Below are 47,421 nucleotides of genomic sequence, written 5' to 3' on the forward strand. Positions count from 1 at the left end.
CAACGCCACGCCCCACGCCCCACAGGCCTTGCTGATGTTCGCCCGCTTCATCGCCAAGGATTTAATCCTGGTAGTTCCGCTCACCATCATCGCCGGCTGGCTCTGGGGTAACGCGGCGCAACTTCCCGCGCGCCGGGTGATCATCAGCCAGGCGACGCTGACCCTGATCATCACCCTCCTGTTGGCCCAGATCATCGGCTGGCTACTGCCCCATCCGCGCCCCTTCGCCATTGGACTCGGCCAGCAGTTTCTCCCTCATGCCCGCGACAGTTCTTATCCTAGCGATCACGGCTGTGCCATCTTCAGCTTCGCGCTGGCCTTTCTGTTTTGGTCGCCGCGCAAGGCTGCTGGTTTGGCGCTGTTGCTCTGCGGCATCGCCATCGCCTGGTCACGCATCTACTTAGGCGTGCATTGGCCGCTGGATATGATCGGCGCGTTCTTGATCTCCCTGGCCTGTTGCGGCCTGGTGCAACTACTCTGGCCCGCTTATGGCAACACGCTATTCATCGCCCTACAGCGCCTTTACCGCCGCCTCTTCGGTTACGCCATTCGGCGGGGTTGGGTACAAAACTGATCTCAGTCGGCGAACCAGTTACAGGCGTGATGCGTGACATGTGACAAATAAAAATGTCACGTAATCATCAAGAAACGGCGTATCATGTAGGGGAAGTAACACAGTATGCTTTCCCCTACGCGTCGTTTCCGCGCAGCTAGGGCGTATTCTGTTGTTGATAAAACTCAGGCATGGCTACGCAGGCCGAGGTGTCTTGCGTTGTATCAAGCGGCGGCCGCCTCCCTCAGGTCCGTCGACGCCATTCACGGAATCACACAGCGAGAGAGATTATGGAAGCCCGGCGTTACGATCGTATCAATCGCCTATCTCAGGCACTGAAACGTACCGATAAGCTGCACCTGAAAGACGCAGCCGAATTGCTGAATGTCTCGGAAATGACCATCCGCCGCGATCTGGCGGCCCAGAACAGCGATGTGGTATTGCTGGGCGGTTACGTCGTACTGGATCCCAAGATCCACCAGAGTGTGCGCTACTTTGTCAGCGATCAGCAGGAAAAACAGGTCAAAGAGAAACGTCACATCGGCGCCCTGGCGGCGAAACAAGTGCAGCAGGACGATGTGGTCTTCTTCGATTGTGGGACCACGGTGCCCTTTATCATCGATGCCATCGATGAGCAGTTGCGCTTTACCGGCGTCTGTTATTCGCTAAACACCTTTCTCGCCTTACAGAGCAAACCCCATTGTCGGGTGATCCTGTGCGGGGGTATCTTTAACCCAGACAGCGCCATCTTCGTCGCCAGCGACGGTGCCAGCGAGTTAGACAACCTCTGCCCGACACTCGCCTTCGTCTCCGCAGCCGGCATCTCAATTAAACAGGGGGCAACCTGCTACAACCTCGACGAGATCACCATGAAGCGTAAGGCACTACTCTGCTCTCGCCGCACCCTCTTAATCGCCGATGCCAGCAAATTTGGCGAGGTGCGCAGCGCCTGGATCGCGCCATTAGAGCAGTTTAGCACCCTCATTTGCGATCAAGCGCCGCCTGCCGAATTAAAGACCTACCTCCATACGCACCAAGTACAATTATTATACTAGCCTCTTGTGTTGCTCACTCAGTTTATCGTTGCCGTCGTTATTACTTCTCCCGTAACGCATAACAACGGCAGCCTAATCTTGCGGTATAAAATCCCATCAAGTTTTTTCTTTCGGTAAAATGTGCCCCCCTAGTCAAACGATAGAATTAATTATCATACATAATATGTAATAGCAGACATGGCCTCTTTTATTATTCATGAATTATCTGAAACGATAACGGTTGCGTTATTTTTCAACGACACGACGAATAATTAACCCGAATTGAAAAATCTTGACTTTAAATTAAAAACTCTTTTAAAAACAATATATTAAAAAAACAACCTCGGCGTAACCTATAAGAGTTATTTGACTGTAATGCAATCAAATAGAGGAAAGTCATGCGCTAGAATATCCATCACATAATATCTACATTTTTTTACTTAACTCGCTAATTATGTTACGTTGTGCGATTCTATTTGTTAAGTCTTTGTTTGACTTTTGACCAAAAATCCGGCAAAAAACGGCTAAAAATAAATGAATATTGCATTTGCGAGCCTGATCACGGACGTTTAAACTGTAAATCTATATCTTTGCGCCCGAAAAATGCTGTAGCACACCAACAAGAAAAGTTGTTTTCTGAACGGATTCAATCGGTTCGCTGTTTTCAAGAAATGGCGAGCGATTACTGTTTGTGCTCTTTTCCGCTCAGCGGCTTTATTTTAACGGATTAAACTTTTTCGTTTTTTCATTAGGAATTATTAACTCACTCAGTTCCCTGATTGAGCGTCTGTTTGCCCATGGGTGAATAGACCGATCAGAACACATGTGTTCAATTTGGAGACACTATGGACACCACTCAAACTGGTACTATTGCTTCTACCTCTGCTGCAAAGAGTGCCTGGCGTAAGTCAGACACCATGTGGATGCTGGGCCTGTATGGTACAGCGATCGGTGCGGGCGTTCTGTTCCTGCCGATCAACGCCGGCGTCGGCGGTCTGATCCCGTTGATCATCATGGCGATCCTGGCGTTCCCGATGACGTTCTTCGCCCACCGTGGTCTGACGCGTTTCGTTCTGTCCGGTAAAAATCCGGGCGAAGACATCACTGAAGTGGTTGAAGAGCACTTCGGTATCGGCGCAGGTAAACTGATCACCCTGCTGTACTTCTTCGCGATCTATCCGATCTGCCTGGTCTATAGCGTCGCCATCACCAACACGGTGGAAAGCTTCATCACCCACCAGTTGGGTATGACGGCTCCGCCGCGTATCATTCTGTCCCTGATCCTGATCCTGGGCCTGATGACCATCGTACGTTTCGGTGAGCATCTGATCGTTAAGGTGATGAGTATCCTGGTGTACCCGTTCGTCGCGGTACTGATGCTGCTGGCCCTGTATCTGATCCCGAACTGGAACGGTGCCATCTTCGACAGCGCCGCCATCGCCAGCTCTGCCTCCGGCAGCGGCCTGTGGATGACCTTGTGGCTGGCCATTCCGGTCATGGTGTTCTCCTTCAACCACTCACCGATCATCTCTGCCTTCGCTGTAGCGAAGCGTGAAGAGTACGGTGATGACCTGGCCGAGAAGAAGTGCTCTCAGATCCTGAGCTACGCACACATCATGATGGTGCTGACCGTGATGTTCTTCGTGTTCAGTTGCGTCCTGAGCCTCTCTCCGGCGGATCTGGCTGAAGCCAAGGCACAGAACATCTCTATTCTGTCTTACCTGGCTAACCACTTTAATACACCGGTCATCGCTTTCGCGGCGCCGATCATCGCCTTCGTAGCCATCACCAAGTCGTTCCTGGGTCACTACCTGGGTGCACGTGAAGGCTTCAACGGTCTGGTCATCAAGTCACTGCGTAGCCGTGGCAAGAGCATCGAAATTGGCAAGCTGAACAAGATCACGGCACTGTTCATGCTGCTGACTACCTGGATCGTGGCCACCCTGAACCCGTCCATCCTGGGTATGATTGAAACCCTGGGCGGTCCGGTTATCGCGATGATCCTGTTCCTGATGCCGATGTACGCCATCAACAAAGTCCCGGCCATGCGCAAGTACAGTGGTCACATCAGCAACGTATTTGTTGTAGTAATGGGTCTGATTGCCATCTCCGCAATCCTGTATACCCTGTTCGGTTAATTAAGCTCGATAACTCGACCGGCGTGTCTTCGCGCCGGTCGTTTTTTTAGCTTGGCAACAGATTTAATTCCCAGCCTTGATGAATCATTGGAGGCGATATGATTAGTGTTTTTGATATCTATAAGATCGGCATTGGCCCATCCAGCTCCCACACCGTCGGGCCGATGAAGGCCGGTAAACAATTTTGCGACGACCTGATCGAAAAGGGTCTACTGAACGACGTCACCCGCGTCGTTGTTGACGTTTATGGCTCCCTGTCACTGACCGGCAAAGGACACCACACCGATCTGGCCATCATCATGGGTCTGGCCGGTAACCTACCGGATAGCGTCGATATCGACAGCATTCCCGGCTTTATCAAAGATGTCGAGACTCGTGGCCGCCTGCTGATGGCTAACGGCCGCCATGAAGTGGCGTTCCCGCTGGAAACCAGCATGAACTTCCACGAAGATAATCTCTCCCTGCACGAAAACGGTATGCGCATCACCGCCCTGGCCGGCGATCAGGTGATCTACAGCAAGACCTACTACTCCATCGGCGGCGGCTTCATCGTCGACGAAGAGCACTTTGGTCAGCAGAGCAGCCAGCCGATCTCGGTTCCCTACCCTTACGCTAGCGCCGCCGATCTACAGCGTCTGTGCAAAGAGTCCGGTCTCTCGCTCTCCGGCCTGGTGATGCAAAATGAGCTGGCGTTGCACAGCAAGGAAGAGATCGACGCGCATTTCGCCCGCGTCTGGGATGTCATGCGTACCGGTATCGAGCGCGGCATGAACACCGAAGGCGTATTGCCGGGGCCACTGCGTGTGCCGCGTCGCGCTTCCGCGCTGCGCCGCATGCTGGTCACCAACGACAAGACCAGCATCGATCCGATGGCGGTGGTCGACTGGATCAACATGTTCGCTTTTGCGGTTAACGAAGAGAACGCCGCCGGTGGGCGGGTGGTGACAGCCCCGACCAACGGTGCCTGCGGGATCATTCCGGCGGTCTTGGCCTACTACGACAAATTTATCCGCGAAGTTAACGCCAACTCCTATACCCGCTACTTCCTGGCCTCCGGGGTCATCGGTACGCTGTATAAGATGAACGCCTCCATCTCCGGTGCCGAAGTCGGCTGCCAAGGCGAAGTCGGCGTCGCCTGCTCCATGGCCGCCGCCGGTCTGGCGGAACTACTGGGCGGCAGCCCGGCCCAGGTCTGCATGGCGGCCGAGATCGCGATGGAGCACAACCTGGGGTTGACCTGTGACCCGGTCGCCGGCCAGGTTCAAGTGCCGTGCATCGAACGTAACGCCATCGCCGCCGTCAAAGCGGTGAACGCGGCTCGGATGGCATTGCGCCGTACCAGCGATCCGCGCGTCTGCCTGGATAAGGTCATCGAGACCATGTACGAAACCGGTAAAGACATGAACGCCAAGTACCGTGAAACGTCACGCGGTGGCCTGGCGCTGAAAGTGCTTTCCTGTGGTTAAATCCCCGCTACATGTGCAATGCCCGGCTCATGCCGGGCATTTTTTTAGCGATCTTGCGGGCTAAAAACGTGTTTAGCCGAACCAACCGCCGAACAGGTTATGCAGTTTCAGCAGAATAAAGTCGATGATGCGGCCAAAGAAGCCCGCCTCCGGCACCGCCTCCAACACCACCAGCGGACGCTGCTCGATGCTCTTGCCATTGAGCTGGAAGTCGATGGTGCCGACCACCTGCCCCTTCTTCAGCGGCGCCTCCAGCGTCGGCTGGGTTAGGGTATAGCTGGCCTTGAGATCCTTCATCTGCCCGCGCGGGATGGTGACCGCCGCGCTCTTATCGACCCCGAGTGCGACCTCGCTGCGCTCGCCGTACCATACCTTCTGGGTGGTAAACGGCTGGCCTATCTTGATCGGGGTCACCGTTTCGTAGAAGCGGAAGCCCCAGGTTAACAGCTTCTTGCTCTCCTCGAAGCGCACCCGATCGCTCGGCGCGCCAAGCACCACCGAGATCAAACGCATCGGGCCGTCGGTGGCCGAGGCCACCAGGTTATGCCCGGCGCCATTGGTAAAGCCCGTCTTCACCCCATCCACGTTCAGACTACTGTCCCACAGCAGGCGGTTACGGTTAGTCTGGCGGATCTTGTTGAAGGTGAACTCTTTCTCTTTATTCAGTTGGTACTCGTCCGGCACATCGGCAATCAGGTGCTGGCTAATCAGCGCCATGTCGCGCGCCGAGCTATACTGCCCCTCCGAGTCCAGGCCATGAACGGTGCGGAAATGGGTATTTTTCAGCCCCCAGGACGCCACATACTTGTTCATCAGGTTGACAAAGGCGTCCTGACTACCGGCCACGTGATCCGCCAGCGCGATACTGGCGTCGTTACCGGATTGGATCACCACCCCGCGGTTCAACTCCGCGACCGGTACGCGATCTCCCGGTTTTAGGAACATCAGCGAGGAGCCCCGCAGCATCGGATTGCCCGTCGCCCAGGCGTCCTTTCCGACCACCACCATGTCACCGGGGGTGATCTTGCCGGACTTCAACGCCTGACCGATGACATAACTGGCCATGATCTTGGTCAGGCTAGCCGGGTCGAGACGCTGATCCGCATTCCCCTCCGCCAACACGCGACCACTGTCATAATCCAACAGGATGTAGGCCTTAGCGTTGATCTGCGGCGGCGCCGGCTCGGCGGCGAACAACGGTAAGGCAACCAATGTAACACCCGCCCCCAGCGTCAGCCGGCGGAGGAAAAGCGTAAGCGCACGATTCTTCATGATTAAGACCAATGTATCCATTCAAATGATCAAACAACGCGTCCTTGCCGACGGCAAGGCGCCTGAAGTATGGCTGGCAGCGGCGCCGTATAGCGGGAGAGGGACTCCGCCCTCCTCCACCCGGCGGACAATCCTGCCGAGAAAAACATGCGTTAATTTTATGACATTTCACGCCGTTATCGCGCCCTCAACGGGATTTTTTCCATATAAAGACACTTCTTGACGCACGATTGTGGACGGGAACACATTTTTCTTCGTTATCACTTCGTCCGCAGGCCTGTGCAGATAGTGCGGTGCGCCCGTCACCGTATGCCACGCCGTCACACGGATTACTATGCTGGAACGGTCATTATGCGCCGAGTAAGGGGCATCGAATGAGCGATTCGGCACAATCCCAGAGCGTTTCGGCACAACATCGGCACGCTGACTCGGGTAGGCTATCCGCATCATCACAGAGGAGCTATTCCATGACTAAGACCACCGTTTCCTTGGCAGCCCTGGCGCTGCTTTCCCTGCCGGTACACGCCCAAGACTTCACCCTGAGCAGCCCGGATATGCATGCCGGCCAGCAGATGAGCAATCAGCAGGTGTTCGCTGGTTTCGGCTGCCAAGGCGATAACCGTTCGCCTGCGCTGAGCTGGTCCGGCGCGCCGAAAGGCACCAAGAGCTTCGCTATTACCGCCTACGATCCCGATGCACCGACCGGCAGCGGCTGGTGGCACTGGACTGTGGTCAACATTCCGGCCGATGTCCATCACCTGCCGGCTAACGCCGGGGCGCAGAACAGCACCCAACTCCCGAGCGGCGCGGTACAGGGGCGCAACGACTTTGGTTATGCCGGTTTCGGCGGCGTCTGCCCGCCGGCTGGCGATAAACCGCACCGCTACCATTTCACCGTCTGGGCGCTGAAGACCGACAAGTTACCGATCGATAATGCTTCCAGCGGTGCCCTGGTTGGTTTTATGCTGAACGCCAACAAACTGGCAACTGCCCAGTTGGTGCCGGTATACGGCCACTAAGATCCGGAGAGTACGCGACATGCCACAGCCCGTCATCCCTGTTCCGACGCTGCAAGAAATCAGCGCCCGCCAGAGCCACCAGCTGCGGCGTGTCACCCTGTTCAGTCCGGCGCTCTGCCTGGTACGCCAAGGCAGTAAGACCATTCAATGGGGCGAACGCTGCGAAGTCGCCGGTGAGGCTTCGCTGGTACTGTTTCCCGGCGGTAGCGAGGTGTGCATGGCGAACCAGACAGGGGGCGGCTACTATCGTGCCGAGATGCTCTATCTGCCAACCACGCTGTTACAACAGTTTCGCCGCCGTTATCCCCAGGTAACGCCCCCCGCCCGGGCGTCCGTCTCGTGCTGTCTGGCGATGACGCCGACGCTGACGCTACTCTGGCAACAACTGATGCAGGGGCTACGCCTCCCCCTGGCCCCGCCCTTGCTTAACCACCTGGCCGAAGGGCTATTGTTGGCGCTTCAACCCAGCGGTCACAGCGCGCTATTGCTGCATGAGCGCCACGATCGGCTGACAGAGCAGATCCAACAGTTGTTACTGCTCGATCCGGCCCACCTCTGGCAAGCCGGCGAGGTCGCCCAACGCCTGCACATGGCCGAGTCGACCCTGCGCCGGCGTCTCAGCGCCGAAGGCAAAAGTTTTCGCGACATTCTCGACGAAGTCCGCCTCGGCCAAGCGTTGTTGGCGATCCAGTCGGGGAATACCCCGATCGGTGACATCGCCGGCCAGAGCGGTTACGCCAGCCCATCACGCTTCACCGCCCGCTTCGTGCGCCGCTACGGCCTAACACCGAGCGCCCTGCGCCAAGCCCTGCGCCACCCCGACACTCCGCGAGCCAGCAATATCCAGGCCTAACGGGCTTTGGGCTTTGGGCTTTGGGCTTTGGGCTTTGGGCTTTGGGCTTTGGGCTTTGGGCTTTGATTTATAACTAACACGCTGACCGTCGTAAACATCGCCTCCATTTATGGCGGTATCGCCACGACATGCCGCGAGAGACGCCATGTTAGCCAAGGTCGGCGATAACGCCTCCACAGTCGCGAAACGATGTGCGCTTGTTGCATAAAGACATGAGAGTCACAGGCGCGCTAGCGATGACCGACTAACGTTGCGCTGGCCAGCAACAGGAAAAGCGACAAGGTAACACGTCCCCGAAGCGGGTCGGTGCATCGGTATGATTGCCTCATCTCGTGGTACGCCGCACGGGCCTGATACCGGAGAGCAAGAAAGGCACGCACTGGGCTAACGGGATAAATAGCGGTACAAATTCAGCGCAGGGCGCTGTAAAATCCCTGCCCTATCATAACCAGACACGATGAATTTTTACGCTATGAGCAATCAATCCCGCCAGCCGAAGATCGGCTTTATCTCCCTTGGCTGTCCGAAAAACCTGGTCGACTCCGAGCGCATCCTGACGGAACTGCGTACCGAAGGCTACCTGGTCGTTCCTACCTACGAAGACGCCGATCTGGTCATCGTCAACACCTGCGGCTTCATCGACAGTGCGGTACAGGAGTCACTGGAGGTCATCGGCGAGGCGCTGAATGAAAACGGGAAAGTCATCGTGACGGGTTGCCTGGGCGCCAAAGAGAACCAGATCCGCGAGGTACATCCCAAGGTGCTGGAGATCTCCGGACCGCATAGCTATGAGCAAGTACTGCACCACGTACACAAGTATGTTGCCAAACCGCCGCACAACCCTTTCACCAGCCTGGTTCCGGAGCAGGGTGTCAAGCTGACGCCGAAACACTTCGCCTACCTGAAGATCGCCGAAGGATGTAACCACCGCTGTGCGTTCTGCATCATCCCCTCTCTGCGAGGCGATCTAGAGAGCCGTCCCATCGGGGCGGTACTGGATGAGGCCAAACGTCTGGTCGATTCCGGCGTCAAAGAGCTACTGGTGATCTCGCAAGATACCTCGGCCTACGGTGCCGACATTCAACAACGCACCGGCTTCTGGAACGGCCAACCCGTCAAGACCAGCATGCTGAGCCTGTGCGAACAACTGGCGACGCTGGGGGTCTGGATACGCCTACACTACGTCTACCCCTACCCGCATGTGGACGACGTCATTCCGTTAATGGCCGCAGGCAAACTGTTGCCCTATCTGGATATTCCGCTGCAACACGCCAGCCCGCGTATTCTCAAGCTGATGAAGCGCCCCGGCGCCGTTGAGCGCACCTTAGAGCGTATCAAGCGCTGGCGCGAGATCTGCCCACAGCTGACGCTGCGTTCAACCTTCATCGTCGGCTTCCCCGGCGAGACCGAGGAGGACTTCCAGATGCTGTTGGACTTCCTGCGTGAAGCACGTCTGGATCGCGTCGGCTGTTTCCAGTATAGCCCGGTCGAAGGCGCGGCGGCCAACGCTCTGCCCGATCAGGTAGCGGATGAGATCAAACAGGCACGTTATGACCGCTTCATGCAGTTGCAGCAGCAGATCTCCGCCGAACGTCTGCAAGAGAAAGTCGGCTTGACCCTGCCGGTGATCATCGACGAAGTGGATGAAGAAGGCGCCATCGGACGCAGCATGGCCGATGCGCCGGAGATCGACGGGGTGGTCTATCTGAATGGCGAGCGCGGGGTTAAACCGGGCGATATCGTCAATGTCACCATCGAAAACACCGATGAATATGACATGTGGGGCTCACTAGCCTAATTCTTATGGTGCGCTGTGCCAACGGCGCACCATTTCCGCCATCCACGCTAACCATCTTTGCTCCCGCTTACCCTATCCCCCAGGCGTTTGCTAAAACATTTCGCATAAAATGCGCTGTCTCGGCAACCCATCGTGGTAAACAGCCATTTTCGGTATTTAACTTACCACTCCCCAGCATAAAGCGATGTCCTTTTTTACTCCCTGAGACAAAAAAACACCATTGGTAAAAAATAACGCCGCCCTCTGGGCGGCGTATTCGCCTTACTCATAGGGCATGACGTTAGGATCGGAGTAGCGATAGATAAAGCCCAGCTCATGGCTGATGCGCGAGCCATCCACCGACTTGCCCATCGCCATCTCTGCGTGAGTCGCGCGAAACTGAGGCGGCGTCAAACCGAGGGCGCGAGCCAGCGGCGGATAAAACTGCTGACGCGCCGGATGATGCGGTGCGCATAGGTTATAGACATGCCCCCCGTGTGGCTGTTCGAGCAACAGTTGGATCGCCGCGATCGCATCGTCGCGGTGCAATAAATTCACGCCGGCGTTTCCCCCCGGCAAATCGGTTTTCCCCGCCAGGAAACGCCCCGGATGGCGTCCTTCGCCCACCAAACCAGCCAGGCGTAACACGTCAACCGAAGTATGAGGCAGATCATGCAGCCAGCGCTCCAGATCGGCCAGCGCCTTACCGGCCAGGCTGGTGGGCAATAACGGCGTATCCTCATTCACCTCGCCGACCACATCGCCATACACCGAGGTTGAGCTAAGGAAAATAATGCGTGCCACCCCATAGCCCAACGCGCTGTCTACCAACTGACGCACCGCTTGACGGTAAGCGACACCCCCGTCATCACCGCAATTAGCCGGCAGAGTGATCACCAAGGCATCAACCCGCAGCAACTGCGCCAGATCCTCGTCGTCACACTCCAGTTGCGGTGCCAGCAGCAACGGATAACACGCCACGCCGCTCAACCGCGCCGCCTCAACGCCATCCGACGTAGTCTTACTGCCCACCACCTGATAGCCGCGCGCCAGTAGCGATAACGCCAGCGGCATGCCTAACCACCCTAACCCTACGATAGCCACTCGCTTCATTGCCCTCTCCTCATCTCGGCCTCGTCTTACCCCGTCGCCGGGTGATACGCCTCTAAGGCTACGCTGCCCAGGGCGGTTAGACAATTGTTACTCGCAATGGCGAGAGCGACGACCGTGATGATGGTCATCGGCCCCAGCCGCCGCTCCCCGCCTCATCGGCTTGGCGACGCGCCCTCACGATAACAGTCAACGCTTGCGCTCTCGTGCTTACTGTGTGAATCGTGCCCGCATATATGACGTACTCCTGCATCCATCCGCCGGGGACGCGATTCGCGCCCTCAGTCCCGACTCACGCGACCTGTCTCCCCGCCGTCTCACAAGGTGAACGCCACACACATTCACCGGCGTCTGGCGTCGCCACTGGATGGCGGGCCCCCGTCCCGCGACGGGCAAAAAAAGCGCTTGCCATCCATGTCCCAATTGGTTTAGGTTAAAAATCACTGAGCGCATAATGCGCAGCATCGTAACCGCGATGCATTACTGAATAACGGCACCACCAAGTAATACGGACATCATCATGCTGACTCGCGTACTGTTTAACCACCACCACCATCATCATCCTGACTAGTTCTTTCAGGCGGATGAGTGCTGGAAGACGGTCAACGGATCTTCCAGTGGCGGCAGACGCAAGATGTGAAAAAGCCCTCGGAAGATCTTCTTCCGAGGGCTTTTTTGTTGTTCATCATTCACTGGCGCCAGCCACAACGGTTGGCAAGTAAGGGGTTACCACCATGTTGGACAAGACACGTTTACGCATCGCCATGCAGAAATCCGGCCGCCTGAGCGAAGACTCTCAGGCGCTGCTGGCCCGCTGCGGGATCAAAATCAACCTGCATCAGCCACGCCTGATCGCCTTCGCCGAGAACATGCCTATCGACATCCTGCGGGTGCGTGACGACGATATCCCCGGCCTGGTGATGGACGGTGTAGTCGATCTGGGCATCATCGGCGAGAACGTGCTGGAGGAGGAGTTACTCTCCCGGCGCGCACAGGGCGATGATGCGCGCTACACACTACTGCGCCGCCTCGACTTCGGCGCCTGCCGTCTGTCGTTGGCGATGCCGCTCGATGCCCCTTACGATGGCGTGCGCTGCCTGCAAGACTGCCGCATCGCCACCTCCTATCCCCACTTGCTCAAACGCTATCTCGACCAACAGGGCGTACGCTTCAAATCCTGTCTGCTCAATGGCTCGGTCGAGGTGGCGCCGCGCGCCGGTCTGGCCGACGCCATCTGTGACCTGGTCTCTACGGGTGCCACGCTGGAGGCCAACGGCCTGCGTGAGGTCGAGGTGATCTACCGTTCGAAGGCCTGCCTGATCCAGCGAGAGGGGGAGATGGCTGCGGCCAAGCAGGCATTGATCGACCGTCTGCTGACCCGCATCCAGGGGGTGATCCAGGCGCGTGAATCGAAATACATCATGCTACACGCGCCGAGCGATCGTCTAGACGAGATCATGGCGCTATTACCGGGGGCCGAACGACCGACCCTGCTACCGCTAGCCGGCGACCAGAAACGCGTCGCGATGCATATGGTCAGCAGCGAAACCCTGTTCTGGGAAACCATGGAACAGCTCAAAACCCTTGGCGCCAGCTCGATTCTGGTGTTACCGATCGAAAAGATGATGGAGTAAAAGCATGAGCCACTTTGCTACCCTGATCGAATGGCAAGCCTGTAGCCCCGAACAGCAGCAGGCCCTGCTACAACGCCCGGCCATCGAGGCGGCCGCCCAGATTAGCGCCGATGTCTCGGCAATCCTCGAGGAGGTTCGCCAAGACGGCGACGCCGCACTTCAGCGCCTCAGCCAACGCTTCGACCGCGTCGCCCCCAGTCGATTGCAGGTGACGCCACAGGAGCGTGATGCCGCTGCGGACGTCCTGCCGGAGGCGCTTAAGCGCGCCATGCGTCAGGCGGCGGATAACATCGCCCTCTTTCACCGTGCTCAACTGCCGCGCGCCATCGAAGTCGAAACCCAACCGGGCGTAATCTGCCGTCAGCTCACCCGCCCATTGGATACCGTCGGCCTATATATCCCTGGCGGTAGCGCCCCACTGCTCTCCACGGTCCTGATGCTAGGCGTTCCGGCGCGTGTTGCCGCCTGCCGCCGGGTGATCCTCTGCTCTCCGCCGCCTATCGATCCGGCGATCCTCTACGCCGCCAGTCTGTGCGGCATCAGCGAGATATTCCAGGTCGGTGGCGCCCAGGCGATCGCCGCCATGGCCTACGGTAGCGCGTCGATCCCCCGCGTCGATAAGATCTTTGGCCCCGGCAATGCCTATGTCACCGAAGCCAAGCGCCAGGTCAGCCAGCAGGTACAGGGGGTGGCCATCGATATGCCCGCCGGTCCCTCCGAGGTGCTGGTAATCGCCGATGAACACGCGAATCCGCGCTTTATCGCCGCCGACCTGCTCTCCCAGGCGGAGCACGGCCCCGATTCGCAGGTGATCTTGCTGACACCGGATGCCGTCTTGGCTCAGCGTGTCGCCGACCAACTCGACTGCCAATTTGCGCAACTGCCGCGTGCCGCCATCGCACGCCAGGCGCTGGCGCAGAGCCGGTTGATCGTGACCGGCTCGTTAGCCGAATGTGTGGCGATCAGCAACCGCTACGGCCCGGAGCACCTGATCATCCAGACGCGCGACGCCGCCGAATGGGTCGACAGTATCACCAGCGCCGGCTCAGTCTTTCTCGGCGACTGGTCGCCGGAGTCAGTTGGCGATTACGCCTCTGGCACCAACCATGTACTACCGACCTATGGCTATACCGCCACTCACTCCAGCCTGGGCGTGGCCGATTTCCAAAAACGCATGACCGTGCAACAACTCAGCCCCGCTGGCCTGCTGGCGTTGGCATCGACGGTCGAAATTATGGCACAGGCGGAACGCCTCGACGCCCACAGCAACGCCGTCAGCCTTCGGGTTGCCGCCATCCGGGAGAGCCAAGCATGAAACCGATCAGCGCACTGGCGCGCCAGAATATTCAGCGCCTGACCCCGTACCAATCCGCCCGCCGTCTCGGCGGCCAAGGCGACGTCTGGCTCAACGCCAACGAATACCCGCAGCCGGTCAGCTACCCACTGCGCAGCGATGCCTTTAACCGTTATCCCGCGTGTCAGCCAGTCGAGTTAGTCAGCAACTATGCCGCCTACGCCGGTGTGGACGCGCAGCAAGTGTTGGTCAGCCGTGGCGCCGACGAAGGCATCGAGTTGCTGATCCGTACCTTCTGTGAACCGGGACGTGACGCGATGCTCTACTGCCCGCCTACCTACGGTATGTACGCCGTCAGTGCCGAGACCTGTGGTGTCGAACAACGTTGCGTGGCCCTGGATGCCGACTGGCAGTTGGATCTCACCGCCATTGCCGCCGCCCTCGATGGCGTCAAACTGGTGTTTGTCTGTAGTCCGAACAACCCGACGGGTAATCTACTCGACCCTGAGGCGCTGCGTCGCCTGCTGACGCTGACCGCCGGGCGGGCGTTGGTGGTGGTGGATGAGGCCTACATCGAGTTCGCCCCCGCCGCCAGTGTGGTGTCCTGGCTCGCCGACTACCCTCACCTGGTGGTGTTGCGAACCCTCTCTAAGGCCTTTGCCCTGGCAGGACTGCGCTGCGGCTTCACCCTCGCCAGCGCCGAGATCATCGCACTCTTGCAGAAGGTGATCGCCCCCTATCCCCTGCCGTCGCCGGTGGCCGACATCGCGGCGCAGGCGACCGCACCGGCCGGGATCGCCGCCATGCGGGAGCGAGTGGCTTACATCATCGCGCAACGCCAGGCGCTGATCAGCCAATTATTGCGCTGTGACTGTATTCAAGAGGTCTATCCTTCTCAGGGGAACTATCTTATTTTCCGCAGTGACCAAGCCGCCCAGATTTTCCAGGCCCTGTGGCAACAGGGCATCATTCTGCGCGATCAGAGCCGCCAGCCGGCGTTGGCCAACTGCCTACGCATCACCGTTGGCAGCGACGCCGAGCATCAGCGGGTTCTCACAGTACTGCGCCGTTACAGCCAGGAGAGCGAGTAATCATGGAGAAATATCTGTTTATCGATCGCGACGGTACGCTGATCGTCGAGCCGCCACAGGATTTTCAGGTCGACCGGCTGGACAAGCTGGCGCTGATGCCGGGCGTCATCCCGGCACTGCTACGCCTGCAACAGGCCGGCTACCGTCTGGTCATGGTGAGCAATCAAGACGGACTCGGCAGTGAGCGCTTCCCACAAGCGGACTTCGACGCCCCGCATAATCTGATGATGCAGATCTTCACTTCACAGGGCATCATCTTCGATCAGGTGTTGATCTGCCCACACCTGCCGCAAGACGGTTGCACCTGCCGTAAGCCAGCCTGCGGGCTGGTCGCCACCTATCTACAGCCCGGCGTCCTCGACAGCCACGCCTCATGGGTGATCGGCGATCGCGAGAGCGATATGCAGTTAGCTCGTAACATGGGGATCAACGGCCTACGCTACGCCGCCGATCCGGGCGATGGCGACAGCCTCGACTGGCCTCAGATCGCCGCGCGTCTAACCCGTCGCGATCGTCATGCCCGCGTCGAGCGTGTCACGCGTGAGACGGCGATCATCGCCGAGGTGTGGCTGGATCGCCAGGGCGATAATCATATTCGCACCGGTATCGGCTTCTTCGATCACATGCTGGATCAGATCGCCACCCATGGCGGTTTGCGTCTGCGTCTTGAGGCGCAAGGCGATCTGCACATCGACGATCACCACACGGTAGAAGATTGCGCATTGGCATTAGGCGAGGCATTACGCGTCGCGTTGGGCGACAAGCGCGGTATCGCCCGCTTCGGCTTCGTTCTGCCGATGGACGAGTGCCTGGCACGCTGTGCGTTGGATATCTCCGGGCGCCCCTATCTCTCCTTCAAGGCGGAATTTAGCCACCAACGCGTCGGCGACCTCAGCTGCGAGATGGTGGAGCACTTCTTCCAATCGCTCGCCTACGCGATGGGCGTCACCCTACACCTAAAGACCAAAGGCAAGAACGACCACCATCGGGTCGAAAGCCTCTTCAAGGCCTTCGGCCGCACGCTACGCCAGGCCATCCGCGTCGAGGATGACCGCCTACCCAGCTCGAAAGGAGTGCTGTGATGCGCGAGAAATGTAACCTGGTGATCCTGGATACTGGCTGTGCCAACTTAGCCTCGGTCGGCTATGCCCTGCGGCGGCTAGGCTATGATCCGCAGGTGAGTCGCGATCCCCGCCGCGTACTGGCGGCAGACAAACTACTGCTGCCCGGCGTCGGAAGCGCCTCTGCGGCCATGGCGCAGTTGCGTCAGCGCGATCTGGTCGATCTGATCCGCGCCTGTACTCAACCGGTGCTTGGCATCTGCCTCGGCATGCAATTGCTGGCCAAGCGCAGCGCCGAGGGCGATGTCCCTTGCCTTGGGTTGATCAACAGTGCGGTGGTGCCGATGACGAACACCGGCCTGCCGCTACCGCACACCGGTTGGAACCGGGTGACTTCGCACGCCGACAACCCATTGTTCCGCGACATTCCCGACGGCAGCTATTTCTACTTCGTCCATAGCTACGCCTACCCGCTGGGCGCCCACACGCTGGCACAGTGCGACTACGGTTACACCTTCAGCGCGGCGGTGCAGCGCGACAACTTCTACGGCGTACAGTTTCACCCCGAGCGCTCCGGCCAAGCTGGCGCGCGTCTGTTACAGAACTTTCTGGAGATGCCGTCATGATCATTCCGGCGTTGGACTTTATCGATGGCAGTGTGGTGCGTCTGCATCAAGGGGACTATGGCCGCCAGCGTGACTACGCCGGGGATGCGCTGACCCGTTTGCTGGACTACCAGGCGCAGGGGGCCCAGGCGCTGCATCTGGTCGATCTGAGTGGCGCGCGCGATCCGGCGCAACGTCAATTGCCGATGCTGACACGGCTGCTACAGGCACTTCGTGTGCCGGTTCAGGTCGGTGGCGGTGTACGCAGCGCCGACGATGTGGCGGCACTGCTCGACGCCGGGGCCGCCCGGGTGGTGATCGGCTCGACGGCGGTGCGCCAGCCCAATGAGGTGGCCGACTGGTTTACCCGTTTCGGTGCCGAACGGCTGGTGTTGGCGCTGGATGTGCGTATCGGCGCGGATGGCGAGAAACGGGTGGCCGTCAGCGGCTGGCAGGAAGACTCTGGCGTCACCCTGGAACAGATGGTGCAACGCTTTCTACCGCTGGGACTGCGACATGTGTTGTGCACCGACATCGCTTGCGACGGCACGTTGCAAGGTGCCAACGTGGCGCTTTACCGCCAGATCTGCGCGCGCTACCCGCAGGTGGCGTTCCAATCCTCCGGCGGCATCGGCGGGTTAGCCGATATCGCCGCGCTACGCGCTAGCGGGGTTCAGGGGGTGATCGTCGGGCGAGCGTTATTGGAAGGAAAACTGAGTGTCGAGGAGGCTATCGCATGTTGGCAAAACGCATAATTCCTTGCCTGGACGTGCGCGACGGCCAGGTCGTTAAGGGCGTACAGTTCCGTAATCACGAGATCATCGGTGACATCGTGCCGCTGGCGCAGCGTTACGCCGCCGAGGGGGCCGATGAGCTGGTGTTCTATGATATCACCGCCTCCGCCGATGGGCGGATCGTCGATAAACGCTGGATCGCACGCGTCGCCGAGGTGATCGACATCCCCTTCTGCGTCGCCGGCGGGATCCGTAGCGTCGAGGATGCCGGGCAAATCCTGGCTTATGGCGCCGACAAGATCTCCATCAACTCTCCCGCCCTGGCCGATCCGACACTGATCTCGCGCCTGGCCGATCGCTTCGGCGTTCAGTGCGTGGTGGTTGGCATCGATACCTGGCACGACCCCGCCAGCGACAGCTATCAGGTCTACCAATTCACCGGCGACGAGGCGCGTACCCGTGCCACCGCCTGGCAGACAGAGGCATGGGTGCAAGAGGTGCAACGCCGAGGTGCCGGCGAGATCGTCCTCAACATGATGAATCAGGATGGGGTACGCAACGGCTACGATCTGCGTCAGTTGGCGCAGATGCGCGCCGTCTGTCAGGTGCCACTGATCGCCTCCGGCGGCGCCGGCAACATGCAACATTTCCTGGCGGCGTTCAGCCAGGCCGATGTCGACGGCACCCTAGCCGCCTCGGTATTTCATAAACAGATTATTCAAATCGGTGAACTCAAGCGCTATCTGGCGCTCAACGGTGTGGAGATTCGACTGTGTTGACTCAAGGTTTTCTTTCGCAACAACAAAAAGAGCGGCTGGATTGGAATAAGGTCGAGGGCATGATGCCGGCTATCGTGCAGCATGCCGCCTCCGGCCAAGTGTTGATGCTGGGCTACATGACGCCGGAAGCGTTGGAGCAGACCGAGCGCAGCGGCAAGGTTACGTTCTATTCGCGCAGCAAACAACGCCTGTGGACCAAGGGGGAAACCTCCGGCCACACGCTGAATGTAGTCAGCATCACACCGGACTGCGATCGCGATACATTACTGGTGCTGGCCGAACCACAGGGGCCGACTTGCCACCTCGGCACGGAGAGCTGTTTCGCCCCGGCCCGCCCGCAATGGGTCTTCCTCTATCAATTAGAGCAGTTACTGGCGGCGCGTAAGCAAGCCGATCCGCAGAGCTCCTACACTGCGCGCCTCTACGCCAGCGGCACCAAACGCATCGCCCAGAAGGTCGGAGAAGAGGGAGTCGAGACGGCACTGGCCGCCACCGTGCAGGATCGCGACGAACTGGTCAACGAGTCCGCCGATCTGCTCTACCACCTGCTGGTGCTACTCCAAGATCAGCGCCTGTCGCTGGGTGACGTCATCGACTGTCTGCACCAACGTCACGCCCGCCGCCCTTAATCCTTCCCGACGCCGCCGAGGCGGCGTCCTCCCTTAAGCGTCATTCGCCACCGCCGCATACTCAGGTAATCGGAGTGTAAACACGCGGTATCTACGGGTTAACGACCGATACAAAAAGCGCCTGGTTGCTCACGAAATCCAACTTTCCTCTGTGATTCAAAAGATTAGATCGCATAAATCGTAATATGATTAATTATGAAATAGTGTAACTCCGCGTGTCACGCGCGGGAGCCTATGGCAAGAGTCCTTCGTCTCCAATAATAATAAGGTCCATCCTATGAGCAATCGTTACCCCACCTCCGGGCGCCATCGGCGTTGGCCGTGGTTGCTGCTGCTGGGCGTGATCCTCGGTGTCATCCTGGTCGCCGCCAGTGTCACTGTGCTGCATAAGACCAGTAGCACCGCGTTCTGCGTCTCCTGCCACACCATGCAACAACCGCTGGCGGAATATCAGGGCAGCGTCCACTTCCAGAATAAACCCGGCATCCGCGCCGACTGTGCCGACTGCCACGTACCGCAACAACCGCTCGACTTTCTGAAAACCAAGGTGTTGGCACTGAAGGACGTCTATGGCGAACTCACCGGTAAGATCGACACCCCAGAGAAGTATCAAGCCCACAAACTGGCCATGGCACAAAGCGTCTGGAACACCATGAAGGCCAATGATTCGGCGACCTGCCGCTCCTGCCATAGCTATGCGGCGATGGATATCATCGATCAGAGCCCAGAGGCACGGCAGCAGCATCCGGTCGCTATCAAGCAGGGCGAAACCTGCATCGATTGCCACAAAGGGGTGGCTCATATCCTGCCAGATATGAGCGCCTTAACGGCCGCTGGCGCCAATGAACTGGCCACCGCCGCCGCCCAAACGCCGGCCAGCGCTCACACCTTGTACGCCATCGCCACACAGCCCTTCTTCTTAAGCCCCACCCCCGCGGCACACGACGATGGTAGCCTAATGCCGTCGACGCCGATTCGAGTTCTGCAACGCCAGGGCGATATGATTCAAGGCGAACTCAACGGCTGGCAGCAAGAGGGGGTCAATCCGGTGATCTACGCCGCCCAAGGTAAGCGTATTCTAGCGGCCTTACTGGGTGAAGCTGCGCGTAAACAGGTGAAAGTCCTGTCCAGCGAAACCGATCCGGCAACCGGGCTGATCTGGCACCGCGTCAGCCTCGCCGTCTGGCTACCCAAAGCTCAACTGATCGGCAGCGAACAACCCATCTGGCGCTATGCCGCCACGATGATGTCCGACAACTGCACCGGCTGCCACGGCCTCACCGCGTTGGATCGGTTCACCGCTAACCAGTGGATCGGTGTGGTCAAAGGGATGGCCTCTCGCACCTCACTGAATGAAGAACAGCTGCGTCTGCTGACCCAGTATGTACAAAAGCACGCCAGCGATATGTCTGCCGCACGTGCCGAGGAGACGAAGTGATGAATAAGAAAATCGCCCCTACCGCCGCGCCGCTACGCGTTTCACGCCGTCGCTTCCTCGCCGGGAGCGCCGCCCTGCTCGGCGCTCCCTTGCTGGCCGGGCTATGGCCCAAGTCGGCTCTGGCGCAAGCCATTAGCCTGGCCTTGCCACAATTTACCGCTCTGCAACCGGCCCAAAAGGGGCCGCTGACCGGCGCCCATTGGGGCGCTTTCGAGGCCATCGTGGCAGACGAGCGGATGGTCGGCGTACGGCCAGTCAGCGATGATCCCTACCCTAACGAACTGATCACCATGGCCCCTTATCAGGTACATGCCGCCAACCGGATCAAATACCCGATGGTGCGTAAGCACTACCTAGAGGGCGGCCCGCAGAATGGCCGCCCCGATCTGCGTGGCTGTGACGAATGGGTTCGCGTCAGTTGGGATCAGGCGCTAACCCTGGTCAGCGAACAGATCGCCCGCTTACAACGCCAGTATGGTCCGCAATCCATCCACGCTGGCTCCTATGGCTGGAAGAGCGTCGGCATGTTGCACAACAGCCGTACCCTGTTGCAACGCCTGATGAACCTGTGCGGTGGCTTCCTCGGCTACGCCGGCGACTACTCGACCGGCGCGGCCCAGGTCATCATGACCCATGTGGTCGGCTCGATGGAGGTCTACGAACAACAGACCGCCTGGCCAAACGTGATCGAACACAGCGAACTGGTGGTGCTCTGGGGCTGTAACCCGATGATCACCTTAGAGAACAGCTGGAATATGCCCGATCATGTCGGTCAAACTGGCTTCGAGGCGTTGAAGAAGAAAGGTACACGCATCATCAGTATCGACCCAGTTCGCAGCGCCAGCACCACCCAGCTCAACGCCGAATGGATCGCGCCACATCCGTATACCGATGCGGCGATGTTACTCGGCATCGCCCACACCCTGATGAGCGAAAACCTGCACGATCGTGACTTCCTCGCCACCTATACCGTCGGCTTCGAACGTTTCGCCGACTACCTGAACGGTAAGGATGACGGTGTGGTTAAGGATGCTGCCTGGGCGGCGGCCATCAGTGGTGTCGAAGCCGAGACGCTGCGCCAACTGGCACGCGACATGGCTCGTCAACGCACCATGATCATGGCGGGCTGGGGGATTCAGCGTCAACATCACGGTGAGCAACCCCATTGGCTACTGGTCACCGTGGCCGCGATGCTTGGTCAGATCGGCCTGCCCGGTGGCGGTTTCGGTTTTAGTTACCACTACTCTTCCGGCGGCAGCCCCACGGCACGTGGCGGTATCTTGTCGGGGATTTCGGCCGGCAATGCGCCGAAGAATAGCCCAACGCCAATCCCGGTGGCACGCATCGCCGATTGTCTGGCCAACCCGGGTAAGACCATCGACTTTAACGGCGGTAAGGTGACCTATCCCGATGTGAAGATGGTATATGTCGCCGGCGGTAACCCTTTCGGCCACCATCAAAATACCAATAACCTGATCGAAGCCTGGCGGCGACCGGAAACCATTGTGGTCAACGAGCCTTACTGGACCGCCACCGCCAAGTACGCCGATATCGTACTGCCCGCGACCACTAGCTATGAACGTAACGATCTGGAAATGGGCGGCGACTATTCCCAGTTGTACGTATTCCCGATGCACCAGTGTGTTCCCGTGCAACACGAGGCGCGCAACGACTTTGCCATCTTCGCCGGTCTGGCGGAGAAGCTCGGGGTGTTGGAAGCCTTCACCGAGGGTAAGGATGAGCAGCAGTGGCTGAAAGGGATGTACGATGGCATGGCGGCGCAGGCACGCAACGCCCGCGTCGCCCTCCCCCCGTTCGATATGTTCTGGCAGGCCAACAACTATATCCGCTTCCCGATCCCAGAGGCCAACAAAGCGTGGGTACGCTACGCCGATTTCCGGGCCAATCCGCTGCTCAATCCTCTCGGCACCCCTTCCGGCAAGATCGAGATCTACTCGGAGACCGTCGCGGCGATGAACTACCCCGACTGTAAGGGCCTGCCCACCTGGATGCCCCCCTATGAGTGGTATCAAAGCGAGATAGCCCAACGCTTCCCGCTCTCGTTGAGCACCGCGCACGCCGTCAACCGCCTGCACTCGCAGTTGGATAATACGCCGCTACGCGAAAAGTATGCCGTCGCCGATCGTGAGGCGATCCTGATCCATCCGCAGGACGCCAAAGCGCGCGGCATCGCCGACGGCGATCTGGTGCGCGCCTGGAACGATCGCGGTCAGATCCTCGTTGGTGCCATCGTCACTCAGGATATTCGCCCCGGAGTGGTACGCATCAGCGAAGGGGCCTGGTTCGATCCGGCCGATCCAGCCAAGCCCGGCTCGCTGTGTAAGAACGGCAACGTCAACTGTCTGACCTTCGACATCGGCTCCTCCCGCCTGGCGCAGGGCAACTGCGGCCATATGGCACAACTGGAGATCGAGAAGTTTCAGGGTACTCCGCCAGTCAACACCGCACATGACGTACCGCGCGGCGCCTAACACTGGCTCCGGGCGTGGAACCTAGCCTCTGACGGCGCCGATAACCGGCGCCGTCGCATATTGAAATCCCTTTTCATTTTTCCCGAAGGTGCGTAACATGCGCGCCCAATATTCTCTTATTTTTTCAGTTTATTATCGGTTGCTTCATGCTCACTCTTGCCCGCGCCCTCGCGCGACGTCTCCCCGATCGTACCGGCAGTGCCTTCCTGATCGTCGCGTTTCTCACCGGGATCGCCGGGGCGCTCCAGACTCCGACCCTCAGCTTGTTCCTCTCCAGCGAGGTCACCCAGAGTCCGCTGCTGGTCGGCCTGTTTTATACCGGCAGCGCGGTGATCGGTATCATCGTCAGCCAATGGCTCGCCAGCCTCTCGGATCGCCGCGGTGATCGTAAGCTATTAATCCTGATATGCTGCCTCTTAGGTGCTCTCGGTTGTCTCTTGTTCGCCTATAATCGCAACTACCTGCTGTTATTGGTGGTCGGGGTCTGTCTAACCAGCTTCGGCTCCACCGCCAATCCGCAGATGTTCGCTCTAGCACGCGAGTATGCCGATCGTAGCGGTAAAGAGGCAGTGATGTTCAGCTCCATTCTGCGCGCCCAGATCTCCCTGGCCTGGGTGATCGGCCCGCCGTTAGCCTTCGCCATGGCCTTGGGGTGGGGTTTCACCGCGATGTACCTGGCGGCCACCCTTACCTTTCTATTATGCGCCGCCATCGTTTGGCGTTGGTTGCCGACGATGCCGCGCTGCGCGGAAACCCCGCGCGGCGGCGCCCAGGCACCACGCCGCAATCGTCGCCAGACGTTACTCTTGCTGATCTGCGCCACCTTAATGTGGACCTGCAACAGCATGTATTTGATTAATATGCCACTCTATATCAGTCATCAATTACAGTTGCCGGAGCGACTGGCGGGACTGATGATGGGCAGCGCCGCCGGGCTAGAGATCCCGACGATGCTGATCGCCGGCGTCTATGCCGGGCGACTGGGGAAACGGCGTTTGATGTTGCTGGCGCTAGCGGCGGGGGTGTTGTTTTACGCCGGGCTGCTGTGGATCACGCATCCCTGGGCCCTGTTAGCCTTACAACTACTGAATGCGGTGTTCATCGGCATCCTGGCCGGGATCGGGATGCTTTACTTTCAGGATCTGATGCCGGGACAGGCGGGCTCGGCCACCACGCTGTTCACCACCAGCGGACGCATCGGCTGGATCATTGCCGGCTCAATCGCCGGGGTACTGGCCGAATGGTGGAATTATGCTGCGGTATTCCCGGTGTCGCTACTGATGCTGCTCGCCGCTAGCGCCTGCATGCTGAAGATGAAAAGTGATCGCCAGGCAGCGGACAGCAACGCGCCGGCTCCCTAGATCGCCTCATCGCCGGGCGCGCAGTGCGTAAGCCATCGCTCAGGGAGCGGTCGCGCGTTCCAATGCGTGCAGATAGGCCAGCGCCGCCGCGCGGTCCGCGCCACACATTTCGGCGCAGGGCTTGAGCTGGCCGCACACCGCCGGGCGCTGGGCTGAGTGAAAGAGCCGACACTGCAACGCCTCATCCAATTGCGGACAGGGCATCGCCGCCGGCTTGCCCTGCGGCAATCCCGGGATCGGGCTAGATATCGATGGGGCGATACAACAGGCGGCGCACGCGGCACGACACTCCATCATTGATGACTTCTCCTCTCCGCCTCGGGCGGTCGACGCTAGGGGGTGCAGCCCAGTGGGCGGCCAGAGCCGAGTCGGTGCCCAAAGAATCGGCGCCTCACTCGGTGGGGCGCTTACCCTAACAAAGCCTCGTCCCGTCGGCTAGCCCCGGCGGAGAAAAAAACATCACGACGCTGCCGAACCGCATGTTTCTCTTGTCTGGCGTGCAGGGTGACCGTCCACCCCACGCCTTTTTCTTTGGCACACGTCGATTCTCCGGTTTACTTTCTACGCACCGCGTCGTACTATTGCGCTAGTACACAAGAATCCTCAGGAGTCACCGATGACCATGGAGCAGACTTTGACCACCGCATTGCCGCGTCCTTCAATCTTGGGCGGAGCAATGATCATCGCCGGAACCGCCGTCGGCGCCGGTATGTTTTCCATCCCCGTCGTCACCGCCGGGGTGTGGTTCAGCCTCTCCGTCGTCCTGCTGATCGTCACCTGGGCTTGCATGTACCTGTCCGGCCTGATGATCCTGGAGAGCAATCTGCACTACCCGGCCGGAGCCAGCTTCCATACCATGGTTGGCGATCTGTTGGGCAAGGGCTGGAATAGCCTCAATGGGCTGTCTATCGCCTTCGTGCTGTATATCCTGACCTACGCCTATATCTCCGCCGGCGGCTCGATCATCACCCATACGCTGGCCCCACTGGCCGAGGTCGGCCAACCGTTGGCCGGCGGGGTCTTCGCCCTGCTGATCGGTTTCATCGTCTGGCTGTCGACGCGAGCGGTGGATCGTCTGAGCACCGTGCTGATCGGTGGGATGGTGATCACTTTCCTGCTATCGACCGGGGACATGTTCACCCATGTTGATCCCGCTATCCTGTTCGATCGCGGTGACGAACAGGCCAATTACCTGCCTTATGCGCTGGCCGCCATGCCCTACCTGCTGACCTCGTTCGGTTACCATGGCAACGTGCCGGGGCTGGTCAAGTATTACAACAAGGACAGTCGGGCGGTGGTACGGAGCCTGCTGTACGGTACCTTGATCGCCTTGGTGATCTACCTCTTCTGGCAGTATGTGATCCAGGGCAATATCAGCCGGGCGGCTTTCCGCCAGATTATTGCCGAAGGGGGTAACATCGGCAGCTTGCTCAAGCAGATGGGCAGTGTCGCCAGTAGCCCGTTAGTGACGCAACTGTTAAACGCGTTCTCCTATATGGCACTGGCCAGCTCGTTCCTTGGTGTCTCCCTGGGGCTGTTCGACTATATCGCCGATATGCTGAAGTTCGCCGATACGCCGAGTGGCCGCGCCAAGAGCGCGCTGATCACTTTCGTACCGCCGACCATCGGCGCCCTGCTATTCCCCAACGGTTTCCTGTACGCCATCGGTTTCGCCGGTCTGGCGGCCACCATCTGGGCGGTAATTGTCCCGGCGCTGATGGCACGCGCCAGCCGTCGCCGCTTTGCCCAGGCCAGCTATCGGGTGCCGGGCGGTGGCGTGGTCATCGCCTTGGTGATCGGCTTTGGCTTACTCAATGCCATCGCCCATATTCTTTCTCTGTTCAATCTGTTACCGATCTACCGCTAGACGACGTGCGCCCCGTTCTTCGGGGCGCCTCTTTTCCCGTCGAGGCCACTTTTTCCGCCGCCTCCCCTTGCCTGAAACGCGGCGTACGGGTAGTGTGTCGCCACCTGACTGCCTCCCGCCGTATCGTCAGTGACACCCGGAACGGATGGGAGCGCGGCCGAATAACCCCGCTGTTTTTTTAAGGTATTGCAATCATGGCCAGAGCTAACGAAATCAAACGCGGTATGGCGGTAAACTACAACGGTAAGCTACTGTTGGTCCGCGATATTGATATCCAGTCCCCCAGCGCGCGCGGCGCAGCAACCCTGTACAAAATGCGTTTCTCCGACGTGCGTACCGGGCTGAAAGTAGAAGAGCGCTTTAAAGGCGACGATCTGCTGGAGACCATCACCCTGAGCCGTCGTCCCGTCACCTTCTCTTACATCGACGGCGACGAGTATGTGTTTATGGATGACGAAGACTACACCCCATACACCTTCAAGAAAGAGCAAATCGAAGAAGAGCTGCTGTTTATCCCGGAAGGCGGCATCCCGGGGATGCAGGTGCTGACCATGGAAGGCCAGGTACTGGCACTCGAACTACCGCAGACCGTCGACATGGAAATCGTCGAGACGACCCCGAGCATCAAGGGTGCCTCCGCCAGTGCACGCACCAAACCGGCTACCCTGCCGACCGGGCTGGTCGTCCAGGTACCGGAGTATCTGAGCAACGGCGAGAAGATCCGTATTCACGTCGAAGAGCGCCGCTTTATGGGACGCGCCGACTAAGTCGGCCACCTATGCGGTAGGCGACGCCGCCAGTACGCAACAGGGGGACGCAATGCGTCCCCCTGTTTGTTATCTCATACGCCGAGGCGCAGAGAGGCTCACTTCATCTGCGGGAAGTAGACACGCTTGATCGCCAACTCGACACCGCGCACCTCGGCCAAGCCCTTCAGGCGCCCGATGGCGGAGTAGCCCGGGTTAGTTTTCTTCTTCAGATCGTCCAGCATCTGGTGACCGTGATCCGGACGCATCGGGATCGGCCGCAGATCGCCCGCCTGCTGACGACGATGCTCTTCCGTCAGGATCGCCTTGACCACGGCGAACATGTCGACATCCCCTTGAAGATGCGCCCCTTCATGGAAGCTCTTCGGGTTATCCTCACGGCAGGTGGCACGCAGGTGAGTGAAGTGAATCCGATCGCCAAAGCGTTCGATCATCTCCACTAAATCGTTATCGGCGCGCACACCGTAAGAGCCGGTGCACATGGTAAAACCGTTGTAGATACTGTCGACAGTCTCTTTCAACCACTGCATGTCTTCGATGGTAGAGACGATGCGCGGCAGACCGAGGATCGGACGCGGCGGATCATCCGGATGCACCGCCAGGCGCAGACCACAGGCTTCGGCCACCGGGACAATCTCACGCAGGAAGTGGGCCATATGCTCACGCAGCTGCGCCTTATCGATACCGTCATATTCGGCCAGGCGCGCGCGGAATTGATCCAGGGTATACCCCTCTTCCGCGCCCGGCAGTCCGGCGATGATGTTGCCCGTCAGCTTGGCCACCTCAGCCTCATTCATCGCCTCGAAGTAGGCCTTGGCCTGGTGCTGCTCCTCCGCGCTGTAATCCTGTTCGGCCCCCGGACGCTGCAAGATATGCAGTTCGAAAGCGGCGAAGGCGATCTGATCGAAGCGCAGTGCCTTGGAGCCATCCGGCATCAAAAACTCTAGATCGGTACGCGTCCAATCCAGCACCGGCATAAAGTTATAGCAGACGGTATCGATACCACAGGCTGCCAGATTACGCAGACTCTGCTTGTAGTTATCGATATAACGCTGATAGTCACCGGTCTGCGTTTTAATATCTTCGTGAACAGGAACACTCTCTACCACCGACCAGGTCAATCCCTTTTCAGCCAGCATTGCCTTACGCTGCTCAATCTCCTCAACACGCCAAACCTCGCCGTTCGGAATGTGATGCAACGCCGTCACGACGCCGGTCGCTCCAGCCTGGCGGACATCATCAAGGGAAACCGGATCGTTCGGACCATACCAACGCCAAGTTTGTTCCATCTACTGTTACCTTCTGCGGTGTGTTAACGGGTACTGCTCTGACGGGTCAGACAGATTTCACGTTTCACGGCCATCGCCGGCACAATCTGTCATACCAAATCGTCACAGATATCACTCAGCTTTACCCTGACGCATCCCGATGCGCCTGTCAAAAGCGAAAATCTCATTGGTTGATCCGTCTCACGATTATCGGGGAATTTTGGACTAACCAATTTGATTTTCTGTCATATCAATTTAGACTGCAAGCCCATGTGATGCTGTCTGACCACCCTGTAAGCACGTGTAGGCTTAGCCTACTTCAGGCGACGGCGCGAAATAAAGTGGTCTAACACCTTTGTGCGTATTGTTATGAAACAGGCCGCCAGGGCGGCGCTGCTTCTCTCATCCATTAGATGGAGCTCCGAATGAAAAACCTCGCCAACTATACATTACCGGCCGATGTGCAGCGCCCGTCCTACGATCGTAGCGCCCTGAAGTCCCGTATCGTACACCTGGGTTTTGGCGCCTTTCACCGCGCGCATCAGGCATTATTAACCGATCGCGTCTTGAATCAACAAGGCGGTGATTGGGGATACTGTGAGGTGAACCTGATCGGTGGCGAAGCCCTGATCGAGCAGTTACGCCAACAGGATCATCTATATTGTGTACTGGAAAAGGGCGCCAGCCACAATCAGGCGATCGTAGTTGGGGCGGTACACGAGTCACTGCACGCGGCCCTCGACGGGATCGAGGCGGTGATCGAGAAAATGGCCGAGCCACAGGTGGCCATCGTCTCGTTGACGGTGACCGAGAAAGGCTACTGCATCGAGCCGGGTAGCGGACGTTTAGATCTGAACAACCCGTTGATCCGGACCGATCTGGCTACCCCACACCAACCCGCGTCCGCTCCCGGCGCCATCGTTGAGGCGTTGCGTCTACGTCGCGAGCGTGGTCTGCTCCCCTTCACCGTTCTCTCCTGCGACAATATCCCGGAAAACGGCCATGTGGTGAAGAACGCGGTGCTGGATCTGGCCCAGGCGCGTGACCCACAGCTGGCCGCCTGGATCGACGCCAATGTCACCTTCCCCAGCACCATGGTTGATCGCATCGTACCGGCGGCTACCGCCGAGACGCTGGCGGAGATCAGTGCGGCACTCGGCATCGACGATCCGTGTGGCATCGCCTGCGAACCCTTTATTCAATGGGTCGTGGAGGACAACTTCGTCGCCGGACGTCCAGAATGGGAGATCGCTGGCGCTGAACTGGTCAACGACGTGCTGCCCTACGAGGAGATGAAGCTACGCATGCTCAACGGCAGCCACTCCTTCCTCGCCTACCTGGGATATCTGGCGGGCTATCAGCATATCAATGACTGCATGGAAGAGGCCGCCTACCGTCAAGACGCCCATCGCCTGATGCTGCAAGAGCAAGCCCCCACCCTGAGCGTCAGTGGCGTCGATCTGGCGCGCTACGCCGCGTTGCTAATCGAGCGTTACAGTAACCCAGCCCTGAAACATCGCACTTGGCAGATCGCCATGGACGGCACCCAGAAGCTACCGCAGCGCATGCTGGACTCCATTCGCTGGCATCTGGCGCACGGCAGCGCCTTCCCTTGTCTAGCATTGGGGGTAGCCGCGTGGATGCGTTATGTCGGGGCCATCGATGATGCCGGACAGCCGATCGACGTGCGTGACCCGATGCAGGAGACGCTGCAACAATGTGTAGCGAACAGCGCGGATGGTGTCGAACGCGTCCAGGCGTTATTAGCGCTCAGCGCCGTGTTCGGCGATGCGTTACCTCAAGCGCCACGCTTCGTCGACGCAGTCACCAGCGCCTACCTGAAGCTGATGCACCAGGGGGCGGCACGGACCTGCGCTGAATTAGCCGCACAAGAGTAAAAATAAAACAGGCAGCCTCGCCGCTGCCTGCCCATCCCCTCGCAGGCTTCCTCTCGGAGCCTGCGCTTGGCCGACGCCCCAACCTGCAATGTCCGTCTAATGAAAGACCAATGCCACATACAGATAGCTAATGGCAAATTAGGAAACAAAGCCTGTTGTGATAACACGCCATGCAATAACATGCTGTGTTATCTCATGGGCTCAGTATGTGTATTGACCAGCCAGTGCTGGGTAAAATCGGTAAGAGAGGATGGCCGACCAAACCAATACCCTTGCAAAAAATCCAAGTGGTAAGCGCGTAAATGCTGTAACTGTAGCGCCGACTCCACCCCCTCGGCCAACGTCACCATGTTTAAACGTTTCGCCAAGGTGATGACCGTATCCACAATATGCTCAGATAAGGCATCGCTGCCAATCATTTGCACAAAACTCTGATCGATCTTCAAAATATCGAACTGGTAACGCTGTAGATAAGCCAAGCTAGAGTGACCAGTACCGAAGTCATCCAACGCCAGCAATACGCCCAACGCGTGCAACTCGTCGAAAATACGCTCAGTCAACTCGCCATCGGGGACACGCTGCCGCTCCGTTAACTCCAACACCAATTGAATCGGATTCTCCTGGAAGGCCGCGATGAAACGGCGGCACTCCTCGACCAGGCTGAGATCGTTAAAATGGCTGGCGCTGATATTAAAACCAAAGTGAAACCCCGCAGGCAAACTACGACAACGCGGGGCGAAATAGTCGCTGACCTGCTGCATCATGTCGCGTGTCATCGGTACGATGAGCCCGCTATCTTCGGCCAATGGAATGAAGTTGTTCGGCGGGATCAGCCCCACTTGGGGATGTCGCCAACGCATCAAGATCTCGCACCCCACCAATCGCTCATCCTGACCGCTAACCACCGGTTGAATATAGGGAATGAACTGATGGCGACGCAATGCCTCACGCAGGTAGGCAACCGGGGTATTCACCTGCCCCACCAGGTGGTAGGTCACTACGCCAAACACGATGGCTAATCCCAGAAACAGCACCAAGCTGCCGCGTGAATAATCCAAGATATAGGCCCAGTGGCGGTTAGTCGGGATCGTCGTGACCACCGAAACCGCATAGTGGGGCGCCCGTTGCACGATGCGCTGGCCCGCAATCGGCGGCAATGCTTCGACGACTTGGCCACGTGCATCCATCCAACGCTCGCCGATATGCAGATACAAGGGCGTCGGCTCGCTCAGGGAGCGTAAAATATTACGCAGGTAGTAGCCATCGATCCCGACTAACACGCTGGTATTCTCCGGTCCCGGCGTACTGAACACCAACAGCGAACGGTTCGGCGTGATCTGATTATGTGGCATGAGGGTCAGGCGACTCTGGCTATAACGCTCATGACCGAGGTCACGCTGAATAGCGCCGTACAACGACGAGCAGTAGATGCTATTATCCCGCGCCAGGTTAACCGAACGCACATCGGGTACCGTGGTCACCTGGAAGGCCAGCGCGGCGTGTACTGTGGGGTCACAGGGTTGGCCGGCGTAACGTAACACGGCATCGGAAGCCAGACGGGCATTGTCTAACGCCTCCTCAATTTGCCCAAGGGCAAGCGTGATACGTTGATGCGCCGAATTATTCAGACCTCGCGATGCCTGCCATGAGACAGTGATCACCGCCAAGAACAGCACTACGCTTACCGCCCCTGCAGAAAACAGCGGGCGGAGATAACCACGCCAACGCTCAGCGCCCAGTCGCCTCATTCCTCTGTGCCTCGCTCTCGCCTGACGCACCATAGCGCACGCCATGCTATCCGCTACCCACTCGCCCTTTACCCCAGAGAGTCAGCGCTCATCATCTATGATTACTTAGCGTCTAGTCGTACCGGGGTGGAGTCGAACAGATAGCCGTCAAATCCCGGATCATCCGGGTTAGAGATCGCTAATAGTTTAGCTTTCACATTCTCCAAGTGCTGCCACATGGCTTGTTTGGCGGCGAGGGCGTCGCGGCGCAGCACCGCCTGCAAGATCTTCTGATGATCCTCCAGCCAATCCCAACGATAGCTGAAGTCCTGGGTATGACCGTGCAGTCCCGCCCACAGCGGGTTATGCTGGCGGGCCTGCCAAGCCTCTTTCACCATCCCAGCCAAGACGCTGTTTTGCGTCGATTGCGCCAGCAAGCAGTGAAAGCGCTCATCGGCGCTCTCATCAGCGCTGCCGCCATTTAACGCCTGGCGCTCCTGCTCGATAGCCTGACGCATCTGCAAAATATCAGATTTAGTAGCCTGGGTAGCGGCGAAGGCGGCGACCTCACTCTCCAGCAACTGACGCGCCTGAAGCAGTTCAAACGGCCCGAAGGTATTCTCGTCAAGGTTGCGTATTCGGGGGCCCGTGACATGCTGGGGAAGGGCGACCACATACACCCCCGACCCCTTGCGTACGTCGATCAAATGCTCTAACTCCAACATGATCAACGCCTCGCGCACCACGCTCCGGCTCACATCGAACTGCTCGGCGATATCGCGCTCTGGGGGCAAACGCTCCCCGATAGGATACTCGCCGCGTGCAATAGCGGCACGTAGCGTGTTGCCCACTTCCTGATACAATCTCATGGCTTGCCCCTCTGGATATGCGCTGGTGCAGAGAAAACTACAATTGGACAGGCCAATTGCCAAGAATTATACGCTGCTGCGTCTAGCTTGGGCTGATTGTATCACAGCGTTGATTCGTTAAGGAAAAAGCAGATAAGACAACAGGGTGCCTCCCAACAAGACAACCCATGCTAGAAAGGACGTTCCCGCTCGCGCCGGAACGTCCCGGGCAGGAGCATCAACGATACACGACAGTGATCAGTGCCTGAGTATGCGCCGTGTCCATCCAGATCAAACGGCCTTCCCCCACCTGAGCAGGTAGACGCCAATCGGCCTCGTATAGTCTACCGATATCGTGTTTGACCCTCTGGCGCTTACCATCACGATAACACGAGGAATGAACCTGATTATTTACCACATTAACCTGACAGCCATCCTCCTCAATTATACCTCCAAAATGGACTACACCCGAGCTTTGGCCTTGGGCGGGTCCTACGGCCAATCCGGCCATCAATAACATCCCCACAGCGACAACCTTAAACAGTGATAAATACTCGCGCTTCATATATCACTCCTGTCGTCAAGTTACTGCGTTTTTTCACCCTGCCTAGGCAATAATGGCTGAAAAAACAGAGACATTCCTTGTTAACATCCTCCTTGAAACATAGCAGAACTCATTGATTAATAACGGCTATCCAGATCAAAACTTCAGTTATTTCTTCTACAGAAACCAATACAGAATTAAAAACCAAATAAAAATTAAATCTTAGGATAAAACACTTAAACACAGTGCACAAAATGCCAAGTAATGATTAAATACATGGTGTTCGCGTAAATCCTCGACACTTTTGGGGTTGTCTCGCCGTCAATTTTTCTCAAGAATGTTTTCCCCCTCACAAAACATCCGTTTCTCCCGGTGCGGTAGATAAAACGGAGAAGGAATAGACAATGACCCGTGTAAATGTGATCACCGGTTTTCTCGGCAGCGGCAAAACCACGACCCTACGCCATCTACTGGCCCACAAGCCGGCGCAGGAACGCTGGGCCATACTGGTCAATGAATTTGGCGAAATCGGCATCGACGGCGCATTACTGGCCGATAGTGGTGCCCTATTGAAGGAGATCCCCGGTGGATGTCTTTGTTGCGTCAATGGGTTGCCGATGCAAATCGGCTTAAACACGCTATTGAAGGAGCAGCCCGATCGGTTACTGATCGAACCGACTGGGTTAGGTCACCCCAGCCAGATCCTGCGACAACTCTCAAGTGACAGCTACCATGCTTGGCTGACACTCCAGGCAACCCTATGCCTGCTAGATGCGCGTCAACTTGGCGAGGAGCGCCTACGTCATGATGAGAGCTTCAACGCCCAACTGGCCGTCGCGGATATCATCGTGGCGAACAAGTGCGATACCTACGACAGCGAGACACGTGAGCGTTTACAGCAGTGGTGGCAGCAACATGCGGCCGAACGCACGCTGATCGAGACTCAACAAGGTCAACTCGACGCTCGCTGGCTCGATACACCACGCCTACCCGCGCCCGCCCTCCCCGCATCCAGGCATCATCATGCCATCTCGGCTACCGCTTCCGGCATCGCCGCCTTACGGCTACAACCGGGTCAGGGGTGGCGCCGGGCGCTCAATCAAGGCCAGGGATACTACAGTTGCGGCTGGATCTTTAATGCAGACAGCGTCTTCGATACCGTCGGTCTACTGGAGTGGGTACGCCTCACCCCGCTGCGCCGCATCAAGGGCGTCTTACGCGTCGCCGAAGGGACGCTGCGCGTCAACCGCCAAGGGGAGGATTTCCACATCGAAACCAGCCCCGTCGTGCCACCGGATAGCCGCATCGAGGTGATCCACGACGCCGAGGCGGATTGGAACAGCTTGCAGAGCGCACTATTAAAGTTGCGCACACGCCGCCAAGTCGACGACGACGCACACTAACCCCGATGCTCGCCCTCCCCACATGCCCATAGTCAGGAGCAAGAGCGGGCGGCGTGACGGTACGGCGGTATGCCAAACCGCGTCTGGCATACCGCCCCCTGTTATCGGCACGACGCCTCGACCAGGGCGCGCGAGTCCCCCCTTCAGCGCACCGGAGACATGTGCACCCTATCGAAAGGTCAGGAGATGGTGCTAGCTGGGAACCCCCTCGTCATCTCCATCGCTTCCGCTACCAATGGAAACGGCGGCGAGGGTTAGACGGTAAAATGGCCTCGAGAAAAGGATAATCTGGAGAGATTACAGGCGAATATATTACTAAATGTGTCAAATTAAACCATTGCTTACTTATTGATAAGATATCTCTCCCCGTTTCGTTTTTTCCTCCTTATAATAAGGCGGCGCAGATCAGGAGAATAAGTCATATATTTGTCTGTTTTACATATGATTAGCTTAGTAGCTTCTACTGAATATCCCCCAAGAGACAGGCGATAACCTGACGTTTATTCCATAATTTTACTTTTGCAGGCGCAAATTTTTGCCGGCGATAGGAATAAAACAGGACAAAAAGTGTGTTCTGCTGCACAATTCTACCCTAGTGTGATTGTCAGCCTCTCACGCGGAAATTAGTCTCAGGAAGGGTCATTTTTAGATAGCGACATGACAGGTCGTTAAGGACAACAAGGGAAACGGTTTATAATGGTCAAGTCTCAACCAGTTCTGAGATACATTCTGCGCCTGGCACCCGCCATCGCCGTCGCAGTGTTACTTTCAGCATGTACCACAGCACCTCGCGATCACTACGCTCAAACTGATACGCATGCGGTTACCAACAAAGATAACCTTTTACTGCAAGCGTCTCAGGATGAATTCGAAGAGATGGTGCGCAATGTGGACATCAAGTCCAAGATCATGGATCAGTACGCGAGCTGGAAAGGCGTCCGTTACCGTTTGGGCGGCGATAGCAAGCGTGGCATCGACTGCTCGGCTTTCGTGCAACGAACTTTCCGTGAACAATTCGGCTTAGAGCTGCCGCGTTCCACCTCTCAGCAGGAGGGAAGCGGGCGCGCCATTAAGCGTTCCAAGCTCCGTATCGGCGATTTGGTGCTGTTTCGTGCCGGCTCTACCGGGCGTCATGTCGGCATCTACCTAGGCAATGATCAGTTCGTGCATGCCTCTACCAGTAGTGGCGTGACCATCTCTAGCCTGAACGAGGCTTACTGGAATAAACGCTACCGTGAGGCGCGTCGCGTCCTGCCTGGCGTCCAACTCGCGCAGACCGATACGCACAGCTGATATACCGACCGTTTTCCTGTCCCACTCAAACGCTGCCTCGGCAGCGTTTTTGCTATCCCTCCCCCACGCAAAAACCAACGCTTACATAAAAACACACATTTTATTAACATAACGACCTCGTCGCTGTATGCAAAATATGCAACAGCCCCTACTATTCATAGCGCAGAAGCAACATTGCGGCAACGGCGACAGAGCGCGACATGACGCAAGCCGACGCCTTTCCTCACGCTAATCAGACAGGAAGAGCAGACATGGAAAATCGCATCGCACCACAGGAAGCCCATTCCGACGCGCCCCCGGGAGAGCAGCTACAGCGTCATCTGAGCAATCGCCACATTCAACTCATCGCTATCGGAGGAGCCATCGGCACCGGCCTATTTATGGGCTCAGGCAAAACCATCAGCTTGGCGGGCCCATCGATCATATTCGTTTATATGATCATTGGCTTCATGCTGTTCTTCGTGATGCGGGCGATGGGCGAACTGCTACTCTCCAACCTGGCATATAAATCATTCAGCGACTTCGCCACCGATCTGCTCGGGCCACGGGCCGGCTACTTTACCGGTTGGACCTATTGGTTCTGCTGGGTGGTCACCGGGATGGCCGACGTGGTTGCCATTACTGCCTATGCCCACTTCTGGTTTCCCCACTTGGCGGACTGGATCATCTCGCTCTCCTGCGTAATCCTGTTGCTCTCGCTCAACTTGGTCACAGTCAAGCTGTTCGGCGAAACCGAGTTCTGGTTTGCAATGATCAAGATCATCGCCATCATCGCGTTGATCCTGATCGGCTTCGGCATGGCGTTCACGGGTTTCCGCTCCCCCTCCGGCGAGCAGGCCGCCTTCAGCAACCTGTGGCGCGATGGCCTCTTCCCCCATGGGATCAGTGGATTCTTCGCCGGGTTTCAGATTGCTGTTTTCGCCTTTGTCGGCATCGAGTTGGTCGGCACCACGGCGGCAGAGACCCGCAACCCGCAGCAAGTACTACCCAAAGCGATCAATGCCATACCGCTGCGCATCATCATGTTCTACGTCCTGGCGCTGTGTAGCATTATGATCGTCACCCCCTGGCACCAGGTGGTGGCAAACAAAAGCCCATTTGTCGAGCTGTTCGTACTGGCTGGATTACCGGCCGCCGCCGGAATCGTCAACTTCGTGGTGCTGACCTCCGCCGCCTCTTCCGCCAATAGCGGTATCTTCTCTACCAGCCGCATGCTGTATGGGCTGGCACAGAGCGGCTTAGCCCCCCGACGCTTCGCCCGCCTGTCGCCACGATCGGTCCCCGCCGCCGGGTTACTGTTCTCTTGTTTATGCCTCACGGGTGGGGTGGTGCTGCTGTACCTGATCCCTAACGTCATCACCGTCTTCACCCTGATAACCACAGTCTCAGCGGTACTGTTTATGTTTGTCTGGTCGATCATCCTATGCAGCTATTTGGTCTACCGGCGGCGTTACCCGCAACACCATGCTGCCTCTCATTACCCGATGCCTCTGGGCATCGTAATGAGTGGGGTATGCCTAGTGTTTCTACTCGGCGTGCTGATCCTGCTCACGCTGGAAAACGATACCCGCCAGGCGTTAATGGTCACTCCGCTGTGGTTTATCGCCCTGGCCATCGGCTGGCGTTTCACTCACCGTCACACTATGGGCACCCAGCAGCAAGAACGCGATGCAGTATAAATAAAAAAGCGGGGGAGCCTGTCGACTCCCCCGCCTCTGGGTCACGAAAAAGACGCTTAGTGTGCCGTCGCCTGCTCCGCTTGCGCCTGGCTGCCGTCCGGCTGCTTGATCAGGGCATACAACAGCCCGCTCAACAGCGTCCCAGCTACGATGGCCAACAGGTAAGGCAACACCGGCGAGATCGCACCAGGGATCAGCAGGACAAACAACCCACCGTGCGGTGCCATCAGCTTGGCGCCGAACAGCATCGATAACGCCCCGGTCAACGCGCCGCCCAGGATACAGCACGGCAAGACACGCATCGGGTCACGGGCGGCGAAGGGGATCGCCCCCTCGGTGATAAAGCATAGCCCTAAGATCACCGCCGCCTTGCCGCCCTCTCGCTCGCTTGCAGCGAATTTGCGTCGCGCCACCAGCGTCGCCAGCCCCATCGCCAGCGGCGGTACCATCCCGGCGGCCATGATGGCGGCCATCGGGCCATAGGTCTGGGTACTGAGCAACCCGACGCCGAAAGCATAGGCAGCCTTGTTAACCGGCCCCCCCATGTCGGTACACATCATCGCCCCGAGGATTGCCCCCAGGATCACTGCATTGGCCGTCCCCATGGTTTGCAACCAGTGCGTCAGCCACGCCAGGATCTTGGCCACCGGCGTACCGATAACATAGATCATCGCCAGACCGACGATGAGACTCGATAACAGCGGGATGATCAGGATCGGCTTCAGCGCCTCCATGCTGGCGGGTAGCTTGAGGCCGTTACTAATGGCGCGCGCGACATAGCCGGCGAGGAAACCGGCGATGATGCCACCGATAAAACCGGAACCGAGACTGACCGCCAACATCCCGCCGATCAGCCCTGGCGTCAGGCCGGGACGATCGGCGATGGAGAAGGCGATATAGCCGGCCAAGACCGGCACCATCAAGGCGAAAGCCGAGTCCCCGCCGATCCGCATCAGCGCCGCTGCCAGCGTACCCGGCTCCTTAAAGGCCTGGATACCGAAGACGAAAGAGAGCGCGATGCATAACCCCCCCGCCACCACCATCGGCAGCATATAGGAAACGCCGGTCAGCAGATGGCGATAGGCACCGCCCGCTTCCTTCTTGCCGTTCGCCGTCGCCGGTGCGCTCGCCGCGGATGCTGGTTGATAGATCACCGCCTCCCGTTGCGCCTTATCCAGTTCCTGTGCGCTCTTCTTCAGCGCCAAGCCGGTGCTGGTCCGATACATCGGCTTTCCGGCGAACTTCGCCAGATCCACCTCGATGTCGGCCGCCACCACCACCAAATCGGCCTGAGCCACCTCTTCTGGCGTGATGGCATTACCCGCCCCTACCGATCCACGCGTCTCGACCTTGACCTGCCAACCACGGCGTCGCGCCTCCGCCTCTAACGCCTCGGCCGCCATAAAGGTGTGGGCCACCCCAGTCGGGCAGGCGGTGACCGCCACCAGCCGCAGCGGGCGTGCCCCCGCGACAGGCGCCACCGGTGCCACATAATGGTAAGGCGTGGCATCGCGTTGTGCCCGGGCCAATAACTCCGCCGGCTGACGGATCGCCTCGACCACCGTGGCGCGGTAAACGCGCCGTCCTTCCAGCGCCGCATCCTGAGGCTCATCGTCGCCGATAAACAACACCAACTCCGCCTCCTGCGGGTGGGTCACCCAGCTAATCTGCCGCTGTTGACCTGCCGCTTCCAGCATACGCCGGGCCAGGAAACAACGGGCTTCGCCCTGCGCACCTTCGGTAATCAGTAGGGTATTCATCTCGCCCTCCGCAATCAGTTAAAAGGATCGAGCTCCACGCGCGCCATCATCGCGGCAAGTTGAGTCCGATCGGTAATGCCAACATTGCTCTGGCTAACCGCCAAGGCAGACACTGCCGTGGCCAGTCGTAGGGTATGTTCGCTGGATTCGCGCATCATCAGGCCATAAATCAGCCCGCCCACCATCGAGTCACCGGCCCCGACAGTACTGATAACCTCAACCGCCGGCGGCTTCGCCAGCCAGGCGCCAGAGGCGTTGACCCACAGCGCACCTTCGGCGCCGAGCGAAATCACCACATGGGCGATCCCCTGGTCACGCAGCGCATGCGCCGCGCCAACCACATCCGCCAAGGTCGGCAACGCACGGCCTGCCCAAATCTCCAGCTCGCGACGATTCGGCTTCACCAACCACGGTGCCGCCTTCAGTCCGGCGACCAACGCCTCGCGACTGCTGTCGAAGATGATGCACGGGCACTGACTGCGCAGACGTCGCATCCAGTCGGTGAAGTCGTCCGCCGCCACGCCAGCCGGTAGACTGCCGCTGACACACACCATATCGAACTGTCCCAACCAACTGAGCGAATCATTGACGAAACGATCCCAGTCACTCTTGCTGACGTCGAAACCGGAGAAGTTAAAGTCGGTGACCGCGCCATCTTTCTCCGTCAGCTTCACATTGATGCGTGTGCGTCCCGGTACGACTTGAAAGCGGTTGGCGATCCCCAGCTCGCTGAACAACTGCTGAAAACCATCTTGGTTGTCCTTGCCCAGAAAACCGCCTACTGTCACATCGATGCCCAGATCCTTCAGCACTTTAGCGACGTTGATCCCCTTACCCGCGGCATGCAGCCCGGCGGTCTGCACCCGGTTGACTTCACCGCGCTCGATCTCGGCACAATAGCCAACCAGATCGTAAGCCGGGTTTAAGGTGATGGTTGCTACTCTTCTACTCATGATATTTCCTCGCCGAGGCCATCTGCGATGGCCTGACCAATAACGTCTAAAGCCTGCTGCGCGTCGCTGCCGCTGGCAGTAAAACGCAGACGGTGACCTTTTTTAACCCCCAGTGCGACGACTTTCATCAGACTGCGGCCATTGACCGGAACCCCGCTGCCATCAAGGTTGGCAACGGTTATCTGGCTTGCAAATTGCTTGATGGTATTCACCAGTTGTGCGCCCGGACGGGCATGCAATCCATGCACATTGCGGATGGTAAACTCGGCGCTCAAGCTGAGCTGCTGATCCGTCAGCTCACTGGTCAGGTAGGCCAGCACCTCCGCTGCACTCTGTGCCGTCAGCAAACGTTCAGCTTGTTGCTGTAGCAGCAAACGGCTCAGGTAATCCAGCATCCCTTCCGGTTGGGCATCGGCCATGGCGACCGTCAGCAGCAAGGCTACACGTTCACCATCAACCTCAAATGGCTGACGCACACGCGCCACCGCCGCCGCGCTGGCGTTGACGCCCAGCGCGCTATCACATAGCCAGATCCCTTGGCCGAGGCACAATGGGGGGCGAGTGATGACATCACTGACAAACTCACTCCCCACTGCACCACATTGTTGTAGACGTCCGGCATTCAGCGCCTGTAGTGTCATCAGGTTATCCGTCTCTACATCCAGAGCGATCATGCTGATATCGAAACGGAACTCAGCGACGCGACGCTCGCCGAGTAACAAACTGCGTAGGGTTTCAGCCGACGTCGTTTGCGCTAATTCACGGCTGACACTCTCGTCACCCAACACATGTGTCAACTGACGCAGCAGCGCCAAATGTTCGTCGGACTGGGCGGCGATGCCGATCACCACATAGGCGCGCTGCCCCTCTCCCCAGTCCACCCCCTGCGGGAACTGAAACACCTGAACCCCAGTCTTCCGCACCTGCTCGCGGGTATCGGTCGTGCCGTGAGGAATGGCGATACCGTTACCCAAATAGGTCGGCGTCTGTTTCTCACGTTGTAACATGCCCTGCTCATAGCCTTCGCCGACATAGCCGGCCTGAACCAAGGCCGCCGCAACCTGCCTGATGGCCTCTTCTTTATTTCCCGCTTCCGCAGCCAGGTGAATATCCTGTAGGGTCAGATGAAACATAGATGGATGCTCCTCGTTGTCGCGCCTGCGTCATGCACATCGGCGAATTGAATCGTTTCAGCTTTATGGGGTAAAAAATAAAACCGACTCGCCTAAGGCACCCCAGCTTATACCGCTGAATCGTTTCTATTAGTCTGGTATTTCTAAGCAGGTTAAGCAAGAACTTCTCCCGATAGCTGACTAAATTTTAGACCTTCAGCACATTTTTGCTGAAGGCTGTCATCGCGCAATCCGACGTGCGACAATGGAGTGGCTGAAATTTGCTGATGGAGGAATATACATGGCAGTCAATGTGGGGGTCGGCGTAATCATTGTGAATGCGGCCGGCCAAATCCTGCTGGGAAAACGCTGCGGCAGTCACGCCCCCTACTGGTCTATCCCCGGCGGTCATGTCGAGGCGGGCGAGAGCTTCGAACAGACGGCGATACGTGAAGTCGCCGAAGAGTGCGCGCTGCAAATAGCGACGCCGCGCTTTGTTGGTGTGACCAACAATCTACAGACCTGGCAAGAGGAGGGCGTCCATACCGTCTCCATCATTATGCAGGTCGCGGCACCAGAGAAAGGCGAAGCGTTGCGTTGTGAGCCACATAAGTGCGAAGGCTGGCAGTGGTGCGATCCACATCAGCTACCACAGCCCTGTTTCGATGCCTGTCGCCAAGGGGTCGCGCTCTGGCTGACACAACAGTGTTATCAGGCGGAGCACGGCTAAGGCGGGCTGCGACGCTCCGCCATGGTGCGCCCGCACCGTCGCGGAGCGCTGCCGCATAACATAAAAATGCCTCTACAATGAAGATGATGACTGTCGTTATTTTGTACAATCATCTTCTACTGCACCAACCCTGTTCACCTCTGCCCCATCGCTGCACCAAAATAAATCACGACGCACAAAAACAGTGCAATTTTATGCCACCCGCTCCATACGCTACGAGGCATCAATGGCAAATATGACTATAATTCATTGATAATAAATAAAAATAAATTGTTGGCACGTTTTTTTCATTAGTAAACGGGAAAACATAAGGCCGTGTCCTGATTCGCGTCGCTGACGCGTAGCATGACGGGACACCGCCCAGCGGGTTATCGCCACGACAAGGAACCATTACAATGAAATCACTGTTGAAAGCCTCTGTAGCCGCCCTCGCCCTCACCTTCGCCCTCAGCGCGCAGGCGGCGGAAAAACCGCTGATCGTCGCCACCGACACCGCCTTCGTCCCCTTCGAGTTTAAGAAAGGTGACAAGTATGTCGGCTTCGATATCGATCTGTGGGAGGCCATCGCTAAACAGCTGCACCTAAGCTATACCCTGAAGCCGATGGATTTCAGCGGCATCATTCCGGCATTGCAAACCCATAACGTCGATCTGGCACTGGCCGGGATCAGCATCACGGAAGAGCGGAAGAAGGCCATCGACTTCTCCGACGGCTACTACAACAGCGGCCTGATAGTGATGGTTAAGAGCGATAACGCCGAGATCAAAGGCATCAAGGATCTGGATGGTAAGGTGTTAGCCGTCAAGAGCGGTACCGCCGGGGTGGACTACGCAAAAGCGCACGTGAAGAGCAAGGATCTGCGCCAGTTCCCTAACATCGATAACGCCTATCTGGAGTTGGCTACCGGCCGTGCCGACGCCGTGCTGCACGATACGCCGAACATCCTCTACTTTATCAAGACCGCCGGTAACGGTCAGTTCAAGGCGGTGGGCGATTCATTGGAAGCCCAAGCCTACGGCATCGCCTTCCCGAAAGGCAGCGATGCGTTACGCGAACAGGTCAACGGTGCGTTGAAAACTCTGAAAGAAAACGGCACTTACGCCGCCATCTATAAAAAATGGTTCGGTGTCGAACCGAAATAATCGTCATGCTTTGGGCGCCTATCGGGCGCCCCCTTTGCCCGCATGGGCGTTGCACGGTAACAATCTCGTTTTACCAGGAGAATCAACATGCAGTTTGACTGGAGCGCCATCTGGGATGCCATCCCGCTGTTGCTGGAAGGCGCCAAACTCACCCTCTGGATCTCGGTGCTAGGGCTACTCGGCGGCCTGGTCATCGGCCTGGCCGCCGGCTTCGCTCGCGCCTTTGGCGGCTGGCTAAGCAACCACGTCGCCTTGGTGTTCATCGAGCTGATCCGCGGCACGCCCATCGTGGTGCAGGTGATGTTTATCTACTTCGCCTTACCGATGATGATGCCGCTGCGTATCGATCCTTTCACCGCCGCCGTCACCACCATCATGATCAACTCCGGAGCCTATATCGCCGAGATCACGCGCGGGGCGGTGCTTTCCATCCACAGCGGCTTCCGCGAGGCCGGCCTGGCGCTGGGACTGTCGCGGCGCGATACCTTACGCTACGTGATCATGCCGCTGGCGCTGCGCCGCATGCTGCCGCCGCTGGGTAATCAGTGGATCGTCAGCATCAAGGATACCTCACTGTTTATCGTCATCGGCGTCGCCGAACTGACCCGCCAGGGTCAAGAGATCATCGCCGGTAACTTCCGCGCCATGGAGATTTGGAGCGCTGTCGCCGTGATCTATCTGATCATGACGCTCGCCCTCAGCTTTGTCTTACGCCGTCTGGAAAGAAGATTGAAAATTATATGATTGAATTTAAAAACGTCGATAAAAGCTTCGGTCAGACCGCCGTCCTACACGATATTAACCTGCGTATTCAGCCGGGCGAGGTGGTGGTGATCATCGGCCCATCCGGCTCGGGAAAATCTACCCTACTACGCTGCATCAACAAGTTAGAGGTGATTAGCGGCGGCCAACTGTTAGTCGATGGCATGGATGTGAACGATCCCAAGGTGGACGAGCGTCTGATCCGCCAGGAGGCGGGAATGGTATTCCAGCAGTTCTATCTGTTCCCTCATCTTAGCGCGCTGGAGAACGTCATGTTCGGCCCGATGCGCGTACGTGGCATGAGCCGTGCAGACGCCGAGCAGCGCGCCCGCGTCCTGCTCGCCAAGGTCGGACTGTCGGAGCGCGCCCATCACTACCCCTCCGAACTGTCCGGCGGGCAACAACAGCGTGTCGCCATCGCCCGCGCCCTAGCGGTGAAACCGAAGTTAATGTTGTTCGATGAGCCGACATCGGCGCTGGATCCCGAACTGCGCCATGAAGTCCTGACGGTAATGAAGGATCTAGCCGAAGAAGGCATGACCATGGTGATCGTCACCCATGAGATCGGTTTTGCCGAGAAGGTGGCCTCACGACTGATCTTCGTCGATAAGGGACGCATCAGCGCCGATGGCGAGCCACAACAGCTGATCCATAACCCGCCCAACGAACGTCTGCGCGAATTCCTACAACACGTCGCCTAACGCCGCTGGCCGACAAGAAACAGAGGAGCGCCCGCTGGGGTGCTCCTGTTCACCGCAGCCGTTTAGAAGCGCCAGGCGATAAAACGACTCACCTTCTGCCCCTGTGCCATACTGATCTCACGCACCTCGCGCGCCTGAACGGCCCGCAAAGCCTTACGCAAGGCTGGCAACGTCTCACGCCTCGACACCAGCGACGTAAACCAGCCCACCTGTTCTGCAAACTCGCGACTTTCAGCGATCATCCGCAGGATGAAGCCCTGCTCGCCTCCGGGACACCACAACTCATCCGCTTGACCGCCAAAGTTCAACGCGGCGGCCGTCGTCGCTAGCCCCAGGTTGGCCCGTTTCCGCTGGCTGCCCGCCGCCGCCTCGACAGCGTCGCGGTGAAATGGGGGATTACACATCGTCGCGGCGTAGCACTCACCAGGTTTAAGGACACCGTGGAAGATCGCCTGCGGCTGACGCTGACGCCGCAACCGGATACGCGTCGCCAGCCCAGGGTTAGCCTGAATAATCGCCGTAGCCGCCGCCAGCGCCTGCGGCGAGATATCGCTGGCGGTAAAACGCCAGCCGTACTCGGCCTGCCCCAATAATGGATAGATACAGTTGGCACCCGTGCCGATGTCTAGAATACACGTCTGTGCCCCGCGCGGGATCTGACCATCCGAGCGCCGGCTAGCCAGCAGATCGGCCAGATAGTGCAGGTAATCGGCACGTCCCGGGATCGGCGGGCAGAGAAACTGTGCGGGAATATCCCAATGGGCGATGCCATACACCTGCGCTAACAACGCCTGATTCAGGGCGCGTACCGCCAGGGGGTCAGCGAAATCGATGCTCGCTTCACCGCGCGGAGTGGTGCGCAGGAAAGGACGCAAGGCTGGCGATGCCTGACATAGCGCCGCCATATCGTAGCGCCCCTGATGGCGGTTGCGGGGATGCAGGCTCGCTTTCTGCCGCCGCACAGGCGGCGTAACTGGCTGGTTATTCATCGTCGAAGTCGGGGATTACGGATACAGGGCGGCAAGTATACCCATTTCACCGACGTAGACCTACTCCGTCTCACTCGGCAATAGCGGCGCGTCTGGCGTATACTGGCGTTGCTATCCCACGGCCAATGGCCGTATGCCGCGTGGCGCGCTCCCGCCAGTGTCCCACGCTCACTCACTGGAATCTGCTTGCCATGTTTGTCTCCCTCGCACGGCCGCTGGCGGCGCTCCTACTGTGCTGGAGTGTCTGCGCGACGGCCCAATCCGACCGCATTGACGAACGTTACGCTCTCTCCCTATTCGGCCAAGCTCGTTACGCCGCCGGCTTCAATCATTTCGATTATGCCAATCCGGCGGCCCCTAAAGGCGGCACCCTACGCCTCGCCGCCCTCGGCAGTTACGATAACTTTAATCCCTACGCCGCACAGGGGACGCCGGCCATCCACAGCGCCCGGCTGTTCGATACCCTGTTCACCTTGTCGGCGGATGAGCCCGCCAGCGCCTATCCCTTGATCGGCTCCGCGATCCGCGCCGATCGACGCTTTCGTTGGGCTGAGATCCGCCTCAACCCACAAGCCCGTTTTCAAGATCGCACGCCGATCAGCGCCAGCGATGTCGTTTTTAGCTTTCATGCCCTGATGCAGCAAGGCCCCGTCGCGTTTCGCCAGCGCTTTCGCGGCGTCACGCTACAGGTACTCAGTCCATTATCGCTACGCATCGACCAACCGCATCCCGATAAAGCACGCATCTTCGCGCTGTTGACTCAACTGCCTATCCTGCCACAACATGCCTGGCGCCATCAGCGCTTGGACCAACCACTGCGCACCCCGCCTATCGGCAGCGGCCCCTACCGCGTTGCCTGCTACCGGCTCGGTCATTCGGTGACCTACCAACGTCTGAGCGACTACTGGGCCGCTGATCTGCCCGTTAACCGCGGGCGTGATAACTTCGCGATCCTGAGCTACCACTATTATCCCAATGACGCCGCGGCACGCGCGGCCTTTCTACACGACGCACTGGATCTCCGCTTGGAGCGCTCACCCGCAGCCTGGGCGCAACAATACACTGGACGCGCCGTGCGCCAAGGGCAAATCATTCGCCTCGTGCGCACGAGCCAAGCGGCCCAGGCGACGCGTTGGCTGGCGTTCAACAATCAATTGTCCCTATTCCACGACCGACGGGTTCGCCAGGCCATCTCGCTAGCCTTCGACTTTCCGCGCCTCAACCAGCGTTGGTATCATGCGGCCTATCGCCGCACGAACAGCTACTTTCAGCAAACGCCCTACGCGGCCCGCACCTACCCCGATGCCGCCGAACTGCTCTGGCTGGCACCGCTACAAGCGCAATTGCCCCCGCCGCTCTTTCACCATATTTACCGCCCGGGAGGTGCCGGAAAGAGGGCCCTGCGCCAGGCTCAGGCGCTGCTGACGCAGGCAGGCTGGCGCCGTCAGGGGGAGGTATTGATCAATCTCCATAGCGGGCAACGCTTCGCCTTTACCTTGTTACTCCCCTACGCGAGCCAGTTGCACTATGTCGCCGCGCTGCGCACCCGCCTGGCCACACTAGGGATAGTCATGCATATCCGCTATGCCCCGCGCGGCCAGTTCGCAGCGCTGGCTCGGCGCCATGATTTCGGCATGC

41 protein-coding genes and 1 other annotated feature (1 of these 42 running past the window's edge) are annotated in these 47,421 nt (G+C 58.4%); of the genes, 30 read left to right on the forward strand and 11 right to left on the reverse strand.

Annotated features, from left to right (window positions below; all coding sequences use genetic code 11):
- The 4 genes from ybjG to EHO01S_RS02145 form a co-directional block, all read left to right on the forward strand.
- Positions 1-574: the 3' portion of an undecaprenyl-diphosphate phosphatase gene (gene ybjG, locus EHO01S_RS02130; protein WP_024522406.1), read on the forward strand. 35 nt of this gene lie to the left of the window's left edge; 574 of the gene's 609 nt are visible here — the last part of the coding sequence; the start codon falls outside the window, past its left edge; the stop codon is at positions 572-574.
- A gap of 269 nt (positions 575-843) precedes the next feature.
- A complete protein-coding gene (deoR, locus tag EHO01S_RS02135; RefSeq protein ID WP_024522407.1) occupies positions 844-1,608 on the forward strand; it encodes a DNA-binding transcriptional repressor DeoR in 765 nt (254 codons plus the stop codon).
- An 824-nt stretch (positions 1,609-2,432) separates the two neighbouring features.
- A complete protein-coding gene (locus EHO01S_RS02140; protein ID WP_035370175.1) occupies positions 2,433-3,725 on the forward strand; it encodes an HAAAP family serine/threonine permease in 1,293 nt (430 codons plus the stop codon).
- Between the two features lie 98 nt (positions 3,726-3,823).
- Positions 3,824-5,191, forward strand: a complete 1,368-nt coding sequence (locus EHO01S_RS02145) for an L-serine ammonia-lyase (RefSeq protein ID WP_024522409.1) — start codon at positions 3,824-3,826, stop codon at positions 5,189-5,191.
- A gap of 72 nt (positions 5,192-5,263) precedes the next feature.
- On the opposite strand, the gene EHO01S_RS02150 is transcribed toward EHO01S_RS02145, so the two are convergent.
- Positions 5,264-6,463: a serine hydrolase gene (locus EHO01S_RS02150; protein WP_024522410.1), complete on the reverse strand. Its 1,200-nt coding sequence runs from the start codon at positions 6,461-6,463 to the stop codon at positions 5,264-5,266.
- Between the two features lie 467 nt (positions 6,464-6,930).
- Here EHO01S_RS02150 and EHO01S_RS02155 point away from each other — a divergent pair, with 467 nt between their 5' ends.
- The 3 genes from EHO01S_RS02155 (at position 6,931) to rimO (ending at position 10,133) form a co-directional block, all read left to right on the forward strand.
- Entirely contained in the window at positions 6,931-7,482 is a 552-nt protein-coding gene (locus EHO01S_RS02155) for a kinase inhibitor (protein ID WP_024522411.1), read from the forward strand.
- Positions 7,483-7,501: 19 nt separating this feature from the next.
- Complete coding sequence (locus EHO01S_RS02160; RefSeq protein ID WP_024522412.1) at positions 7,502-8,335, forward strand: helix-turn-helix transcriptional regulator; 834 nt, start codon at positions 7,502-7,504, stop codon at positions 8,333-8,335.
- Between the two features lie 472 nt (positions 8,336-8,807).
- Positions 8,808-10,133 (forward strand): 30S ribosomal protein S12 methylthiotransferase RimO, encoded by a 1,326-nt coding sequence (gene rimO / locus EHO01S_RS02165; RefSeq protein ID WP_024522413.1) that lies wholly within the window; start codon positions 8,808-8,810, stop codon positions 10,131-10,133.
- Between the two features lie 261 nt (positions 10,134-10,394).
- On the opposite strand, the gene EHO01S_RS02170 is transcribed toward rimO, so the two are convergent.
- On the reverse strand, positions 10,395-11,225 hold the full coding sequence (locus EHO01S_RS02170) for an SDR family oxidoreductase (RefSeq protein WP_024522414.1): 831 nt from the start codon (positions 11,223-11,225) through the stop codon (positions 10,395-10,397).
- 520 nt (positions 11,226-11,745) lie between these two features.
- On the opposite strand from EHO01S_RS02170, the gene hisL reads away from it, so the two are divergent.
- The 12 genes from hisL (at position 11,746) to EHO01S_RS02230 (ending at position 24,340) form a co-directional block, all read left to right on the forward strand.
- A complete protein-coding gene (hisL, locus tag EHO01S_RS18815) occupies positions 11,746-11,793 on the forward strand; it encodes a his operon leader peptide (protein WP_106389040.1) in 48 nt (15 codons plus the stop codon).
- Positions 11,769-11,901, forward strand: a sequence feature (His leader region). It overlaps the preceding gene by 25 nt.
- 55 nt (positions 11,902-11,956) lie before the next feature.
- Entirely contained in the window at positions 11,957-12,856 is a 900-nt protein-coding gene (gene hisG / locus EHO01S_RS02180; RefSeq protein WP_024522415.1) for an ATP phosphoribosyltransferase, read from the forward strand.
- A 4-nt stretch (positions 12,857-12,860) separates the two neighbouring features.
- Complete coding sequence (gene hisD, locus EHO01S_RS02185; protein ID WP_024522416.1) at positions 12,861-14,171, forward strand: histidinol dehydrogenase; 1,311 nt, start codon at positions 12,861-12,863, stop codon at positions 14,169-14,171.
- The gene (gene hisC / locus EHO01S_RS02190) at positions 14,168-15,241 is read left to right on the forward strand and encodes a histidinol-phosphate transaminase (protein ID WP_024522417.1); all 1,074 of its coding nucleotides are present in this window, start codon (positions 14,168-14,170) and stop codon (positions 15,239-15,241) included. The genes hisD and hisC overlap by 4 nt, the downstream gene beginning before the upstream one ends.
- A gap of 2 nt (positions 15,242-15,243) precedes the next feature.
- Positions 15,244-16,323, forward strand: coding sequence for a bifunctional histidinol-phosphatase/imidazoleglycerol-phosphate dehydratase HisB (gene hisB, locus EHO01S_RS02195; protein WP_115314480.1), 1,080 nt, complete (start codon positions 15,244-15,246; stop codon positions 16,321-16,323).
- Complete coding sequence (gene hisH / locus EHO01S_RS02200) at positions 16,323-16,928, forward strand: imidazole glycerol phosphate synthase subunit HisH (RefSeq protein ID WP_024522419.1); 606 nt, start codon at positions 16,323-16,325, stop codon at positions 16,926-16,928. Before hisB ends, hisH begins: the two co-directional genes overlap by 1 nt.
- The gene (hisA, locus tag EHO01S_RS02205; RefSeq protein ID WP_024522420.1) at positions 16,925-17,662 is read left to right on the forward strand and encodes a 1-(5-phosphoribosyl)-5-[(5-phosphoribosylamino)methylideneamino]imidazole-4-carboxamide isomerase; all 738 of its coding nucleotides are present in this window, start codon (positions 16,925-16,927) and stop codon (positions 17,660-17,662) included. Before hisH ends, hisA begins: the two co-directional genes overlap by 4 nt.
- Entirely contained in the window at positions 17,644-18,420 is a 777-nt protein-coding gene (gene hisF / locus EHO01S_RS02210; RefSeq protein ID WP_024522421.1) for an imidazole glycerol phosphate synthase subunit HisF, read from the forward strand. The genes hisA and hisF overlap by 19 nt, the downstream gene beginning before the upstream one ends.
- The gene (gene hisIE / locus EHO01S_RS02215; protein WP_024522422.1) at positions 18,414-19,049 is read left to right on the forward strand and encodes a bifunctional phosphoribosyl-AMP cyclohydrolase/phosphoribosyl-ATP diphosphatase HisIE; all 636 of its coding nucleotides are present in this window, start codon (positions 18,414-18,416) and stop codon (positions 19,047-19,049) included. Before hisF ends, hisIE begins: the two co-directional genes overlap by 7 nt.
- Positions 19,050-19,326: 277 nt before the next feature.
- Positions 19,327-20,487, forward strand: a complete 1,161-nt coding sequence (locus EHO01S_RS02220) for a NapC/NirT family cytochrome c (protein ID WP_024522423.1) — start codon at positions 19,327-19,329, stop codon at positions 20,485-20,487.
- Entirely contained in the window at positions 20,487-22,979 is a 2,493-nt protein-coding gene (gene torA, locus EHO01S_RS02225; RefSeq protein WP_024522424.1) for a trimethylamine-N-oxide reductase TorA, read from the forward strand. The genes EHO01S_RS02220 and torA overlap by 1 nt, the downstream gene beginning before the upstream one ends.
- Before the next feature lie 146 nt (positions 22,980-23,125).
- On the forward strand, positions 23,126-24,340 hold the full coding sequence (locus EHO01S_RS02230) for a sugar efflux transporter (protein WP_024522425.1): 1,215 nt from the start codon (positions 23,126-23,128) through the stop codon (positions 24,338-24,340).
- A gap of 39 nt (positions 24,341-24,379) precedes the next feature.
- On the opposite strand, the gene EHO01S_RS02235 is transcribed toward EHO01S_RS02230, so the two are convergent.
- Positions 24,380-24,634, reverse strand: coding sequence for a hypothetical protein (locus EHO01S_RS02235; RefSeq protein WP_024522426.1), 255 nt, complete (start codon positions 24,632-24,634; stop codon positions 24,380-24,382).
- A 322-nt stretch (positions 24,635-24,956) separates the two neighbouring features.
- Here EHO01S_RS02235 and mtr point away from each other — a divergent pair, with 322 nt between their 5' ends.
- Positions 24,957-26,207, forward strand: a complete 1,251-nt coding sequence (mtr, locus tag EHO01S_RS02240) for a tryptophan permease (protein ID WP_035370177.1) — start codon at positions 24,957-24,959, stop codon at positions 26,205-26,207.
- Between the two features lie 194 nt (positions 26,208-26,401).
- Complete coding sequence (gene yeiP / locus EHO01S_RS02245) at positions 26,402-26,974, forward strand: elongation factor P-like protein YeiP (protein ID WP_005287912.1); 573 nt, start codon at positions 26,402-26,404, stop codon at positions 26,972-26,974.
- 98 nt (positions 26,975-27,072) lie between these two features.
- Here the strand turns inward: yeiP and uxuA are convergent, their stop codons facing one another.
- Positions 27,073-28,263, reverse strand: coding sequence for a mannonate dehydratase (gene uxuA, locus EHO01S_RS02250; RefSeq protein ID WP_024522428.1), 1,191 nt, complete (start codon positions 28,261-28,263; stop codon positions 27,073-27,075).
- 404 nt (positions 28,264-28,667) lie between these two features.
- On the opposite strand from uxuA, the gene EHO01S_RS02255 reads away from it, so the two are divergent.
- Complete coding sequence (locus tag EHO01S_RS02255) at positions 28,668-30,140, forward strand: mannitol dehydrogenase family protein (RefSeq protein ID WP_024522429.1); 1,473 nt, start codon at positions 28,668-28,670, stop codon at positions 30,138-30,140.
- Positions 30,141-30,328: 188 nt separating this feature from the next.
- Here the strand turns inward: EHO01S_RS02255 and EHO01S_RS02260 are convergent, their stop codons facing one another.
- From EHO01S_RS02260 to EHO01S_RS19470, 3 genes are all read right to left on the reverse strand, one after another.
- Entirely contained in the window at positions 30,329-31,888 is a 1,560-nt protein-coding gene (locus EHO01S_RS02260; protein ID WP_024522430.1) for an EAL domain-containing protein, read from the reverse strand.
- A 101-nt stretch (positions 31,889-31,989) separates the two neighbouring features.
- Positions 31,990-32,736, reverse strand: coding sequence for an FCD domain-containing protein (locus tag EHO01S_RS02265; protein WP_024522431.1), 747 nt, complete (start codon positions 32,734-32,736; stop codon positions 31,990-31,992).
- Positions 32,737-32,953: 217 nt separating this feature from the next.
- Complete coding sequence (locus tag EHO01S_RS19470) at positions 32,954-33,280, reverse strand: YmdA family protein (protein ID WP_024522432.1); 327 nt, start codon at positions 33,278-33,280, stop codon at positions 32,954-32,956.
- A gap of 383 nt (positions 33,281-33,663) precedes the next feature.
- On the opposite strand from EHO01S_RS19470, the gene EHO01S_RS02275 reads away from it, so the two are divergent.
- The 3 genes from EHO01S_RS02275 to cycA all read left to right on the forward strand — a co-directional run bounded on the left by EHO01S_RS02275 (position 33,664) and on the right by cycA (position 37,634).
- Positions 33,664-34,662: a CobW family GTP-binding protein gene (locus tag EHO01S_RS02275; protein ID WP_024522433.1), complete on the forward strand. Its 999-nt coding sequence runs from the start codon at positions 33,664-33,666 to the stop codon at positions 34,660-34,662.
- A gap of 696 nt (positions 34,663-35,358) precedes the next feature.
- Positions 35,359-35,955, forward strand: a complete 597-nt coding sequence (gene mepS, locus EHO01S_RS02285; RefSeq protein ID WP_024522435.1) for a bifunctional murein DD-endopeptidase/murein LD-carboxypeptidase — start codon at positions 35,359-35,361, stop codon at positions 35,953-35,955.
- Positions 35,956-36,206: 251 nt separating this feature from the next.
- Entirely contained in the window at positions 36,207-37,634 is a 1,428-nt protein-coding gene (gene cycA / locus EHO01S_RS02290) for a D-serine/D-alanine/glycine transporter (protein ID WP_024522436.1), read from the forward strand.
- A gap of 56 nt (positions 37,635-37,690) precedes the next feature.
- Here cycA and fruA read toward each other — a convergent pair whose 3' ends face one another.
- From fruA to fruB, 3 genes are read right to left on the reverse strand one after another with little or no spacing between them, the layout of a single operon-like run.
- Positions 37,691-39,394 carry a PTS fructose transporter subunit IIBC gene (gene fruA, locus EHO01S_RS02295; RefSeq protein ID WP_024522437.1) on the reverse strand — a complete coding sequence of 568 codons (1,704 nt, stop codon included), beginning with the start codon at positions 39,392-39,394 and terminating at the stop codon, positions 37,691-37,693.
- 14 nt (positions 39,395-39,408) lie between these two features.
- Entirely contained in the window at positions 39,409-40,347 is a 939-nt protein-coding gene (fruK, locus tag EHO01S_RS02300; RefSeq protein ID WP_024522438.1) for a 1-phosphofructokinase, read from the reverse strand.
- Positions 40,344-41,480 (reverse strand): fused PTS fructose transporter subunit IIA/HPr protein, encoded by a 1,137-nt coding sequence (gene fruB, locus EHO01S_RS02305; protein WP_024522439.1) that lies wholly within the window; start codon positions 41,478-41,480, stop codon positions 40,344-40,346. The genes fruK and fruB overlap by 4 nt, the downstream gene beginning before the upstream one ends.
- Before the next feature lie 280 nt (positions 41,481-41,760).
- Here fruB and EHO01S_RS02310 point away from each other — a divergent pair, with 280 nt between their 5' ends.
- The 4 genes from EHO01S_RS02310 to glnQ all read left to right on the forward strand — a co-directional run bounded on the left by EHO01S_RS02310 (position 41,761) and on the right by glnQ (position 44,794).
- On the forward strand, positions 41,761-42,189 hold the full coding sequence (locus EHO01S_RS02310; protein ID WP_024522440.1) for a nucleotide triphosphate diphosphatase NUDT15: 429 nt from the start codon (positions 41,761-41,763) through the stop codon (positions 42,187-42,189).
- 395 nt (positions 42,190-42,584) lie between these two features.
- Positions 42,585-43,331 carry a glutamine ABC transporter substrate-binding protein GlnH gene (glnH, locus tag EHO01S_RS02315; protein ID WP_024522441.1) on the forward strand — a complete coding sequence of 249 codons (747 nt, stop codon included), beginning with the start codon at positions 42,585-42,587 and terminating at the stop codon, positions 43,329-43,331.
- A gap of 87 nt (positions 43,332-43,418) precedes the next feature.
- Positions 43,419-44,075: a glutamine ABC transporter permease GlnP gene (gene glnP / locus EHO01S_RS02320; RefSeq protein ID WP_024522442.1), complete on the forward strand. Its 657-nt coding sequence runs from the start codon at positions 43,419-43,421 to the stop codon at positions 44,073-44,075.
- Positions 44,072-44,794: a glutamine ABC transporter ATP-binding protein GlnQ gene (gene glnQ, locus EHO01S_RS02325; RefSeq protein ID WP_024522443.1), complete on the forward strand. Its 723-nt coding sequence runs from the start codon at positions 44,072-44,074 to the stop codon at positions 44,792-44,794. The genes glnP and glnQ overlap by 4 nt, the downstream gene beginning before the upstream one ends.
- Positions 44,795-44,856: 62 nt before the next feature.
- On the opposite strand, the gene rlmF is transcribed toward glnQ, so the two are convergent.
- A complete protein-coding gene (gene rlmF / locus EHO01S_RS02330) occupies positions 44,857-45,756 on the reverse strand; it encodes a 23S rRNA (adenine(1618)-N(6))-methyltransferase RlmF (RefSeq protein ID WP_232238280.1) in 900 nt (299 codons plus the stop codon).
- A gap of 218 nt (positions 45,757-45,974) precedes the next feature.
- Between rlmF and EHO01S_RS02335 the strand changes: the two genes are divergently transcribed.
- Positions 45,975-47,421 (forward strand): ABC transporter substrate-binding protein (locus EHO01S_RS02335; protein ID WP_024522445.1); only part of this gene is annotated, 1,447 nt, incomplete at its 3' end.

Source organism: Edwardsiella hoshinae NBRC 105699 = ATCC 33379 (assembly GCF_000474215.1).
Taxonomy (GTDB): domain Bacteria; phylum Pseudomonadota; class Gammaproteobacteria; order Enterobacterales; family Enterobacteriaceae; genus Edwardsiella; species Edwardsiella hoshinae.

Coding starts and splice junctions, on each gene's coding strand:
- deoR (WP_024522407.1), top strand. CDS start 844: ATGGAAGCCCGGCGTTACGATCGTATCAATCGCCTATCTCAGGCACTG.
- EHO01S_RS02140 (WP_035370175.1), top strand. CDS start 2,433: ATGGACACCACTCAAACTGGTACTATTGCTTCTACCTCTGCTGCAAAG.
- EHO01S_RS02145 (WP_024522409.1), top strand. CDS start 3,824: ATGATTAGTGTTTTTGATATCTATAAGATCGGCATTGGCCCATCCAGC.
- EHO01S_RS02150 (WP_024522410.1), bottom strand. CDS start 6,463: ATGAAGAATCGTGCGCTTACGCTTTTCCTCCGCCGGCTGACGCTGGGG.
- EHO01S_RS02155 (WP_024522411.1), top strand. CDS start 6,931: ATGACTAAGACCACCGTTTCCTTGGCAGCCCTGGCGCTGCTTTCCCTG.
- EHO01S_RS02160 (WP_024522412.1), top strand. CDS start 7,502: ATGCCACAGCCCGTCATCCCTGTTCCGACGCTGCAAGAAATCAGCGCC.
- rimO (WP_024522413.1), top strand. CDS start 8,808: ATGAGCAATCAATCCCGCCAGCCGAAGATCGGCTTTATCTCCCTTGGC.
- EHO01S_RS02170 (WP_024522414.1), bottom strand. CDS start 11,225: ATGAAGCGAGTGGCTATCGTAGGGTTAGGGTGGTTAGGCATGCCGCTG.
- hisG (WP_024522415.1), top strand. CDS start 11,957: ATGTTGGACAAGACACGTTTACGCATCGCCATGCAGAAATCCGGCCGC.
- hisD (WP_024522416.1), top strand. CDS start 12,861: ATGAGCCACTTTGCTACCCTGATCGAATGGCAAGCCTGTAGCCCCGAA.
- hisC (WP_024522417.1), top strand. CDS start 14,168: ATGAAACCGATCAGCGCACTGGCGCGCCAGAATATTCAGCGCCTGACC.
- hisB (WP_115314480.1), top strand. CDS start 15,244: ATGGAGAAATATCTGTTTATCGATCGCGACGGTACGCTGATCGTCGAG.
- hisH (WP_024522419.1), top strand. CDS start 16,323: ATGCGCGAGAAATGTAACCTGGTGATCCTGGATACTGGCTGTGCCAAC.
- hisA (WP_024522420.1), top strand. CDS start 16,925: ATGATCATTCCGGCGTTGGACTTTATCGATGGCAGTGTGGTGCGTCTG.
- hisF (WP_024522421.1), top strand. CDS start 17,644: ATGTTGGCAAAACGCATAATTCCTTGCCTGGACGTGCGCGACGGCCAG.
- EHO01S_RS02220 (WP_024522423.1), top strand. CDS start 19,327: ATGAGCAATCGTTACCCCACCTCCGGGCGCCATCGGCGTTGGCCGTGG.
- torA (WP_024522424.1), top strand. CDS start 20,487: ATGAATAAGAAAATCGCCCCTACCGCCGCGCCGCTACGCGTTTCACGC.
- EHO01S_RS02230 (WP_024522425.1), top strand. CDS start 23,126: ATGCTCACTCTTGCCCGCGCCCTCGCGCGACGTCTCCCCGATCGTACC.
- EHO01S_RS02235 (WP_024522426.1), bottom strand. CDS start 24,634: ATGGAGTGTCGTGCCGCGTGCGCCGCCTGTTGTATCGCCCCATCGATA.
- mtr (WP_035370177.1), top strand. CDS start 24,957: ATGACCATGGAGCAGACTTTGACCACCGCATTGCCGCGTCCTTCAATC.
- yeiP (WP_005287912.1), top strand. CDS start 26,402: ATGGCCAGAGCTAACGAAATCAAACGCGGTATGGCGGTAAACTACAAC.
- uxuA (WP_024522428.1), bottom strand. CDS start 28,263: ATGGAACAAACTTGGCGTTGGTATGGTCCGAACGATCCGGTTTCCCTT.
- EHO01S_RS02255 (WP_024522429.1), top strand. CDS start 28,668: ATGAAAAACCTCGCCAACTATACATTACCGGCCGATGTGCAGCGCCCG.
- EHO01S_RS02260 (WP_024522430.1), bottom strand. CDS start 31,888: ATGAGGCGACTGGGCGCTGAGCGTTGGCGTGGTTATCTCCGCCCGCTG.
- EHO01S_RS02265 (WP_024522431.1), bottom strand. CDS start 32,736: ATGAGATTGTATCAGGAAGTGGGCAACACGCTACGTGCCGCTATTGCA.
- EHO01S_RS19470 (WP_024522432.1), bottom strand. CDS start 33,280: ATGAAGCGCGAGTATTTATCACTGTTTAAGGTTGTCGCTGTGGGGATG.
- EHO01S_RS02275 (WP_024522433.1), top strand. CDS start 33,664: ATGACCCGTGTAAATGTGATCACCGGTTTTCTCGGCAGCGGCAAAACC.
- mepS (WP_024522435.1), top strand. CDS start 35,359: ATGGTCAAGTCTCAACCAGTTCTGAGATACATTCTGCGCCTGGCACCC.
- cycA (WP_024522436.1), top strand. CDS start 36,207: ATGGAAAATCGCATCGCACCACAGGAAGCCCATTCCGACGCGCCCCCG.
- fruA (WP_024522437.1), bottom strand. CDS start 39,394: ATGAATACCCTACTGATTACCGAAGGTGCGCAGGGCGAAGCCCGTTGT.
- fruK (WP_024522438.1), bottom strand. CDS start 40,347: ATGAGTAGAAGAGTAGCAACCATCACCTTAAACCCGGCTTACGATCTG.
- fruB (WP_024522439.1), bottom strand. CDS start 41,480: ATGTTTCATCTGACCCTACAGGATATTCACCTGGCTGCGGAAGCGGGA.
- EHO01S_RS02310 (WP_024522440.1), top strand. CDS start 41,761: ATGGCAGTCAATGTGGGGGTCGGCGTAATCATTGTGAATGCGGCCGGC.
- glnH (WP_024522441.1), top strand. CDS start 42,585: ATGAAATCACTGTTGAAAGCCTCTGTAGCCGCCCTCGCCCTCACCTTC.
- glnP (WP_024522442.1), top strand. CDS start 43,419: ATGCAGTTTGACTGGAGCGCCATCTGGGATGCCATCCCGCTGTTGCTG.
- glnQ (WP_024522443.1), top strand. CDS start 44,072: ATGATTGAATTTAAAAACGTCGATAAAAGCTTCGGTCAGACCGCCGTC.